The following is a 57,671-nucleotide window of genomic DNA, read 5'->3' as shown; positions in this document are numbered from 1 at the left end:
TCGCAAGACACTGGGCAAACGAGAACTACGTCCTAGCAAGAAGCATGGGAACATGCCGATGTAAATCCGGGAGAGCCAATAAACATGTTAAGCCTAGCCGCAATAAAGGCACTTCAGATTTACGGCCTTGCCATCGTTATCTCGATGTTGGTTGCCGTTCTTATCAAAGTGATGGTTGTCGCCACCAGCCGGGCCAAACCGGTTTCCAAGGTGGCTGCGGTCGCTCAGAAAACTGCTGCGCCAGTCACAGTGGGCATTCCCGCTGAAGTGGTCGCAGCGATTTCAGCGGCGATCTCCGTCATCACCGGACCACACCACATTCTGCACATTGGTGAAAGCAAGCGCAATTGGGCCAATGAAGGCCGCATTGCCCAGCATTCTCACCAGCCAAGACATTAATATACAAGGGTAATAATCATGCCAAGACAATTCAAAATCACCGTCAACAATGTCGAGTACGACGTTGCCGTTCTGGAACTCAATGCCGGCACTTCGCAATTGATGCCCAGTTACACTCCCACTGCGGGAGCATCGCAGGCCAGTTCCGCTCCTGCTGCTGTTCCCGCCGCAGCCTCGGCGGCACCCGCCAAGGCCGGATCAGGTGATCAGTGCGCCCAGATGGGCGGCGTTGTAGCTCACATCCACATCAAGATTGGGGATAGTGTCAATGAAGGCGACAAGATCATTGAACTGGAAGCCATGAAGATGAAGGTTCCAGTCATTGCCGATCGCTCGGGAAAAGTCACTCGCATTCTGGTAGCCATTGGCGATGGAGTGGAGAACGGACAACCTCTGGCAACCATTGCGTAACGAGGTTATTGCCAGCTATTTGGCAGCCCTCTCCGAATAAACAACAAAAACAGGCGGCTGACACCGCCTGTCATCGGATTAAAATCGCATGGAATCCATCAATTTTCTCGACCTCTTTCAGGGTATTGCGACCCTGGTGGCTTCCGAGCCAAAGATCATGATCGGCCGCATCTTTCTGATGTTACTTGGCTTTCTTCTGATTTATCTCGGTTCGAAAAACGTGCTCGAACCCTTGCTGATGATCCCGATGGGTCTTGGGATGTCGGCGATCAACGCCGGCGTCATGTTCCTTGAAGGGGGCAAGGTCGGCACGCTGTTTGTCGATCCGTTGATGTCCGACCCTACGGATCTGGTCAATATCATGCAGATCAACTGGCTGCAACCGATTTACACCCTGACCTTCAGCAACGGCCTGATCGCCTGTTTCGTTTTCATGGGTATCGGTGTACTACTTGACGTGGGCTACGTCATGGCCCGGCCGTTCCAAAGCATGATCATTGCCCTGTTTGCCGAATTGGGCACCATCGCCGTTTTTCCGATCGCCGTTAGCCTTGGCCTTACCGAGCAGGAAGCCGCTGCCGTTGCGACGATCGGCGGTGCTGACGGACCGATGGTGTTGTTCACCTCGCTTATTCTGGCCAAGCACCTGTTCGTACCCATCACGGTCGTCGGCTACCTCTATCTCGGCCTGACCTACGGTGGCTATCCCTACCTGATCAAGTGGCTGATTCCAGCAAAGCTTCAAGGAATCAATATGTCCAGTGATACCGGCCCCACCATCAGCAGATCACAGAAGCTCATTTTTGCCGTCGTCACCTGCACCCTGCTCTGCCTGCTGTTCCCGGTAGCCGCCCCCTTGTTCTTTTCGCTTTTTGTCGGTGTGGCGGTGCGCGAAAGTGGCCTGGAAAACTTCTCCGATCTACTCGGCGAGACTTTCCTCTATGGTGCAACTTTCTTCCTTGGCCTGACGCTGGGCGTCCTGTGCGAAGCTGGCACGCTGCTTGAGCCGACGGTGCTCAAGTTGTTGCTGCTCGGCATGCTGGCCCTGCTGATTTCAGCGCTGGGTGGCATTCTTGGCGGCTACGTCCTGTATTTCGCAACTGGTGGCAAGTTCAACCCGATGATCGGCATCGCCGGCGTCAGTTGTGTGCCTACAACAGCCAAGGTGGTTCAAAAGATAGCCTCCAGTGTTAACCCATCGGCAATCATCCTGCCGCAAGCCTTGGGTGCCAACATCAGCGGTGTCATTACGACAGCGATTATTTCCGGGATCTATGTTTCTATGTTGCGGTAGAAATAAGCCTCTTGCAGTGCAGGAGTAGCGGCTGCAGTGGATCGCAATTGGTAACGTTTTTACTGATCAGTGGCTAGGTGGGGTACCGTTGGCATTCCCACCGAAACCGTTCTGATTATTCATTTTTTTGGCTTGATTGTTTATTTTTCGAACGCGTCGGGATGTTTCATTTTATTTTGCCCAATGACATTGGTGCGGTGTCGCCATATAATCACGGTTGTAGTTCACATGCACAATCTGGATTGAGCTATATTCGTCAGGTTCCGATTCGTTTAGATGTTAAAAATTTAATAGTTGGAAGGGTATGCAGCCATGACCGTTTATCTTTATTTTTCCCTCATTCCCGAAGCGCTGATTGCCTCCAATCTTCCGCCGGAGAAGTTCGGGCAGTATTACTCGACAGGTAGCGGCTACAAGTCAAAGGGGCAGAGCCTGTTTTTCGAAGTCTCCCCGGACTTCCGTAACGATTATTTCGACATCAATACTGCCGTTGAGCGCTGCGTACCCTCTGCTGACGGGACACCCAAGCACTCTGTTTATATTTCCACCTATCGGGTACTGGAACATATCCCGGTCAGCGCTCTGGGCAAACTTTACCTGACCACCGCGTATGGCCACACTCTGGGGCTGGACCGTGGCGTGTTGTCCGCGGAAAGAGACTCGATCCTGCATCTTTATCAGGATCTTTCTCCAGTCAACAGTCTGGTTGTCAGCAATCTGGACCCGGTTACATTCTATGAGAGTGTCACCACCAACCCAACCAAGTTTGTCCGTTTCCCAGCACTCTGCTTTGTCGAGCTCGAACTCGAAGAATTAGCAACAGATCCGGAAAACGGCCAGGTCAATGATCTACCCTACTCATTCATGCATCACCTGCGTGAAGCCTTGATGGTTCTGAAACCAAGAACCGACGACAAGGCGAGTACCAAAGACAGCAAGATGGTGCATCGCGTGCATTCACTTGAATTCCCCTACCGCATGATCAAGAAGGGCTTCTACGTGGGCAATGGCGCAGATATAGCGTTTTATCCCATGTTTAGCCATCGCGAGCTACGGGAAAGTTACAATCAGTGGTGGCGTTCTGCCAACCTCTAAGCACCAGATGGTAATTCCCTTTCGATAACGGAACGCCGACCTTCGGGTCGGCGTTCTTACCTTGTACAACACCAATCTGACCAATGCGTAACGTAAGTGCAACATCCGCTCGGTAAACTATTTTCTTTGCGGTTTGGCGAGACTGTGCCGCTCGTTGCCCTGAGAGGCAGATGATGAAGTTACAGCCTTGCTCTAAGGCCTCGGCCGCAGCCAGCCTTGCAGATACGGGATATGCGTTAAAATCCACCCTTTCAAGCAGTTAGCATTCAAGAACAGCGCACCAAAAACAGCCGGATTCCACGGCCGATAACAAAAAGGAATTTCATGTCGCGCCATACCAAGATAGTTGCCACCCTCGGACCCGCTTCCCGCGACCCGCTCGTCCTCGAAACATTGATCCGTGCAGGCGTTAATGTCGTCCGGCTCAACTTCTCGCACGGCAGTAAAGAAGACCACATCGCCCTCGCCGCCAGCGTAAGGGAAATTGCGGCCAAGGTTGGTCGCCCGGTCGGCATTCTGGCTGACTTGCAGGGTCCGAAAATCCGCATAGGTAAATTCGAGGACGGCAAGATCGCCCTGGAAGCAGGGGACCATTTCATCCTTGATGCCAAATGCGAACTGGGCAATCAGGAACGTGTGGGCCTTGACTACAAGGATCTGCCCAACGACGTCAGTTCCGGAAATGTGCTGCTGCTTGACGACGGGCGAATCGTCCTTGATGTGGAGCGCGTCGCTGGCCACGAAATACACACTAGCGTACGTCACGGCGGTGAACTCTCGAACAACAAGGGCATCAACCGCCAGGGTGGCGGATTGTCAGCCCCGGCGCTGACCGCCAAGGACATGGATGACATCAAAACGGCAGCGCAGATCGGTGCCGATTTCCTCGCCGTCTCCTTCCCCAAGGGCGCGCCCGACATGTATATGGCACGTCAGTTGATGCTTGCCTGCGGTGGTCACGCCTTGACCATCGCCAAGATCGAACGAGTCGAGGCGGTTGCTGCGCTGGAAGAAATACTCGATGCTTCAGATGGTCTCATGGTGGCCCGCGGCGACCTTGCTGTTGAAGTTGGCGACGCTGCCGTTCCAGCCCTGCAGAAACGAATGATTCGAATGGCGCGTGCCAAGAACAAGTTGGCGATAACCGCCACGCAGATGATGGAGTCGATGATTCTATCCCCGACGCCGACCCGTGCCGAAGTCTCGGACGTCGCCAATGCCGTGCTCGACGGCACCGACGCGGTCATGCTTTCGGCTGAAACAGCAACGGGTAACTACCCGGTACAAACGGTCGAATCCATGGCGCGCATCTGCCTGGCAGCCGAAAAATCAATTCTGATAACGCTTGATCGCGACTTTCTTGATCGCACTTTTACGCGTATCGACCAGTCAATTGCCATGGCGGCAATATTCGCTGCCTATCACCTCAATGTCAAAGCTATCGCCGCACTAACGTCCTCCGGTTCGACGGCCCTGTGGATGAGTCGTCTGAACTGCGGAATTCCGATCTTCGCACTGACACAGGAACCCGCAACGCAATCGAAAATGACGCTGTATCGCGAGGTATTCCCGCTGCTCATGAAAGACATGCACGATGACCGCGACGTATTGCGCTATAACGCCGAACAACGGTTGATTGAGGCCGGAGTGGTTAAAAAGGGCGACCTGATCGTACTTTCCTATGGTGACAAGATGGGCCTTACCGGCGGAACAAATACGCTAACCATTGTTCGCGTCGGCGATCAAACACCCCCAGGTGCCTGACCTCGAGGGCTTGTCCAACTGTTGTCCATACCACGGCCGAGGCCGCGTTAAAATGTCTTGATATAGAACTGTTTCTAACTGCCTTCTGCGATCGACTACGAAGGTACTGTGAAGTTCGTCCTCGCCCGTTTTGCGTCATTCGGCGTGGACGGGCAAGCCAGCAAGATCAAAGCCATTCTCCATGCCAGGATGTTGAGCGTTACATAAACGGCGAACTTACCCAGACCGCCGACTGATCAAGCAACACTACCCAACAAATTACCCCGCGATATCCTGAGCCGGGGTGTCGCGGTTTCCATTTTTTCTGGAGCGGCCATGCACGCTAGATTCAACTTTACCGAAATTGAGGAGCATCCTCTACGTGATTATCTCAACAACGAGTTCCACGCTCGCACGCCAATCCCGTTAAGAAGCCCCGTCCTGGTAACCCATCTCGCATTTCAGCACGAGGGTTTGACTGCGCAGGAAGAACGCGAAAACGTATTGCGTCTCTGCCAGACCAGTGCCTGCAAGTTCATTGAAAACTCGACCACGCACATGATGTTCGATGCCGGCAATTTTCAAATGCGCTGGGAATTGCACACTGAATATTCGAGCTACACTTTCTTTCTCCCGCTGGTTGCCGGTGAGCCGATACACCCTGACACTACCGCGCTGGACTCGGTATTTCCCGATTGGCTGTCGGCCATTCCGGGCCGCCTGATCGTGGCTACGCATATCGAATTGCGCTCCACCGCTGACGTTTCGCCGGAATCGGTGCTGGCCGGCCTGTCGCCTACCTCCGGTCGGCAAATGGTCGTTTCGCGAATCGGCAACGGGGCGGCCTGGGTATTCACCGATTTCATGTTCGACAACGGATTCTCGCGCTTCCTTGTGCTCGACGACAGCCTGGCCGGCCGCCAGCCCGGGCGTGCGGTTCAGCGCCTGTTCGAGATCGAAACCTATCGCATGATGGCATTACTCGGTCTGCCGGTGGCCACCGAGGTCGGAAACTGGCTGAACGGCGCGGAAAGTCGGTTGGCCGAATTGATGGATCACATCGGCCAGGCCAATTCCCCGGAGGACGAACGTGCCGTACTCGCCGATCTTTCGAAGATGGCATCAGAAGTCGAGCATTCGGTGGCGCGCACCACCGTGCGCTTCGGTGCTTCCTTCGCTTTCAACAGTCTCGTCTGGCAACTTATCGACGAGTTGCGCGAGATTCGCGTTCCCGGCTACCAGACACTGCACGAATTCATGCAGCGCCGATTTCTGCCGGCGATGAACACCTGCGCCGCCATGGCCCGTCGACAGGACGACCTTTCCAGCCGGGTGGCGCGCAACAGCCAAGTGCTACGCACGCGAGTCGATATCGAACTCAAGCGGCAAAACCAGGAACTGCTGGCGCAAATGAACACCCGGGCAAAAGTCCAGTTGCGCCTGCAAGAAACGGTTGAAGGGCTGTCGATTGCCGCCATCACCTACTATGGCTCGCAGCTTGTTCAATACCTTGCCAAGGGTGGAAAATACCTCTTCCCGGCACTTTCACCGGAAGTTGCCACCGCCATATCGATTCCGTTTATCGCGGTCTTCGCCCTGTTCGGCATCAAGCGTATGCGCAAATCGCTGGCGCTTGAAGCGGAAGGAACCGAGTAAACTGCAATCGATCTGACACTAACGGGCATGGCTTTGTCAGGCACCCCAAATGATGAAAGCCCTGCCCGCTTCCCTCACCCCCGCCCCCTCTCCCCGAGGGCGAGGGGAGGTTCGAGAGTCGCTCGCGCGACTTTCACGCTAAACTTACCGCAAACCTCCTTTTCATTTTTTCCGGATCCAGAACCATGACTCAATCCCTGTTCGAATCGACCATCAAGAGCCTGCCACTTCTTGGCCGTGGCAAAGTGCGCGATATTTACGCCATTGACGCCGACAAGTTGCTGATCGTTACCAGCGACCGTCTCTCGGCCTTCGACGTAATTCTGCCTGACCCGATTCCCGGCAAGGGCAAAGTGCTGACGCAGATGGCCAGCTTCTGGTTCGACAAGCTTTCGCACATCCTGCCCAACCAGTTGACCGGCATCGACCCGGAAACCGTGGTCGCAGCGAATGAGCGTGATCAGGTGCGCGGCCGTGCGCTGGTCGTCAAACGGCTTCAACCCCTACCGATTGAAGCCGTGGTTCGTGGTTACCTCATAGGTTCAGGCTGGAAGGATTACCAGGACACCGGCGCCGTTTGTGGCATCAAGCTACCGGCCGGACTCAAGCTGGCCGCCAAGCTCCCGGAGCCCATCTTCACACCGGCCACCAAGGCAGAACAAGGCGATCACGACGAAAATATTTCCTTCGAGCAGGCGCAGACCAACTGCAGTGCGGTTCTCTCGAGCGTGCTCTACGGCACTGGCAAGAGCGGCTCCGCGATTGCCACTCAGACACGCGATGCCGCCATCGCGCTATACACTGCCGCTGCCGACTACGCGGCCACGCGCGGCATCATCATTGCCGATACCAAGTTCGAATTCGGCGTAGACGCCAGCGGGACGCTGCACCTGATCGACGAGGCGCTGACCCCGGACTCCTCTCGCTTCTGGCCGGCCGATGGTTACTGCGAAGGCAGCAACCCGCCCTCCTACGACAAGCAGTTCGTACGCGATCACCTGGAAACGCTGGACTGGAACAAGACGGCACCCGGCCCGACGCTGCCGGCCGACGTGATTGCCCGCACCCAGGCAAAGTATGTTGAAGCCTACGAACTTTTGACCGGATTGAAAGTCGTTTATTGACAAGCTTCGCACCTCCTCGAAGTCAAATGCCATTACCAGACAGCGCCGAAGAGGAAATATGAAAGACTCACCAATCCAGTTAGACCAGCAGGTGGCGGTACCCGAAGTACGCCGCATCGGGATGGACCGCCCCATGGTCTGGCTCCGCTCCGGCTGGCGAGACATGCGTGCCAACCCGATCGCCAGCGTGGCCTATGGCCTGCTGTTTGCCATCGCCGGCGACTTCATCCTGATCTTCGCCTGGCGCACTCCGTATCTCTTTACCGCCGCCGTTTCCGGCTTCTTCCTGATCGCCCCGTTGCTCGCCGGCGGGCTCTACGAGATCAGCCGGCGACAATCTGAAGGGCAGCACAGCACTTTCTTCGACTCACTGGCCTGCTGGGGCCGAAACGGCGAGTCGATGGCCATGTTCGGTCTGTTGATGGCGGTAGCCACGTTCATGTGGGAGCGTATTTCTTCGGTTTTTTTCGCGCTCATCATCCCGGATCTGGCACCCGATCTCTGGGCTTTCGTCCCCAATGTTCTGCTGAATCGCGAATATCGCGGCCTGGCCCTGACCTGGTTTTTTATCGGTGCCACTCTGGCTTTGCTCGTTTTTTCCGTCAGTGCAGTTTCGATTCCAATGCTGATAGATCGCCGCGTCACCGCCATCACCGCCATGATTACCAGCCTGCGTGCCGTGGCGCTGAATATCGTCCCCATGTTGCTGTGGGCCGCGCTGGTGGTGATGCTGACGCTGGCCGGCTTCGCCACGCTACTCTTCGGACTGATAGTCTTTATGCCGCTGCTTGGCCATGCCTCCTGGCATGCTTACCGCGACCTTGTAAAATAGTGACCATTGCACCATGTCACCATTCACTGATCGTGGGCGGCGGTAGCCGCCCACGGCTTTTTTGAACTGCAGAGACTCCATGAAGACCAACCCCCTCCTCGATTTTTCCGGCTTGCCCCGCTTCGATGCCATCACCCCGGCCGCTGTCCAGCCGGCGATAAGCGAACTCCTTGGCCAGTCGCGCGCCCTTGTCGAGCAACTTACCGCCGAATACGTTCCGGCCAGCTGGAACACCTTTGCCGCTCCGCTTGCCGACGGCATCGAGCAACTCGGGCGCGCCTGGGGCATCGTCGCTCATCTGCACTCGGTCAATGACACCCCCGAATGGCGCGACGCCTACAACGGCATGCTGCCTGAAATCTCAGGTTTCTTTGCCGAGATCGGCCAGAATCTGAAACTTTTCGCCAAATACAAGGCGATTCGTGAAAGTAAGGAATATGCGGATCTATCCACGGCTCAACGCAAGATAATCGACAACGAAATCCGTGATTTCCGCCTCTCCGGTGCCGAACTGCCGGAAGAAAAGAAGCCACGCTTCAAGGCCATTTCCGAAGAACTGGCCAGCCTCTCGGCGAAATTCTCGGAAAACCTGCTCGATGCGACTAATGCCTTTGCCGAAATTGTGACCGGCGAAGCCGAGTTGGCGGGCCTGCCAGAAGATGTCAAGCAATCCGCCCGCGAAGCCGCAGAAAAAGAAAGCCAGGCCGGATGGAAATTTACCCTGCACATGCCCTCCTACCTGCCTGTAATGCAGTACGCCGACAGCCGCCGCCTGCGCGCCGTGATGTATCGCGCCTATGCCACCCGTTCGTCCGAGTTCGGCCCGGCTGAACTCGACAATACGCCGCTCATCCGGCGCATTCTGGAACTGCGCCGCGAAGAAGCGCAATTACTCGGCTACAACAATTTTGCTGAAGTCTCGCTGGTTCCCAAGATGGCCGAATCGGTGCCTCAGGTGCTCTCTTTCCTGCGCGATCTGGCGGCCAAGGCCAAGCCTTTCGCCCAGAAGGACATCGCCGAACTGCGCGAATTCGCCCGACAGGAACTGGGGCTGGAAACGCTCGAACCGTGGGATATCGGCTACGCTTCCGAGAAACTGCTGCAGGCGCGATACGCCTTCTCCGAGCAGGAAGTTAAGCAATACTTTACCGAAGAAAAGGTACTGGCCGGCCTCTTTCATGTTGTCGAAACACTGTTCGGTGTTCGCCTGAAACCGGATACCGCCCCAGTGTGGCACGAGGACGTTCGCTTCTTTCGTATCGAAATTCGAGACGGTAACAATGCAGGCGAGCTCATCGGCCAGTTCTATCTCGACCTCTACGCGCGCGAAAGCAAACGTAGCGGTGCGTGGATGGACGACGCGATTAGCCGCCGCCGGGTGCTGAGCGGGGCAACGAGCGTCATCCAGAAGCCGGTCGCCTACCTCAACTGCAACTTCTCACGCCCGGTAGGTGAAAAGAACGGAATACTGCAGCCCGCCACCTTCACCCACGACGAGGTGACCACCCTCTTCCACGAAACCGGCCACGGCCTGCACCACCTGCTGACGCAGGTCGAGGAACTCGGCGTTTCCGGCATACGCGGCGTCGAGTGGGACGCCGTCGAACTGCCCTCGCAGTTCATGGAGAACTATTGCTGGGAATGGAGCGTGCTGCAGGAGATGACCGCACACGTCGACACCGGCGCGCCGCTGCCGCGCGCACTATTCGACAAGATGCTGGCGGCCAGGAACTTCCAGAGTGGTCTGCAGAATGTTCGCCAACTGGAATTCTCGCTATTCGACCTGCTTTTGCATTCCGACTTCGACCCGTCTGGCGAAAGCGCCGGCAAACCAGGCATGCTCGACCTGCTCGTCGAAGTCCGGCGCGAAGTGGCCGTCATCGTGCCGCCCGAATGGCATCGTTTCCCGAACAGTTTTGCGCACATCTTTGCCGGCGGCTATGGCGCCGGTTACTTCAGCTACAAATGGGCAGAGGTGCTTTCCGCAGACTGCTACGCCGCCTTCGAGGAAGCTGGCGATCCTTTCGATCCGGTAACCGGCAAGCGCTTCCTCGACGAGATCATCGCCGCCGGCGGTACCCGCCCCGCGCTCGACAACTTCCGCGCCTTCCGCGGCCGCGAGCCACAGGTCGATGCGCTGCTCCGTCACAGTGGTATGATTTCCAGTTGATTGCCTGAGGATAAAGTCATGCCCACCCTGCGTCTCGTACTTCTAAGCGCCGCTCTGCTGACGGCTTCAGTTGCCGGCGCACAAACCACCTATCGCTGGATCGACAAGGCGAGCGGGCAAACCGTCTATTCCGATCAGGCACCCCCGCCAGGGGCTAAACAAGTCGACAAGAAAACCGGCAGTGAAGATCGCGGCGAAGATCGTGCTGATGCGCAACAGCTGCCCTACGCCACGCGGCAAGCGGCCGAGAAGTTCCCGGTAACGCTCTATACGTCCGTTACGTGTGCCGATGAATGCAAAACGGCACGCGATCTACTCAACGGACGCGGCATCCCATTCTCCGAAAAAACACTCAAGACCCAGGAAGATATTGCCGAACTCACCAGGCAACTGGGAAGCGAAGCTGCCGTTCCAAGCCTCATTGTCGGCCGGCAGATATTCAAGGGGTTCGAGTCGGGCGCCTGGAGCAATCTGCTTGACCTCGCCGGCTATCCGAAATCCGCCCCCTATGGCGCCAAGCCATCAGGCGCCATTGCCAAATGAAGATTGCCGCGTGGAACGTAAACTCGCTCAAGGTCCGCCTGCCGCAACTGCTCGAATGGCTGGCCGCGCAACAACCTGACGTTGTTTGCCTGCAGGAAACCAAGCTTGAGGATCATAACTTCCCGCAGCATGAGATCGAAGCAGCCGGCTATCAGGTTGCCTTCTCCGGGCAAAAAACCTACAACGGCGTCGCCCTGCTGGCGCGTGACGCACCAACCGACGTGGTCTGCGGCAACCCGCATTTCCCCGATCCGCAAAAACGACTGCTCGCCGCGACGGTGAAAGGCATCCGTGTCGTTTGCGCCTATATTCCCAACGGGCAGGCGGTCGGCAGCGACAAATACGATTACAAGCTGGCCTGGCTGTCGGCGCTGGAAACCTGGATCAGCGAGCAATTGGCGGCTAACCCGCTGCTGGCGCTGGCCGGCGACTTCAACATTGCGCCGGACGACCGCGACGTTCACAACCCGGCGGCCTGGGCCGGCCAGATTCTCTGCTCGGAGCCGGAACGTAGCGCTTTCCAGCGCCTGCTGGCACTTGGCTTGAAAGACAGCTTCCGCCTTTTCGAGCAACCGGAAAAAAGCTTTTCGTGGTGGGATTACCGGATGCTAGGCTTCCAGAAGAATCAAGGGCTGCGCATCGACCACATCCTGCTCTCCGCTCCGCTGGCAGAGCGTTGCGGCGCGGCAGGAATTGACCGAGAAATGCGCAAGCGCGAGCGCCCTTCCGACCATGCGCCGGTCACGGCCACCCTTGCCGACTGATGGAAACCGACTCGGCAATTTCGCCAGACAAGCTGCTTGCGCTCTACCCCGCGCTTGGCTCGCTCAACCACGATCAAATCAGCGCGCTCTGCCAGCCTGAAGCCTCGCTCAATATCCCTGAAGGCACCGAGCTATTTACCGAACGCCAGGCTTGTCGCGGTTTACCCCTGCTGATTTCCGGCACCATCAAGGTGGTAAAAAATACGGCGTTCGGACGCGAAATGCTGCTCTACCGCGTCGAACCGGGCGGCTCCTGCGTCATTACCTCCAGTTGCCTGCTCGGCCACACGGCTTACACAGCGCGCGGTATTGCCGAGACCCCGTTGCGCATGCTCATCCTTCCGTCCGCACAATTTGAACAACTGATTGCCGGCAACGCACCCTTCCGTGACTTCGTCTTTCACCTGCTCGCCAACCGCATTGCCGAACTGATGCTACTCGTTGAAGAAGTCGCCTTCCACCGGCTCGACCAGCGGCTGGCCAAACTGCTGCTGAACAAGCCCGAGCCCATCCAGGCCACGCATCAGGCGTTGGCCGACGAACTGGGTAGCGTCAGGGAAATCGTCAGCCGCCTGCTCAAGGGCTTTGCGGCGCAAGGGCTGGTATCGCTGGGCCGCGAGCGGATAAGCCTGCTTGACCGCGAGGGGCTTAAACAACTGGCGGGCGTCGGCCATACCGTGTAACAAAGCACAGGAAGTCACACGAGTGCTTGTCTGCGAGTCAATGAATACGGTCGTCTTGAGGCCCTATGCCTTGAGCGTCAATGTCCACGCGGCTTTCAAGGCGTATAGCTTGCAGATCACCTATCGAAGGGCATTGCAGGGCGATAGCTTCGCCAACTCCTGGAACTCTGTCGCCAGTGATGCTCTGTGACCTGGGTTACATACAGTGCGCCAACAAGGACATAGACTGCCTCGGTCGTCCATAAACCTTGAGGAGAAACAGCATGAAAGCAAACGTTGGTGGTATCGATAAAATCCTGCGTATTGTCGTCGGCCTGGTGCTGATCGCTCTTGCCGCAACGGGCAATGTCGGCATGTGGGGCTATATCGGCGTCGTTCCGCTGCTGACCGGCCTGATCGGCTGGTGCCCGCTTTATCCGATTCTTGGCTTCAGCAGTTGCCCGATGAAGAAAAATAGCTGAGCGAACTCGCTCAGAAACCAAGAACGGCGTGCCAATGCGGCACGCCGTTTTTTTACGGGGAATTTTCCTTGGTCAATTCAGTGAGTTGGAGATGCGAATGTAGTCAGCCACCGACAACTCTTCGGCGCGCGCAGTCGGGGCGATCCCGAGTTGCTCGAAGCCGGTGTCAGCCAGAATTCCCTTGAGGTTATTGCGCAGCATCTTGCGCCGCTGAGCGAAGGCTGCAGACACCAGCGCCGCGAACTTTGCTTCGTCTTTCGCCGAAAGCTCCTCTGGCGGACGGGGAATCAAGCGCACCAGCGCAGAATCAACCTTCGGCGCCGGTTCGAAGGACTCCGGCGGCACATCGAGCAGCCAGTCCATTACAAAACGATACTGGAGCATCACCGACAGGCGGCCGAAATCTGAGGTGCCCGGCTTGGCGACCATGCGCTCGACGACCTCTTTCTGCAGCATGAAGTGCATGTCGATAACGTGATCGGCAAAGCCGGCCAGATGGAAAAGCAGCGGCGTCGAGATGTTGTAGGGCAGGTTGCCGACAACGTGCAGGCCCGGGGCTGAGTCCTGACATAGCGACCCGAAATCGAAAGACAGCGCATCGCCTTCATGGATGGTGAGTTTTTCCGGCGAATAACGCTTTTTCAGTCGGGCGATGATGTCACGATCAATCTCGACCACATGCAGATGATCCAGCCTTTGCAGCAGCGGGTCGGTCAGCGCACCCAGCCCTGGGCCGATTTCGACGACACAATCGTCGCGCTTGGGGGCAACGGCGTTGACGATATCGGCGATCACCTGCTGATCAATCAGGAAATTCTGCCCAAAGCGCTTACGTGCTATGTGTTTGCTCATCTAATCAGCGCCATGATTCAGTGAGAGCCTGTGAAAAAATCAAAAATCCACCGCAAAGGCGCAAAGGGGCAAAGAAAACGTGCCGCAAAGAAAATCCCGTGGGGCAGAGGAATCCATTGTTTGCAAAGGTTTTCTTTGCGAAACCTTTGCTCCTTTGCGCCTTTGCGGTGGGGGGCTAGGTATTTTTTCACAGCCTCTGACTTAATCCGGCTCTTTGCGCCATCTCGATGGCCTGCTCGACAGCGACGAAAAGACTGCCGGTATCGGCACTTCCTGTTCCTGCCAACTCCAGCGCCGTGCCGTGGTCGACCGAGGTGCGGATTATGGGCAAACCCAGGGTCACATTGATGCCGTTGCCAAAACTGGCGTACTTCAAGGTGGGCAGGCCCTGATCGTGATACATGGCCAGAACGCAATCGCCGTGGGACAGAATTCGCGGAGTGAACAAGGTATCGGCGGGCAGCGGGCCGATCAGGGTCATGCCTTCGGCACGCAAACGATTGAGGACCGGCGTGATGACCTCGATCTCTTCACGCCCGAGATAGCCACCCTCGCCGGCGTGCGGGTTGAGCCCGGTGACCAGGATGCGCGGCACGGCAATACCATATTTACGGCCCATATCGGCATGCAGGATACGCAGCGTCTGCTCAAGGGATTGCTGCGTCAGGGCCGATGAAACATCCTTCAAGGGCAAATGGGTCGTCGCCAGTGCGACGCGCAAACCACCACCGGCGAGCATCATCACCACGCGCGGCGTATCCGTTTTCTCGGCCAGATACTCGGTGTGCCCGGTAAAGGGTATGCCGGCATCGTTGATCACGCCCTTATGCACCGGCGCAGTCACCATGGCCGCGAACTCGCCGGACCGACAGCCGGCCAGCGCCCGATCGAGCAACTGAAGCACATAGGTTGAATTGGCCGGATCAAGTTGACCGGGGCGTGACGGCACAGACAAGGGCACGTGCAGAATATCGAGACAGCCCGGGGATGGCAGCAGATCGGGAGTCCACTCGCGCAACGCATGCAACTGGCACAAATCGCCGGACAAATTTATCGCTTGCGCCCGCTCGGCCATCAGCTGACGATCGGCAAGAATGACCAGACGTGCCGGGAGCGCTGCCGCCGTGCGTTCAATCAAGCGCAAACAGATTTCCGGGCCAATCCCGGCCGGCTCCCCAGAGGTGACGGCAATGACTGGCCAGTTTTGCATGGCTCAGCGCTCCTCGAGGCGAAGCTCGACGTAGGCGCGGTCTCGTGCCTGACGCAACCAGTCCTGATACGCCTCGTCCATCTTGCGCTCGCGCAGAACCTGCTTTGCCGCCGAACGCTGACGGTCGGCGGACACGTCCTGCACCCGGCGCTCAAGCACTTCGATCAGGTGAAAGCCGAACGGCGACTGAACCGGCTGGCTGACTTCGCCGGGTTTAAGCTGGTTCATCGCCCGCTCGAATTCCGGGACCGTATCGCCGGGATAAATCCAGCCGAGATCTCCGCCCTTCGACGCTGAACCATCTTGAGAAAATAGCTTGGCCAGTTCGGCAAAGCTGTTTCCGTTCTTGATTCGCTCATACAAACCGTTCAGTTTGTGCTTGGCATCGGACTCCGAAACCACCTCATTGACCTTGATCAGGATATGCCGCACATGCGTTTGTTGCACCGCCGGCGCAGCGGCACCGCCGCGCTTTGCCACCAGTTTGACAATATGAAAACCATTGGGGCTGCGCAGCATCGGCGCCACCTCACCGACATTGAGCTTGACCACGATTTCAGAAAAAATACCGGGTAAGCGAGTCAGCGGACGCATCCCGAGATTGCCGCCCTGCAAGCCATCCGGCGCATCGGAATAGGCCGCAGCCAACTGTGCAAAATCTTCGCCTTTTTTCAATCGTTCAAATACCTGATCGGCCTTGGCCTTGAGTTTCTGAATCTGTTCCGGGCTTGCTGACTCGGGCGCACGCAGCAGGATGTGCGCGATTTCGTACTCTTCAACGGCACCGCCCTTCGCAGAATCACCGCTCAGATAGTTGTCAATCTCGCCTTCGGAAATGGCAATCTTGTTTTCCACCTCACGCTCACGGACGCGCGAAATGGTCATCTCTTCACGAATCTCCTCGCGAAACTTGGCGAACGTAATGCCATCCTTTTGCAGCGCCTCGCGGAACTGGGCGAGCGACATCTTGTTCCCGGCGGCAATCCGCTGCAGCGCCTGCTCAAGCTGTATGTCATCAACACGCAGACCGGTCTCCTTGGCATGCTGCAGTTGAACCTTGTCCATCACCAGACGCTCGAGCATCTGTCGTTCAAGAACATCTCTTGGCGGCAAAGGAGTGCCCTGCTTTTGAAGCTGGCTGAGCGCCAGATCAAGGCGCATTCGCAGTTCGTTGAGCGTAATCACTTCGTCATTGACGACGGCAACAATGCGATCCGCAGGTATCGGCTCCCCGGCCTGACGGCGTGGAGATTGCGCCGAGGACACGCTAGCGAAACAGAAAAACAGAACCAATGTACGAAGCAATAGCGTCATGTGTAGCACCTTCTATTGACCAAAGGCAGGGTCGACTGCCGGCTGATTGATCAGGCTGTAACCCTGAACGTTCCGTTTGAGAAGATCGAGCGGACTGGAACCGATGCGCGAAAAATCACTCAGTTCGAGCTGGATGAAGAATCCTGACGAGGTCGTATTCTGGGTGAGTGCAATGCGCTGGACGACACCACGCACGACCCAGCAGCCGCCGTTGTACTCCAGACCGGCGATTGATTCGATCATGCTTCCGCCCTGGGTAGTGCTGGAAAGATTGGTGGCATCGTCCTTGAACGAGTAATTGATTCGTCCAACGGCATGCCAGCGCCCCGAAAGCGGCCACTGCCCGGACAAATCGATCTGGTCGATCGGGGCATTCGTACCCCCCCGGTTATAACGATACGCCGCGTTCAGCACCTTGCCGGGCTCGGGCAGATAATGCCCCCCGATCGAAAAACGTTGCGCCTGACGACCAGAAACGTTGTATTCCAGAGCCGTATCGGCGAACACCTTGGGCAATACCTGGCCGCTGAACGCTGCCAGAATATCTGACTTCTCCCATTGGCCGTTACCTGTAGTCGAGCTTGTCGGAGTAAGCGCCACCTTGTTCGGCGTGAAATAGAAGCGCTGGCCGAACATCGCCCGCATGATCTCGTTGCCGGTAGAGGGTTCGATCAGTCGGGAAGTCGCCGCTGCCGTCAGTTGATTGGCGTTGTTGATGCGGTCCCAGCCGGAGAACTGGTTCTCGGAGAATATCTGCGCGAAGTTGAAATCGGCCAGCCCGGTATCCATGACCGGGATCTGGTCCTGATTCTTGTACGGGACATTCAGGTAATAGAGGCGTGGCTCCAGCGTCTGCGTGTAATCCCGCCCGAACCAGTTGCTTGGCCGCTCGAAGGTCATCCCCGAATCGACACTGAAAATCGGCAGCGTACTGCTGATCGAATCTGGCGTTCCCGCAGCCTGACCTGAAAGTGCATAGTTGCGGATATTCACCCCAATTTTCGGCGTCACATACCAGCCGGGTGTGACGTAAGGCAGCGCGACCGACGGATAGAGCACGGTACGTTGCACGCTGTCACCGGCAAGAGTGGCTCCATTGTATGTTTGCGCTGGCCTCGTGAAATTGGTGTACTGCCCCATGAAACTGCTATCGGTCAGGTAAAGGTCAGGTTTGCGGGCCATGACCGTAATCTGCGGCAGCATTCTGTAGGGATCCCGGTTCGGATTTGCCGGATCGGGCTGCAAGGTCTGATACGACTGAAAATTGGCCGTCGCCGTCCACCAACCGCCGCCCCCGTAGCTCAGCATGCCCTGTTGCAGGAGATTGACCTGCGAGGTTTGGGCAATGAGGTTCGAAAGATCGATGAAGTAGTTGCCGTCCGATACCTTGTTGTAGTTGATTGAACCGGCAAAACCGTTGGCCAGCGGCTGCGTGTGCAGGAAGGACAACGCGTAGCGGCTGTCGCCGTTGCGCAACCGGTCGTCCGGCAACACCTCGACGCGCGCCTGGCTTTGAACGAGGCCGCCGTAGGCGCTATTGAGATAGCGGAACTCGTTATTCAACTGAACGCCGCGCTTGCCCAGCACGCGCGGCGTAATCGTCGCATCCATGTTCGGCGCGATATTCCAGTAGTACGGCAGGCCAAGATCGATACCGTTGACACTGGTTGTACCAAAGCTCGGTGCCAGGAAGCCTGATTTGCGTTCGTTGTTGAGCGAGAACGACAGCCACGGCGAGTAGAGAATCGGGACGTCGAGGAAATAGATCCTGCCGTTATCACCTTCACCCACTTCGCGGTCGTAGTCAAGCTTGAGTGTGCTCGCCTTGACATACCAGTCGTCATTGCCTGGCGCGCAGGTGGTGTAGGTTCCGTTGGTCATCCGATACTGATTCTCGCCCTCGAAATCGATCCGGTCCGCCTCGCCGCGCCCTTCCGTCATCGTATTGGTGGGCATCTTGGTCGGATCGTCAAAGCTGGTCTGGCCCGGCTTGATGTTAAGCATTCGTGGCGCCGCAAAACCGGAGGTCAGCCACGAATCGCCGCCATGCTGCGCCGCAAGACTCGCCGCATAGGCCTTGTCTTCGGCCGCCTTGCTCCCGGGCTGCGGCTGCCGTTTGAGGGTGTACGATGGCTGCTCGAAATAACCGACCTGATCTTCCATTTTCAGGCGCATCTTCGGTCCGGTGATCAGATCCTCTTCCTGCTGAAGGCGCACATTGCCCTCGGCCTCGACCTCATCGTCGATCGGCCAGTAGGTCAGGCGATCCGCATTGAGCACGGTGCCGATCTTGCGCAACTCGGCCTCCTCCTCGGCGATGAACTCCCGGTCAACAGTCCCAGCCATGCGCAGCGAACTAAGGAACACCGGTCGCGGCACGGCGCTGTCTTTCGGTGGTGGCACCATGGTTTTTGCGGCGCGCAACGCGAGGGACGGCGAAACATCGGGAACTTCATCTTCGTCGCGCCAACCGGTGGCCGCAACGCGCGGGGGCACGGTTTCCGCTGACGAGGCCAGGCGGGATGATGGTCCCTCCTCAAGGACCGGTCCATAGGGCACTTTCTGCTGCGCAAGCGGTGTGGCCCTGCCAAATGAACTGTTGGCCATCTCGACGGGGTCCGCCTGAACCGGGCGTGCCGGCGTGCCGATCGCTTCTCCCTTCTTGCCCAACTCCCACTTGGCCCAGATAAAGAGGACGTTGCCGGCATCCTGGCCACCGGGGGGAATGTAAGTTCCTTCCAGGCTGAAGTTCTTGTAAGCCACAGAGACCAGCGGCACAACGATTGGAAAGGGTACATAGCTGAAGATGTCCTCGCGCGACATCAAGCCGGCAAGATAGCCCAAGCCCAGGCGAACGTCTTCGGCCGGACGCCAGATGGCTTTCCAGCCGTAACCTGCGGTATAAGAAGGCTTGAAATGCGAATCCTGGAAAGCCATCGCATAAACGCCCTCCCAGTTACCCTTCTCGTTATACAAGCCACGGCCGATACCGAATCCGAGCGGCTGTTCCTGATAGGTGGCGATTTGTTCTGCGGAATACGTGCTGCGAGAATGGTAGGTTTCCAGCGGCAGATAAAATTCGAGTGCGCCATTGTTGAACGCATTGGCCACCGGATCCCAGATGCGCTGGTACCAGGTTCTGTCGGTGCCTGCCGATCTTGTGGAGGCGGCAGGTGCAGTCCCGCTTGAAGTTCGCACCGACGGCGCCGTGGCAACCGGCGCCGGACCACCGACCCTTGGCATTAACGAAGGTTGAGAAGATGCTGCCGTCGCAGCAGCGGGGGCCGGCCCGAGCAATGCCGGATCAACGTGCAAGGGCGCCAACGGGGAAGCTGTCGGACGCGGTGATGGCACCATCGAGGCAGACTGAGCCTGCTGTTGGACGACCGGCCTTGTTACCGGCGTGGGCGTGGGCGCGGCCATTGCCGGTGTGGGTGGCTGCGCGACAGGTTCCGGTTGTTTCTCTGGTTGCAACTCGGGGGCAGCAGGCGCAGCCTGACGTTCCTCCTCATCACGCGGGTTGCGCGCCGGTACCGCCACCACGGGCGATACGGCTTCTGCCGGTGCAGGAGCGCGCGAAGGTTTGGCCACGACGGGAGCCGCTGGCGGCGCAACAGTACGCTCCGGAAGCTCCGGTGCAGGGGCCTTGCTGGCCTTGGCCGGCTTGACCGTCTCCGGCTCGGCTTCGACCGACCGTGCTTCAACGACGGGCGCCTCGATCGGCTTGACCTCGACACGCGGCTTTTCGGCAGGAGTAGTGGCAGGAGTAGTGGCAGGAACAGGCGCGTGTGTTGGCGCTTCGCCCGGCTTTATCGGCGGCAGGCCAAGCAACGCGGGATCAATGCGCAGCACCGGAGGAGCCTGCGCCAGCGCCTCGGGAGCATAAGCGCTGACCAGAGCGCTCGCAAAACCGTAATAGCAGAGCAGCGCGAGTGGTTTGCGCCGGGAAGGAAAATTCATCCGAAAATATCAGTAATAAAGGCAGCGAACTCGAGTGATTTCCGACGACACAGCGGCCAGCGGGGCGAGTGGTAAAATCGTCGCATTTTAGCACCTTAGCTCAAGGAGAAGCGGCATGCCGCGAACTGTACTGCTGCGCGATTGGCTTATTTGTTTATTCTCGCGCCAATACCCCGATCACGAATTCTTGCTCGAACCGGCATCGGCCGATGCCAGTTTCCGGCGTTATTTCCGTGTCGGTTTGCCCGACGGCAGCACGCGCATCGTCATGGATGCACCGCCGGAGCTTGAGGATTGTCGCCCTTTTCTGAAAGTTGCCGCGCTCTTTCGCGACGCCGGAGTGCATGTTCCCGAGGTTTATGCTGAAGATCTGGCACAGGGGTTTCTGCTTCTTTCCGACCTCGGCAACACGACCTATCTGAGCGCCCTGAACGAAACCAGCGCCGCCAGGCTTTACCGCGACGCCAACGCCGCGCTCGTTGACATCCAGCGCGCCAGCCGGCCCGGCGTTCTGCCCGTGTATGATCGCGCCCTGCTCAGTCGGGAGCTCGATCTCTTTCCCGACTGGTATGTCGCCCGCCACCTCGGTATCACCCTTGATGAAACGCAGCAGGCCACGTTGCGCTCGGTTTTTGACAAAATCCTCGCCAACAATCTCGCCCAGCCGCAGGTTTTCGTTCACCGCGACTACCACTCGCGCAACCTGATGGTTTGCGGCGAAGGGGTTTCCATCGGGGTTTCCACCGGGGTTTCCACAAATCCCGGCATCATCGACTTTCAGGACGCGGTATATGGCCCGATCACCTACGATCTCGCCTCGCTCTACCGCGACGCCTATATTCACTGGGAAGAGGATCAGGAACTCGACTTCGTCATCCGCTACTGGGAAATGGCGCGCAAGGCCGGACTGCCGGTGCATGCCGACTTCCACGATTTTTACCGCGATTACGAATGGATGGGCGCCCAGCGCCAGCTCAAGGTACTCGGCATCTTTGCCCGACTCTGCCACCGCGACGGCAAGGACGGCTACCTGAAAGACATGCCGCGCGTGATGGCCTACCTGCGCCAGACCTGCGAGCGTTACCTCGAACTGCGGCCTTTGGCGCGCCTGCTCGACCAGATCGAAAACCGGCAGGTCGATGTCGGCTATACCTTCTAACGGGCATGGCTTTGAATGGTGCCCCAAATTATGAAAGTCATGCCCGTTTCCCTCACCCCCGACCCCTCTCCCAGAGGGCGAGGGGAGGTTCGAGAGTCGCTCACGCGACTACCACGCTAATGAAGGCTTTCATTCTGGCCGCCGGTCGTGGCGAACGCATGCGTCCGCTCACCGACACTACGCCAAAGCCGTTGCTGCTCGCCGGTGGCAAGCCACTCATCGTCTGGCATCTGGAACGGCTGGCGGCCACTGGCTTCCGCGAAGTCGTCATCAACCATGCCCACCTCGGCGAGCAGATCGAAGCCGCGCTCGGCGATGGCAGCCGCTTTGGCCTGAACATCTGCTACTCCCCGGAACCACCCGGCGCGCTGGAAACCGCTGGCGGCATTGCCAAGGCACTCCCCCTGCTCGGTAGCGAGCCGTTTCTCGTGGTCAACGGCGATGTCTGGTGCGACTGGGATTTCAAGCGCGCCCACGCCCTCGCCGGAATTCACGCCCATCTTGTTTTCGTTGACAACCCGCCACAGCATGCGGGTGGTGATTTCTGCCTTGACGGGGAAACCGTCAAGTACGCCAGCACGGGCATCGGGCCAACGCTGACCTACGCCGGTACCGGCGTTTTCTCCCCGGATTTTTTCGCCAGCGTTGCTGTCGGCAGCGTCATGAAAATGCGTCCTCTGCTCGACGCCGGAATTGCCCGTGGCATCGTCACCGGGGAACGTCACAGCGGTCGCTGGGTCGACGTAGGTACGCCTGAACGGCTTACCGAACTCGACCAGGAACTGAACGCTTGAAAATATCGGAAACACCCACCGCAGAGACACAGCGGCGCAGAGAAACGCAGAGAATGCGATTTGTTTTTAAAGGTTTTCTCTGCGAAACCTCTGTGGCTCAGCGCCTCTGCGGTAGGTGTTCAGCCATTTCACGACCTCTAAGGCAACACGCATGAAGCACGAACCTTACTCATCGCGCCGTAGCACGTTGTTCAAGCAGATTGGCGACGGCGTGGCCGTCATCCCGACGGCTCCTGAACGCGTGCGTAATCGTGATTCGCACCACCCTTACCGTTTCGACAGCTATTTCTGGTATCTCACAGGATTCCCGGAACCCGAGGCCGTTGTCGTTTTAGTCGGCGGCAATACGCCGCGCTCGATACTGTTTTGCCGCGAAAAGAACGAGGAGCGTGAAGTCTGGGACGGCTTTCGCTACGGACAGGAAGCCGCGCGCGACGCCTTCGGCTTTGACGAAACTTATGCTTTCTCTGAATTCGAGCAAAAGCTCCCCGAATTGATTGCCAATCGCCAGACGCTCTGGCACGCGCTCGGCCACGATGCCGCATGGGATACGAAAATCGTCGCTGCGTTGAATTCAGTGCGTGCGCAATCCCGTGCCGGACAGCGCGCGCCCGGAGAAATGCGCGACCTGCGCGAACCGATCGACCGCATGCGACTGATCAAGGACGCGCATGAAACCGGCATCATGCGCCATGCTGCCGCAATCGCCTCGGCCGGGCACGCACGCGCCATGCGCGCCTGTCGCCCCGGCATGGCCGAGTACGAACTCGAGGCCGAGCTCGGCTACGAATTCCGCAAACGCGGTGCCGACGGCCACGCCTATTCGCCGATCGTCGCCGGCGGCCACAACGCCTGCGTCCTGCACTACATCGAGAACGACAAGCTGCTGGCCGAACACGCGCTGGTTCTCATCGACGCCGGCTGCGAGGTACAAGGCTACGCTTCCGACATCACCCGTACCTTTCCGGTCTGCGGCCGCTTCAGCGGCGCGGCGCGCGACGCTTATGAAATCGTTCTCGCCGCACAGAGCGCGGCGATTGCCGCCATCCAGCCTGGCGCTCCCTTCATCGCCTACCACGACGCCGCGCTGCGCGTGCTGGTACAAGGCATGGTCGACCTCTGCCTGCTTGCAGGCAGCATTGACGGCATCATCGAAAGCGAAACCTACAAACCCTTCTATATGCACCGCACCGGTCACTGGCTCGGCCTCGATGTGCACGATGCCGGCGAATACAAATCCGGAGAGGACTGGGTCACATTATCCCCCGGCATGGCACTGACCGTCGAACCCGGCCTTTACATCCGGCCCGGCGCCAAGGTGCCCGAACACCTGCACGGCATCGGCATCCGCATCGAGGACGATGTATTCGTCAGCGCAACCGGTTGCGAGGTTTACACCAGCGCGCCGAAGACGATTGCCGAAATTGAAGAAGTCATGCGCCGTGACTGAGACCATCACCCCTCACTCCACCCTTGGCACCGACGTGCTCATCATCGGTGCCGGCCCGGTCGGCATGACGCTGGCACTGGCGCTGGCCGACAGCCCCCTGCAGGTACTGCTTATCGACAGTCGCCCGCGCGGTGCCTGGGCCGACGACCCGCGCGCACTGGCACTTTCGCACGGCAGCCGGCAACTGCTCGAACGCCTGAAAGCCTGGAATGTATCCGCCGGCACAGCCATCCGCCAAATCCACGTTTCCCAGCGTGGCGGTTTCGGACGCACGGAAATTAACGCCGATGACTACGGCACCCCGGCACTCGGCTACGTCATGCGCTACCGCGATCTCGCTGCCGCCCTCGCCGCCCGCATCAAAGCAGAGCAACTGATCGACCAATGCAGCGTCGAAAGAATAGAAATCGGCATCGAAACCGGCATCGAAAATGCCACCTTGCACGTGACTCAGCAAGGCGTAGAACGGCGCATCACGGCAAAGCTCATCGTGCATGCCGAAGGCACGCCAAACAGCGATCCCGGGATCACGGTGAAGGATTACGGCCAGCACGCCATCGTCGCCGAAGTACGGCCGGCCTCCGGCCACAACAACCGTGCCTGGGAACGTTTCACCCCCGACGGGCCACTGGCGCTGCTGCCGCTCGGCCAGGATTATTCGGTGGTGTTCACTGTGCCGGCCGAGAAGGCCACACAACTGCTCGACCTTGACGATGCTGATTTTCTCGCCGCTTTGGCTAGCCAGTTTGGCCGTCGTCTCGAATTCGTTGCCAGCGGCCCGCGCACCAGTTTCCCGCTCGCCCTGCGTGTTCGTCGGCAGATCACCGCGCCACGGCAAGTGTGGATCGGCAACTGCGCACAAACCCTGCACCCGGTCTCCGGCCAGGGCTTCAACCTCGGCCTGCGCGACGCCTAGGAACTTGCCGAAACCCTGCTCGCAAGGACAAACACTAGCGACGCCGGCCACCCTGCTCCGCTCGCCGACTACGCACGCCGCCGAAAGCTGGATCGCACCGGCAGCATGGTCTTCACCGACGGCATCGTCCGCCTTTTTTCCAACGATCTGCCCCCACTGCGCATGGCACGCGGCCTCGGCCTGCTGGCGCTCGACCTCTGTCCGCCACTGCGCCACTTCGTCGCCAAACGCATGATCTGGGGCGCTCGTGCCTAGCCTTGAGGCCAGGTACGAGATTTAGCATACACCTGCAGACCGCATGTACAGGCGATCTACAAGGCACATGCTTGAAGAATGGCGTATTCATTAGCTCTACAGATTATTGCGGTGCAGAACGCCAATTGGAGCGCCCTGCAGAGGAGGTCATGCTTATCCACGTTGGGCATCGGCTAAATTGATATGGTTATCCAGCATTGTCCAGCATTTCATTTTTTGTACAGACTCGGCTAGACTTTGCCCTTTTTCCAGCCTTCAACCCACGACCAGACCATGCCACGAGCAGCCAAAAAAACCCAGTTGATCGAATTCAAGGGAACCACGCTCCCTGTTGTTGCCGTCACCCTGCGCTCATTGCAACCCGAGCAGCTAGCCGAAACGGCCAATGCCTTGTTCGGCAATGACGCCTTTTTCGATGGCGACGCCGCGCTGCTCGAACTGGGCCAGCTCGACGATGCCACACACGCCGACTGGGCCGCCGTGCGCGCCATTCTCGACACCCACGGCCTGCATGTAATCGGCGTGCGCGGCGGCAGCGATGAACTGCGCGAAAGCGCAGCGGCGGCCGGTTTGCCGAGCTTCGCCGCCATCGAACGCACCGCACGGGCGGCCGTAGAAACCACTGCACCGACCCCGCCAGCGCCAGCCGAACCAGAACCAGTGGAAGCTCCAGCCCCGGTCGCCCAGGCACCGCTACAGGCTGCTCCGTCCGTCACCAACCCGACGCTGGTCATCGACCGCCCTTTGCGCTCGGGGCAGCAGATTTATGCCCGTGGCGGCGATCTGGTGATGCTGGCCGCCGTCAATGCCGGCGCCGAAGTCATCGCCGATGGCAGCATCCACATCTACGCTCCCTTGCGTGGCCGCGCCCTGGCCGGTGCCAGCGGCGCCACCGGGGCGCGCATTTTTACCACGCGTTTCGAAGCGGAGCTGGTTTCGATTGCCGGCGTCTACCGGACTTTCGAGGCTGGCGTCCCCGATCAGTTGGCCGGCCAACCGGTGCAGGTGCAGCTTTCCGAAGCGCCCGGCGAAAGCAGCAGCCTGCTTTCCATCGAGGCGCTGAGAACAAATTGAACACTCTGCTTGCTGCGACGCAGCAAGAAATCCCATCAACAGGTAAAATCCACTTTTTATTGACGGAGAACTATCCGTGACTCGTATCGTCGTCGTAACGTCCGGCAAGGGTGGTGTGGGCAAAACCACTACCAGCGCCAGTTTTTCTTCCGGCCTCGCCCTGCGCGGCTTCAAGACCGCCGTCATCGACTTTGACGTCGGCCTGCGCAACCTCGACCTGATCATGGGTTGCGAACGCCGTGTCGTCTATGACCTGGTCAACGTCCTCAACGGCGAGGCGACGCTCACCCAGGCGCTGATCAAGGACAAGCATTGCAGCAACGACAACCTCTTCGTGTTGCCGGCCTCGCAAACGCGCGACAAGGATGCGCTGACCGAAGACGGCGTCGAGAAAGTGCTCAAGGAACTCGAGCACATGGGCTTCGACTACGTCGTCTGCGATTCGCCGGCCGGCATCGAGCGCGGCGCGGTGATGGCGCTGACCTTTGCCGACGAGGCGATCGTCGTGACCAATCCGGAAGTCTCTTCGGTACGCGACTCCGACCGCATCCTCGGCATCATCCAGGCCAAATCGCGCCGCGCCATCGCCGGCGGCGAGCCGGTCAAGGAGCACCTGCTGATCACCCGTTATTCGCCAAAGCGCGTCGAAGACGGCGAGATGCTGTCCTACAAGGACGTACAGGAAATCCTGCGCGTTCCGATTATCGGCGTCATCCCCGAGTCCGAGATCGTGTTGCAGTCGTCCAACCAGGGATCGCCAGCCATCCACCTGACCGGCACCGATGTCGCCGATGCCTATATGGACGTGGTTGACCGCTTCCTTGGCCAAGCCATTCCACTGCGCTTCGTCGATTACGAAAAGCCAAACATCTTCAAGCGACTGTTCGGAGGGAAATAAGGATGTCCCTGTTCTCTCTCATTTTCGGCAACAAACCGAAAACCGCCACCATCGCCAAGGAACGCCTGCAACTGATCATTGCGCACGAGCGCAATGGCCTGTCCAGCAAGCCCGACTTCCTGCCGGCGCTGCAAAAGGAACTGATCGCCGTCATTTCAAAGTACGTCGCGGTCAATCCGGACGACATCAAGGTGTCGCTGGAGAAACAAGGCAACTTCGAAGTGCTGGAAGTGAATATCGTGCTGCCGGAGCCCGCCAGCACGCGCTAATCGCAATGTTCCGGGAATAACGCGGCGAAGAATCACAAGGACTTCACCGCAGAGACGCAAAGACGCAGAGGTAACGCAGAGAAAACCTTACCCTACAAGGGGTTTTCTCTGCGTTACCTCTGCGTTTTCTCTGTGCCTCTGTGCCTCTGCGGTGAAGTTTCAAGTTTCATCTCATTGCCCATACCAAGTCAGAAATTGACTATTTCTTAGGCAGCAATAAGGGTAGAATTCCCTCCTTCCCTTGCAACATCTGCACGCCAACATCATGAATTTCGTCGGTTTCACGCTCAGAAACAATCTCTTTGTCGCGCCAATGGCTGGCGTGACCGACCGTCCTTTCCGTCAGCTTTGCAAGAAAATGGGCGCCGGCTTGGCCGTATCCGAGATGGTGACGTCGAATTCGCTGCTCTACGGCAGCGCCAAAACGCAACGCCGCGCCAACCACGATGGCGAAGTGGCGCCGATCTCGGTTCAGATTGCCGGCTCGATACCGGCGATGATGGCCGAAGCGGCACGTCACAACGTCGATCGCGGCGCACAGATCATCGACATCAACATGGGTTGCCCGGCCAAGAAAATCTGCAATGTAATGGCCGGCTCCGCGCTGCTCAGGGACGAACCACTGGTCGGCCGGATTCTCGAAGCGGTGGTCAATGCCGTGCCGCAGACACCGGTGACGCTGAAGATTCGCACCGGCTGGGACAAGACCAGCCGCAACGCGCTCGCCATCCTGAAGATTGCCGAACAGTCCGGCATCCGCGCCCTGGCCATGCACGGACGCACGCGCGCCTGTGGCTACTCCGGCGAGGCCGAATACGAAACGATCAAGTCGGTGAAGGCCGAGGCGCACATTCCGATCATTGCCAACGGCGACATCAACTCCCCGGAAAAGGCAAGATTCGTGCTGCAGGAAACCGGCGCCGATGCGCTGATGATCGGCCGTGCCGCGCAGGGCCGTCCCTGGCTTTTCCGCGAAATCGAACACTTCCTGAACACCGGTACGCATCTGATGCCACCTCGCGTCAGCGAAATCCACGAAGTCCTGCTCGCCCATCTTGACGATCTCTATGGCTTTTACGGCATCGATACCGGCGTGCGCGTCGCGCGCAAACACATTTCCTGGTACACCAGGGGGCTGGCCGGTTCGGCCGCCTTCCGCCACCGGATGAACCAGTTGCCGGACATCGGGCAACAAGGACAGTCAGTCAATGATTTCTTCTTCGCACTCGCCGAAGACAACGAACATCTGAACTACATCCAGACTGAAAACGATAAAAACAGTGAGGGACTCGCCGCATGAACCAGAATAACGATATTTCGGCCTGCATCCACGGCGCGCTGGAAACCTACTTCAGGGATCTGGATGGCGAAACGCCGGTACCGATCTACGACATGGTGCTGAGAAGCGTCGAGCGCCCGATGTTTGAAGCCATTATCAAACGCACTGGCGGCAACCAGACAATGGCCGCCGCCATGCTTGGCATCAACCGCAACACGCTGCGCAAGAAACTCGTCGACTACAAGTTGCTCTGAACAATTTTATCTTTATGAAAAGCCCATCATGAAAATCCGCCAAGCACTGATCAGCCTTTCCGACAAACGCGGCGCACTCGAATTCGCCCAGGGACTGGCCGCCCAGGGGGTCAAGCTGTTGTCCACCGGCGGCACCGCCAAAATGCTGCGCGACGCCGGCCTGGCCGTTACCGAAATCGGTGATTACACCGGTTTTCCGGAAATGCTCGACGGCCGGGTCAAGACGCTGCATCCAAAAGTGCATGGCGGCATTCTTGCCCGCCGCGACCTGCCCGAGCATCTGGCGACCATCGAACAGCACGACATCCCGACCATCGACCTGGTTTGCGTGAATCTTTACCCCTTCCGCGAAACCATCGCCAAGCCCGACGTCACGCTTGAAGAAGCCATCGAAAACATCGATATCGGCGGCCCGGCCATGGTCCGTTCGGCGGCCAAGAACTACACCGGCGTCGCCATCGTTACCGACCCGGAAGACTACGCCGGCTTGCTTGCCGAAATGCAGGCCAACGATGGCGCGCTGACCCTGGCCACGCGTTTCGGCCTGGCCAAGAAGGCCTTCACCCATACCGCCCGTTATGACGCGGCGATAGCCAACTGGCTGACCGCGCTCGAACCTTCCGACAAGCCGCAACTGCAGTTGTCAATATTCCCGGCCAAACTGCAACTCGCTTTCGACTGTGTCGAAACGCTGCGCTATGGCGAGAACCCGCACCAGCAAGCGGCTTTCTACCGCGACCCGACGCCGACACCAGGCTCTATCGCCGCCTACAAGCAACTGCAAGGCAAGGAACTCTCGTACAACAACATCGCTGACGCCGATGCTGCCTGGGAATGCGTCAAGACCTTCAAGGCCCCGTGCTGCGTCATCATCAAGCACGCCAACCCCTGTGGCGTGGCGATCGACATCAATCTGTTGTCGGCTTATGAAAAAGCCTTCAAGACGGATTCGACTTCGGCCTTCGGCGGCATCATCGCCTTCAACGGCACTGTCGATACCGACATCGTCGCCGCCATGAACGAGCGCAAGCACTTCGTCGAAGTGTTGATCGCCCCGGCTTACACGCCGGCCGCGAAAGAAATGCTGGCCACCAAACAGAATCTGCGCGTCCTCGAACTCCCCATTTCCAATGTCTACAACGCCTTCGAAATCAAGCGCGTCGGCGGTGGCCTGCTGGTGCAGACGCCGGACCAGTTCAACGTGCAGGCTTCCGACCTCAAGGTGGTGACCACCGTAGCACCGACTGCCGCGCAGATTGATGACCTGCTCTTTTCGTATCGCGTGGCCAAGTTCGTCAAGTCCAACGCCATCGTCTTCTGCGGCGGCGGCATGACACTTGGCGTCGGCGCCGGCCAGATGAGCCGTGTCGATTCAACGCGTATCGCCGCCATGAAGGCATTGAACGCCGGCCTGTCGCTGGCTGGCTCCTGCGTCGCCTCGGACGCTTTCTTCCCCTTCCGCGACGGACTGGATGTTATCGCCGAAGCCGGCGCCAAGGCCGTCATTCAGCCCGGCGGTTCGATGCGTGACGAAGAAGTCATCGCGGCGGCCAACGAACACGGAATAGCGATGGTGTTCACCGGCGCGCGTCATTTCAGGCATTGAACCCTTAAGACGGCAAGGAGTCAGGAGTGAAGAGCGAGGAGTAAAATCATCCCGCTACGCTTCATTCTCTTCACTCTTTACTCCCAACTCCTCACTATCAACTGACACTATGAAACTTCTCGTTATTGGCTCCGGTGGACGCGAGCATGCGCTGGCTTGGCACATGGCCAAATCATCCGACCTGCAGAAAATCTACGTAGCACCTGGCAACGCCGGCACGGCGCGTGAAACCGAAGTGGAAAACATCGGCCTCACCGACCCCGAGGCACTGGCCGATTTCGCCGAAAAGAATGGCATTCACCTGACCGTCGTTGGCCCGGAAGCACCGCTCGCGGCGGGCGTAGTGAACCTCTTTCGCGCACGCGGCCTGAAGATTTTCGGCCCGACCAGGGAAGCGGCACAACTCGAAAGCTCGAAGGATTTTGCCAAGCGCTTCATGGTCCGGCACAACATCCCGACGGCTGCCTTCGCGACATTCTCCGACTGCGCTGCCGCCCATGCCTACGTCAACAAGCAGGGCGCGCCTATCGTCATCAAGGCCGATGGACTGGCTGCCGGCAAGGGCGTTGTCGTCGCCATGACGCTTGCAGAAGCGCACAGTGCCATCGACGACATGCTTTCCGGCAACAAGGCCGGCGCGCGCGTCGTCATCGAAGAGTTTCTGGAGGGCGAGGAAGCCAGTTTCATCGTCATGGTCGATGGCAAGAACGTATTACCGCTGGCCTCCAGCCAGGATCACAAACGCATCGGCGACGGCGATACGGGCCCCAACACCGGTGGCATGGGCGCCTATTCGCCCGCCCCGGTGGTCACCCCGGCGATCCACGCCAAGGTGATGCGCGAAATCATCCAGCCAACCGTGCGCGGCATGATGGCCGACGGCATACCCTATACCGGCTTTCTTTATGCCGGGCTGATGATCGGCAAGGATGGCTCGGTCAAGACGGTCGAATTCAATTGCCGCATGGGCGACCCGGAAACCCAGCCGATCATGATGCGCCTCAAGTCCAATCTGGTCACGCTGTTTGAACATGCGGTCGCCGGCAAGCTCGACCAGATCGATGCCGAATGGGATCGCCGGGTGGCCATGGGCGTCGTACTGGCCGCTGCCAACTATCCTGATTCGCCGCGCAAGGGTGATGTTATCAGCGGCTTGCCTGAAGAAAGCGAAGACGTGCATGTATTCCATGCCGGAACGGAGGAAAAAGACGGAAAGATTGTCACCTCGGGCGGCCGCGTACTTTGCGTCACCGCGCTGGGCGACAACGTCAAGCTGGCACAGAAGCGCGCTTACGACACACTCGTCGGCATTCACTTTGACGGCATGCAGTACCGTCGCGACATCGGACATCGCGCAATTTCGCGATGATCGATCCCGGCGCGCTCAAGACTTATTTCACCGGCCTGCAGTCACGCATCGTAGCTGCTGCACAAGCACTGGAAGGTGAAAATGGCGGACGTTTCCAGGCTGACCCCTGGCAGAAGGAAGCCGGCCAGCCACTCGGCGGCCATGGGCTAACCTGCATCATCGAGGGTGGCCGAGTGTTCGAACGCGGCGGCGTGGCTTTCTCGCACGTGAATGGACCGGCACTGCCGGCTTCAGCCACCGCCAAACGCCCCGAGTTAGCCGGCCGCGCCTTCGAGGCGATGGGCGTTTCGCTGGTTCTGCATCCGGAAAATCCCTACTGCCCGACAGCACACATGAACGTACGCGCCCTGGTCGCCAGCAAACCCGGCGAAGAGCCGGTCGGCTGGTTTGGCGGCGGCATGGACCTGACACCCTATTACCCTTTCGAAGAAGATATTCGCCACTTTCATTCGGCTTGCAAGCAGGCTCTGGCGCCTTTCGGCGAAGATGTTCATGCCCGCTACAAGAAATGGTGCGACGAGTATTTTTTCCTCAAGCACCGCAATGAACCGCGCGGTGTCGGCGGCGTCTTTTTCGATGATCTCAACGAGGGCAGCGAGGGCTGGAAAGATCCCTTCGATCGCTGTTTCGCGCTAACGCGCGCGGTCGGCGACGCCTTTATAGCCGCTTATCTGCCGATCATTGAAAAGCGCCAGAACACGCCTTACGGTGAACGCGAGCGCGATTTTCAGGCCTACCGGCGCGGACGCTACGTCGAATTCAATCTGGTGTGGGATCGCGGCACCCTGTTCGGCCTGCAATCGGGCGGACGCACCGAATCGATCCTGATGTCGCTGCCGCCGGTCGTCAAATGGCGTTACGACTGGAAACCCGAACCGGGAACCCCGGAAGCGCAGCTCTACGAAATGCTGCCCCCCCGGGACTGGGTATAAACGCTTAAACCAAAAAAACTCAGTTGGAACCTCTTCAAGCACAGAGACGCAGAGGGCACAGAGAAAAAACTTGCCGCTCCCCCAAGGGTGAGTCGTCTCGGTTCGACATAACCGGCCGTAGCGGCCCCAAAAAATCATCGAGTGTGAACGGCAGTTATCTGATCCGATACCGGCCGTTCGGCCCTGTAGTTACTCCGCCCACTTTTCGGCCAATGCTGACGGTGGTGTTAGCCCAGTTAAATGGCGGGTATCGCGTAAGTTGCCATCATTGATGCGGTATTCAGCCTGCACGGTCGCTTTCGTCAGCGGCGAAGGATGGCACTTCCCTTGGCGATCATTTGCCGGTGCCAGCTTTGTCGATTCTGTTCGGCAGAAAGCTAACCTATTAGCAAGTCAGCGCACCACCGTCAGTTGTGTTCTCCAACTCTGTGGAGCCAAGCTGGTCAGCCGGCAACTTAATCCTGCAACACCTGATGGCATACCCCTTCAACGCAAGTAGTTCATCCAGCCTCTCGGAAAATTCAGCACTTGCGCTGCTAGGAACGTAGATAGCTTCCAGCAACTCGGGCAAGGGAGCCTTCAGAAGGAAGCCATACTCATCCACATACTTGAAGATATCTTCGCAAGCCACGCCGTCGTTATGGTAGTACTGGTCTAGATTTTCCTTGCCATGCACTTCAATATGCCTGGCCGGCCAGTTGAGTTCAGGGAGGATTCGATTGTTGAAGTAAATTAAATGGCCAACATTGATTGATACTCGCAATTCGCGCTCTGGCTCAAATTTGTTCCGTTTGGTATAGACAGCATCCCGCTGCACCTGCTTGTCTTGGACATATTCGATGGGTCTGGACCGACATCCGACCGGCAACACCTTGTCTAGAAAGGCGCCTAGCTTCAAATAATTGACGGTGAGCAGCACGCAGTCTGGACTGTTGGTGAATTTGCCGTAGTGCTCCCACATATACAGGGACATTTGCTCATGCCAGTACCAACTTTGGATAAACAGGCTTTGCTTTTCCCTATACATCGCATCACAGGATAGCTCTCTTGCTTCTCCTGGCGTAATCCTGCTTCCAGTTGAGAACTTGCTGATCAATGCGTCAAAAATCTGCTGCTCCGTCTGACCGTAGAATCCACGGTCACCTTCCGTTGGATCCTCTGGGTAGCCATCAATTCTCCTGAAGTAAAAGCCTTCGTCGTTAATGACCTGTAACGCCCGCTCACCTGGCATGTAGCGCTGTAAAATCTGACGCGAAAACATATATATTCGCTCCCAGTTATAAGGGCTTCAATCGATAAATAAGCACCGCATATTGGCAAGTTGAACTTCATGAGCCAGAACTAATCTTTCAGGATCAAATAACGAACCCTGGAAATGGGGTCTCCTGCCACGGCTGCACCGCTTGAGCCCAAGCGCTTCGCTTGGTCGACGAGCCAATCGGGACAGAAATACTTCTTATTGGGCGCGAGTATTTTGGTAGCCTCCGGTGCCCCCACGGAAAGGAAGTCGAACAACGCGAACCCGCCTGGCGTAAGCGCCTTGACGGTCTGCGCGATGAGCAGGCACGCCAATTCGTTACCGTAGTGGGAAAGGAGTATCCCCCTGGAAAGCACTGCGGCGTGCCTCATCCCACTCCAAGTCCCCTCGAAAACATCGTCCAATCGCCACTCCACGTTCCGAATATTCTTCGAACCAGCGACATTTAGCATCTCGCGGCTTATGTCGATTCCGATGGCGCTTTCGAAATGCTTGGAAAATCCAGCAAGTACGCTCCCGGTTCCGCAACCCAGATCGACGAGGCTACCCGCCGAGCACAATTCCTGCCGATCCTGCACCAAGCGCCGTCCCAATTCGACGAAACGTCCGTAAGCGTCACCGTCATTAAGATGACAGGACTCGTTTTCCAATCCGGAGTCCCATTGAGCGGCCTTACAGTCCCAGCGCCGGGCAATAGCGTCAATGTCGCGTGAGGCATACAGGCCGGGATCGCTCTCGGGAATGCCGTAGACATTTTCAGAAAGAGACATGTTCGGCGAATCCCCCCTGAAGCCCGTCGTACGTGGTGCGTAGTTCTGCTATCCCCGGATAGTCCCGCCAATGCCAACGCTTCGGATATCCGAGTTGCCTGGTGATTTCCCGGCGAATGAATTGGGACGGGAAGTCCTCTGAGAAATGGACTGTGCGCGTGCCGTCTCCATGCTGTACGAATATGTAATCATCGTCATTGTCACGTAGCGAGGCGAGCTCGCCGAGCGAACCGATTTCATGACCAGGAAATTGACCAAGGAGTGGCATTAAATTCACAACCGCCGGGAAAATGTTCAGATGCGCGTGATCCACGCAACATGTAGATTTACCCCGTCCGCGTCCAGGCCCATGTTCGAAAAAAACTGGATTCGCGCCATACGCGCCACGGAGTGTCGTCGTCACTTCCGACATCAGATCTTCCAATTCTGAAACCTGGCCAGCTTCAAGATGCGCCATGCTTTTCACGTGCTTACGGGTAAGAAGCAACAACCCGCCTTCCATGAACTGGCCCAACGGCGGCAAGAGCACAAACGATGTGCTCATGTGAACTACCCTGTCCCTCGGCCATCCCCCCGACAGTTGCTCAAAAACCGAGCCTGGGTCGCCAGAGAGTTCCACACAAAACACGCACGAACCCGAGGTCGGCCCCCGCGTGTAGCAAAATGGATCGCCGTCGGCCGGGTAGGCCCATCCCTTCTCGCACAAAAGGTGCCAATCGCGCTCCAGCGCCTGCCAAGCCCTCAATCGATGAAGTGACTTGGCAAACGGCCCTTTAACTGTTGGTTGGAACCACTCATGTAGCGGCCCCGGACCTTCGCCGCGAACTTCGCTTGGGACGAGACTGCCCTGAACGCTCCCCATCCAGTGAAAACATTCGACGCCGTCTGAACATGCCAGATTCGCGACGAGACGCCCGGATGGGGTTTGATTATTCAGGAGCCTGACCAACCCATCGATTCCAAGCGATCTGATTACCGACTTCGTATAGGCTCCGGGGAATCCGGGGTAAGCATCAAGTAGGAGCCCTGCATCGTCCACGATGCAGGGGCGACCGAGGGATCGGGCTGCAGCGCGTGCCTTCTCCTTGATGATTTCGACCCAGTCGTCGGATTGAATTTCGTAACAGGATTGGGGTGACGTGACCAATTCAACGCCAAGCCTCTCCAAGATCGGGTGAAAAAGCGCGTACTTCGCGAGATTGGAGGTTACGAGGGGAATGTTTTTTCGCATCATGAAATCAACCTACCGACGTATTCGACGACTTCAGCAGACGACAGGTTGTCGGTATTCACGATTTCGACCTGGAATTGCGGCAACCCGACCTCGGCGACGGCCTCCCGCAACCAATGGTAGAAGGCAGATTCCTGTTCCCAATAGTCATGATTTTGGGTTAGCTCGTCGAATACGCGCTCGGATGCTTCCTTTTCCGAGACTCGTCGCCGCAACGTTTCTGGCGATGCCGTCAAAACAATGGTTTTGTTCGGCACACAAACGTGGCCACCCATCAATTCGAGCATCGGCATTAATTTAGCCAAACGCTTCGGATCGTGGCCCACATGTACCGCAAGGGTCGACCAAAGACTACGATCCAGGCAAATTTTGGGTGGCGAAACTTGCTGTTGAATAAATTGCGCCAGCTCGCGCTTGAGTTCCATGGAGCCCGAAAAGAAGTAAAAGGCGGACGCCATCCAGTCCGCGTCTCGGATCATCCGCATTTTCATTTGCGGTTCCATCCAAGCGGCCGGCACACCCCGGCGAATCGTCCAGTCGGGGTGCGTTGCCCGGAGACGCTCGATGAGTGTCGTCTTCCCCACTCCATTGCCCCCTTCGATGGCAATTAGCGGCGACGAGCCTCCCGGTAATAAATTCCGTGGTTCGCGTAGGAACAAGCCAATAGGCAGGCGAATCCGGGAGGCAGCCTTCAAACATCGGGTCGCGAGCTCTATGCTCTCGATCGGATGGTCGCTAAAGACGGTCTCTTTGCCGAGCATTATCCCCGATGCGCCTTGCCACGCTGCGGCGGCAAGGTCGGTCAACTCGCAACGCTGCGGTACGCCGCTTGAGGCGAAGTTTTCCAGGAATTGGGTAGCCACGATGACGGGCTTCCCTTTCGCTTTGGCAATTTCGACAAGCCTCTCTTGGATTTGCGGCATATTTTCCGGCTCGACCACCAAGCCGAGATCGCCGCGGGCGACCATGATGCCATCCGAAGCCTGGACGATCCCCTCGCTGTTGAGGATGATTTCCCTTGTTTCCAGCTTGGCCATGAATCGAACCGAATTCGGCAAAAAGTCCCGCAGGGCCGTTACTGCCGAGTTAAATTGCCCGACCGACGTCACCATGGAAAGCGCTATCCAGTCCGGGACGAGGCCAGCGGCATCCGCTTTGCGCAACAGATCGACATCGGCTGATTCAAACAAGGAGAAATCGACACTGCTATCAGGAAAGACGACCGAATTACTGGTTTGCAACCGACCGCTTCCACGCTCAACGACGGTACGCATGAGTCCGGAGCCAAAATCCAGGACCCGCAGGACAATCCGGCCGTCAAGCGCCAAGACCCGATGACCGGGCGTGACAGTCCCTCGGAGTTTGTCCAGCCCCGGAATTCCGACATGATCGCCGGAGCACTTTCCGTCGGAGTCGGAAAATGAAAGTTCGACCCCAGGCGCAACCTCCCGCGGGGAGATACAGCCCAGTCTCAAGCGCTCCGATGGAAGATCGAAGAGGATTTTCGCGTCGGCCCCCTTGCTTTCAGCCACCTCCCGAACGAGCAGGGCATGCGCAACATGGTCCCGGTTGCGGTAGCCCGTCGGGAATCGGAACCATCCCGCCCCGGCATCAATCGCCGAGGCAATGCCTTCCACCGTCTCCAGCGTGGGCCCGATGGTGACCATTACATCTACGGAACCTAATTCATAATATTTCATGGTCAACCCTTGATTACGACTTGTTTCTGAATACGTTCATTGACTTTTGGTGTAACGGGGAGGAGAAGACGAACTCGTCCTCCGGCGTTGCAATGTCGCTGCTCACATAGCCCTCACGTTCCAAGGCGGTTGCCGTTTCCTCGAGCAGCGCGATCATTTCCGACGGCGACATATATTCGAACGAAATGTTGTCGCCTATGCCGCCATAGCAAAAGCTCTCGAAATCCTTCGGGTCTTTTATCCGGATACCGAAATCCTGTGGGCGGGAATAGTATGCAGTTCCTGGAAATGGGATCAGCTGATGGATTGATATCTCATGGGGACGCATGCGTAGCATGAGATCGATGGATTTCCGCTGCTCCGCCAGGGAACCGGGAAGGCCGTAAATCCATCCGGTTTTGACCCGGATACCGGCATTGGAAGCGGATTGGACCCCGGAAAGCATCTTTTCGACTGTCGTTCGTTTGCTAGCCCGAGTCAAAATCTCGTCGGAGCCGCTCTCTATCCCGAAATAAACACGGCGGCAATTAGCCGACGCCATCGCCTCGGCCACGGACGAATCCATCGAGTCTGCTCTCAACTGGCCGATCCACGATGCGCTGAGGCCAGTCGCGGCATATTCCTCACAGAAAGTCACGATGCTTTTCTTCTTCAGGAAGAAAATGTCGTCAGCGAAAAAAATCTCCTTGGCACCGAAATCCCTCTCCAGAAGTGCCATTTCCCGGATAACCCTCTCGTGCCCTGAAACGGCGACGCCCTTCACAAGTACGGTACCCGTATAGTTGCAGCAAAAGGTACAGTTGTAGGGGCAGCCTCGCGAGGCGACCATCGAATGATGGCTGTATAGCTCGAGCCGATACAGGTTGCGATCGATAATTGGCAACTCGTCGATACTCAAAGGACGCGGATCTTTGGGGTTCATGCGAACCGAACCGTTTTCCTCGAACGCCACCCCTTGAATGTCTCCAAGCGGACGTCCAGCGCCCAGCGCCTCCAACAATCGGTATACGGTGTATTCGCCCTCGCCGAGCACCGCAACGTCCGCCCCGTCCGACAATACATCGTTGGGGAACAGATTTACGTGGATGCCACCGGCAATAACGACCGACTCGGGATGACGACGCTTCATTTCCGCAATTTGAAGGCGCGCCACCGGATAATTCGGCGTGATGATGGAAAATCCGACCACATCCGGCTCAAATGAGGAGACCCGCTCCCACAGCAGACTCTCGTCCCCTCCCTCGGCGTTTTGATCAAAAACCGCCACCTCGTAACCGCGTTCTTGCAGTATCGTACCGATAAATCCAACGCCGAGCGGATATTCCTTATACATTTGCTTGGGATTCAGCGAGCGTGGCACTACAAATAGAATTTTTCTTATTGTCATTTTCGTGCCGGATTGAGTATGGATTCGACTCGCTCAAAATCTTTCCGATAGATATGGGCGGAGCTTATGGTGCCGGTTATTGTTCCGATCCTGATGCCGAGCGCCTTGGCAACCATCGCGCCGAAGTCGTGGACGCAGATTGCGTCCGCGCAGAACTTTAGGTAGACATCCTGTCCTCGCGCGAAATAACTCAGATCCAAGCGTCCATGGCGGATGAGGAAATGTATCGCGTTGACGCACGGAACCTTCTTCCCCGTCGGGTCAACGAATACCAGTAGTGCCCGCTTAGTCGACGGCTGTTCCTTCAACAGATCTATCACGTCAGTGAGATCATCTTTGCCGAAGGGCCCCCGCCAGCAGGTTCTGTAGCTATGCCCAAAACGGTTTGGTTCGGACGTGAAAAAAACTTTGCGCATTTCGGACAAGGTTTCATTGAGACCGTACTCCGCCAGTTCTGTAATGTCCGAAGGCCCGACCGTGAAATCCATAGTCACCGTCCTGGCCTCCCTGATCTCCTGATCGGAGTCATCGCCGTGCTCAATAACAAGCTGGAGTAGATTTTTCCAAGTTTCACCTAGTCGTTTGGCTAATTGGTGAGTTGTAATCAACTTATTTTTCCTTAATCATGATGTTTAGCAGGAATCCTGCTAAGTCGGACGCCGTGCCGGAAACTTCCATCGGTTCGCCTGTTAGCGGCCGCGTCAGCGCATTAGCCGCACGCTCCACAGCGGCGATTTGGGTAAGCCCAGATGCTATCCACCGCTCAGCCTCGGCCAGGGCTTGTGCAATTAGGCTTCTGGATCCGGACACTAGGGGCGCATCGGTTCCAAAAAAAATCCGTACCCGTTGAGGTACCGTAGGAGTGGGGTTGAAGAGTGCTGATCTCGTGAGAGGGCACATGACCACCCCCGCACCGCTATCCTCAATCAGACCGAAATCATTCGAGTTCAACGTATTCGCGTGCACCAATAGCGTACGTGAATCCAATAGGGACTCCATGGCCAGCCATTCGACGATTGATCGTCCCAAACGAGATTTCCCGATTCTGGAACGTGCCTCGGATTCGCCTGCATGGAGGGTAATCAGCCCTCCCGGCATCGACTTGAGGAAAGCTCGAGCGGCATCGGCCGCTTCGGGGCCGATCTCTCGCTCGTCGGGAAGAATCATCACCGCCGGAGTTGGCCGGATATCTGCTCTCCAGGAATTCCAAAGCACAGTGACTTTTGATCGCACCCCGAACATTCCGTAGACGTATTCGACATCTGCGCTTGCGTGCTTGCCACTAAAGTCGAGCACCGTCCCTACGCCCTCATTGCACGAATACTCAATCCATGGCCGAAGGGCGTCGCGAAGCTCGTCACCAAAGAGCCACTTGGTCCGACGTTCATGGGCGAGGAACCGGGGATCATCTGACCATTGCTCGACAGGCACACCAGCAAGACTCCAGTCCGAGGAAAGGTCGTAAAGCCCGTGGCGATGAGCATCCACGAGCTTGCCATGCCACAGGCGGTTAAGGCTGCAATTATGCATTTGGTGTCAGATCCGACTTTTCACATTCAGACGAACGGCAAATCCGTACAACTCCGACCGCGATGGCAAATGGGATGCGAGGGGCAAACGGCTGATATCGCACATCGTCCGTGATGGCTGCCTAGTTATGTATGGAGGTTGTCTTACAATATTTCTTGGCTACTCAGTTGGCCACGATGTTTCATCCACTTTCCGTAAGCAGCCAGGGTGACCACAGAGAGAGCGCCTGCAACAAACGTAATAGCGTAACTTGCCAGCGTTTCGAGGGGAGATTGGTTGTACATACAAATAGCTCCTAAATGGGATCGTAAATGTTCTAGTCGTGATGCATCCTATCGTCACGATTCTCTATCACTCAGTTTCAGCCTGCACATTTGCTCAATGCGGAAAACTCTACCGCTTCGGCAAAACGTCAACAGAACTTTGCGGTTTAGTCCTTAAACCACTTGTACAACGCGTATGCTCCTCCAGCCACTGCGAGGGGGGCTGCGCATGTTATGGCTAAGCCTGTTGCCATGCCGCCACCGACGACTCCCCCAATTGCTGCGAGCCCAGATGTTATGCCTGCTGCCGACAATCCACCAACGGCTCCCGCAGCAGAAACAGTTGCTACCGAACCTGCTATACCTGCACCGGCACCTACACCTGCCGCAATTTTTTCATCAGTTTCGATATTGTCACTTGTGAGTGCGGCTGCTAATGCGCCGCCAGCAAGAACTGGCGCTGCTGCAACCCCAATTCCTGCAGCCATGCCGCCGCCGACAAGGCTTCCAAGTGCAGCTAAGCCAGAAGTCATACCTGCGGCTGACAGTCCTTCAACTGCTCCCAACGTCGAGACAGCCGCTAATGAACCTGCTGTTCCTGCAGCACCACCACCAGCGGTACTTGCTGCCACCTTCAAACTTTCATCGCTCATTTTGATCCCCAGATGGTTTCCCCCTAGATAAGTCCGGAAGCGGCTGGAGGTAATAACCGCTACCGTTTGAATTCACCGGCGCTGCGCGGCGTTATCGCGCAACGTCCGGCAGAATTATGGATTGTGCATCACGGGAGGACTGCTATTCGTAGACGATGAAGACGATGAACCTATCATTAAGAGCGTCGACTAGGGACATGCTCTCGACTACAAAAGTTACTGGAATGACATAGCCCTTAGTTTTCAAGAACTCTCCAACCTTCCTTGGGATTGGTGCGCCAGAACTTCCATCGTGACCAGCTCCATCGACATTTACTGCGAAGAGCTGTTTCCCTTGCCCATCGAGTCGCGCAAAGACGTGCGCGTGATCTCGCGTCTTTGTGTTTGTGTTGCCGTTATCGAATCGTACGGACATTTGAGTCTTGGGAACTCTGTGATAGTCCGCGCTTTCGGAAACGTATTCGAGGCCAAGCAAAGAGAGCTTTTCGGAGCGGCTATTGGCCTCTGTGGTCTTCAAAATCGTTCTAGGCTTAATCTCACTGAGTTTCATGTTTCCTCGCGTGTTTGAAAGAGTACGGTGATGGTGCTCAACGTGCCATAGACATCTGTAGCAACTGTTGGGGGCATTCTGCTGTGTGCCACCACCGTTTCTAGAGAGATGATGCAAAACAAACGCATGTATCGTGCCATGTTTGTGATGCGCCAACTATCCAATTGATCTTAAAGGAATGTAACAATATTTCGCGAGGGTATTATCCAATTTTAACACAAGGCTTTTCCTGATAAACTAAGGAAATTCCTTTTTTTCTTGGTGCCCCAATGGACTTCCTGCTTGATGAAAAGAACCGGAAATTACTAGAACTGCGGATCGACGAAGCAGCCACAGGTAATCCAGAATCCTGGCAGACCGGCACGTCGTTACCTGGCGCTCCGGATGACTTGCTGACCTTTCTTGGCAGGCCACGTTCGCAACCCATTCGGGTCTTCGTGCAGGATAGGGTGCTGTGCGACGCCACGCGCAAAAAGTCCAGCAAAGAGCTGGTCGAGGAATATAGGGCGTACCGAATGGCGCTCTTCACACCGACGCTGAGCCGCATTACCCCGTTGGGTAACCAAGAGCGTTCCTACAAACCGATGGACGAACCCAATTCCTTCAGCATCGTTGCCTACGGCGTAACGCCTGTTGAATCCGTTTGGATGTATCCCCCTTTGGACGAGCTAAACCGGGAATCACCAAATGGATGGAGGGTCAGCAGCCTAGAGATTGATGCCGCACGGCGCTTGGATTGCTGGTACTACCAAGACCACTTCCGAAAACTTCGATGTGACCGCAAACATTGGGGGACACCCACTTTTGACGATCTATTCGTTGTCGCCGTCGAGCGGGCACAAAGGACCCCACTTCTTGAGCGCCCGAATAAAGGGGCTTTGAGATGGCTATCATCGGCGCAGATCAACGAGCGCCTGCATGCGATCTCGCATTCGCGGATTCGCGGTGCCTGGGGGCAAGTAAGTCGGGATGTTCCCCTTAAACCAGGCGATTTTCTGGTTTCGATGCTCGGCTTTACCGAGGTGAAACTGGCACGGTACAACGGCCCACCGAACGACGCGACGAGGTCTATATACCTACTTCGTTTTTCCCAGAAACGTGATCGATCGAAGCGCGACTCAGCAGCCGTTTGGTTTGCCCTTACTTGTGTTGACTTTATAGATCAGTTGAGGATGGAGTTAAGCGATCGAGTAATGAAGCCACTCACTGAGCATTTTCTGCTGGGAGACATTCGCTTACCCCCGCTCCCCGGCGGAGTTACTGCCGGAATGGCCTTCATGCTTGACGCGATGACTCGCCTGGCGCTGAGCGGGGAGGACAAGGGCGAAGTGGACGCGAATCTCCAAAAGGTCGAAGAGGCTCTAATGGCTGACGATGTGACGTGGCCGGGAAAATGGTCATGCCTCAGGCGCATCGAGAGATATCGAAAATCCAGTGCCAAGCCCGGAAACGTCGTCGTACTAAGCAATGATCGGACAATCGGACGAGAATGCGTATCCGCTTTGAGAAAAGAAAATGTTCGGGTTGCGGATCCACGTCCGTTCTCAATATCCGGTAACGGACTTGAGGCAGGGGTAGCCAAGGAGCTCACGATGGCTCCCGCCGTTATTTCGATTACTGCGGCGGTTACGCCCCTGCAGTTCGCCTCAGAGCAACTTGGGGCTGCGCATGCTCTAGACATAGTTGGCGAATCACATGTTTTCGCCCTTTATGCCGAAAAGGGCAAAGCACGAGACTTTCCAGCACGGCAATTTCTTGATCACCTTTTCAGCGAGACGGAGTGGGAGCCGGAAAGCGTCGACTTGACCAATGAAACGATGATTCCCCTAGTCCAGCATGTTCGGTCGTTGTTGGAGAACCAGGCGGTCATTACTTGCGACGAGGTAATTGACCGTCTTGCGCAATTGGACTCCCCCTCAGAGCCATTTGTACGCTTTTGGCCCATCGCCGCAAGAACAAGTATTCTAGACCGGGTTCGACCGGATCTAATAAAGCTCTCTGGTCGCCTGAAAACCTCCGGTGTAACGAAAGGAGCTACCGCGGCGAACGTCATTTCGGAAAGGAAAAGCAGACGGCTCCATACCTTTGGCAAATTCGTAACCTATGACGAGGCGCTTTCGAAAAGAGTTGGGGAACTCGAGTCCGTTTACCGCAAGGCTTTGGAGTTGACTCGGAACGGATCGTACCGCGTAATCGCCCTACTCATTGAGGGGGAAACGGGATCCGGCAAAGATGAATTGATCGAGTATTTGGATACCCGGCATGCCCAATCGTCCTTTGTTCGCTTTGGCGTAACGGCAGATACCCGATTCATCCTTTCGCAACTTTTCGGACATGCTAAGGGCTCGTTCACCGGAGCAGATAACCGGCGTGATGGAATTTTCGGCATCGCGAAGAAGATGCATCGCCCAGTTTTCCTCAACGAGATCAACTCTTATCCTCTGGAGGTGCAGTTTCGACTTCTAACCGTCATTGAACACGGCGAATTCTCCCCTTTGGGGAATGAGGAACAAGAAACATTGGAGTACGCAGGCGTAGTTCTCGCAGCCAGCAACAAACCCGTATCGGATTTGGTTGCTGACGGTTCCTTCAGGCTCGACCTTCAAATGCGACTGGGGAGTCCCATTTTGATTTCCCCTCTCCGAGAGCGCCCCCATGACATCGAGTGCATTTTCGATCGGATAAACAGGGATCTGGCGAAGAATGAGCGAACCATGCAAATTGGTCTTGAATCCTCTGCCCGGCAGCGCCTATTGAGATATTCTTGGCCGGGAAACGCGAGAGAGCTTCAAAGCCTAATTTTAAGGGCATGCCTCTTGGGGCAATCTGTTATCGACAATAGTTTTCTTGAGGAGAACTTCCCAAAAATCTACTTTGGCGACATCCGAGATGACAAAGAGACCAAGAGTGACCAAGAGACTCTCGTACCACAAGAGCTCAATTGCTTAGAAGAAATCTGTGGAATTCAAGGGATAACCCGGCAACAACAATATGCGATGCTTATGGAACGTTTAAAAGATAAGAAGGCTAAGACGAACGAGTTGCCAGATTGGGTGAGAAGTCGTCGGCATAAGATAGAACAGTTCAAAGCCGAACTTCCTCGCGTGAATTTGTACTTAGAACAACTTACTGCCAGACGATCTCGTTCTTAGTTGTTGTAGAGGACGAACCAAATTTTAATGTTAAGATTTATTGCTGAGCGAATCTCACAGGCAACTATTCGGCGTATTGCTGACCGATCTCGCTAGCCAGCTGAATTTCCGTTCAAGGCCGAGGTGCCGCCATTGTGAAGACTCTAGCGAACGGCGGGCTTATGGATCAGAAAGCTGACATAGCCCTTCCCAACGTTATCAGGTCACTGGGGTCGATAGCTGCCGTTCGGCTTCTTTTTGCAACATACCAGCCGACTATAAACGTGCCGTACTGCACAACACCATGCGCAAATAAATCACGGAATCCGTATTACCGTTCAAAGCACGTAGCGCGACAAGTCTTCGTTCTTGGCCAGTTCATCGAGCCGCCCATCGACATATTCGGCATCGATGCGGATCGACTGTTCCCCGGCCTCGCTCCCGGCTGTGAAAGAAACCTCTTCAAGCAGACGCTCCATGACCGTATAAAGGCGTCGCGCACCGATGTTCTCGGTGCGTTCGTTGACCGACCAGGCGACCTCGGCCAGGCGCTGGATACCATCCGGCAGGAACTCCAGAGTCACCCCCTCGGTAGCCAGCAGGGCTTGATACTGCATGGTCAGGCAGGCATCGGTCTGGGTCAGAATCTGCTCGAAATCAGCAACCGACAGCGAGTCCAGTTCAACGCGAATCGGAAAACGTCCCTGCAACTCGGGAATCAGATCCGAGGGTTTGGCGAGATGGAAAGCGCCGCTGGCGATGAACAGCACATGATCGGTACGGATCATGCCGTACTTGGTCGAGACCGTGGTGCCCTCGACCAGTGGCAGCAGGTCGCGTTGCACCCCCTGGCGTGAAACATCGGCGCCGTGCGAGTCGCCGCGCGAAGTGATCTTGTCGATCTCGTCGAGGAACACGATGCCGTTCTGCTCGACGTTGCGCACCGCCTCATGCTTCACTTCTTCGTCGTTGACCAGTTTGCCCGCTTCTTCTTCGATCAGCAGCTTGCGCGCCTCACTGATCGTCAACTTTCTCGGCTTCTTACGCGCACCGCCCATGTTCTGGAACATGCCCTGGATCTGCGAAGTCAGTTCTTCCATTCCGGGAGGGGCAAATATCTCGGCCTGCATCGACGGCCCGGCGACCTCGATTTCAATCTCCTTGCCATCCAGCAAGCCTTCACGCAACTTCTTGCGAAACTTCTGCCGTGTTGCATTCTCATCCGCCGTTTGCGATTCGTTGAAGAAATTGCCCCGCGCCGGAGGCAGCAAGGCATCGAGAATGCGCTCCTCAGCCGCATCGTCGGCACGCACACGGACGGCCTTCATGGCTTTGTCCCGGCCATTCTTGATGGCAATCTCGGCCAGATCGCGGATGATCGTTTCCACATCGCGCCCGACATAGCCGACCTCGGTGAATTTGGTGGCCTCGATCTTGATGAAGGGCGCATTGGCCAGCCGGGCCAGACGGCGCGCAATTTCTGTTTTGCCAACACCGGTCGGCCCGATCATCAGAATGTTCTTCGGCGTAATTTCCTGGCGCAACGGCTCCTCCACCTGAGCTCGCCGCCAGCGGTTGCGCAGCGCAATGGCGACGGCCTTCTTGGCCTTACCCTGACCGACAATGTGCTTATCGAGTTCGTGAACAATTTCCTGCGGCGTCATTTGCGTCATGGCAATCCTGAGGTGTAAAACATGGTTACGAAAGCATTATGTTCTCATCGACCATGCGCTGTGGCAAACTTGTGTGCAATGGCATACCGTCAAACGGCTTCTGGAGGCTCTCCGTGAAATCTCGCACCATGTACTTTGCCCCTGGGGGTGTATCACCTGGCATGACACTCGCCAAGGCCGTCACTGACCGGGAGGGCCATACCCTGCTGGTCGCCGGAACGCAAGTCGATTCTGAAATTCTTGAACGGCTGATCCGGCGCGGTGTCGAAGTCGTTGGCGTACTCGTAGCCGATTCGCGCGACGAACAAACCATTGCCGATGAACTGGTGGCAGCCAGAACCCGGGTGGAAACCATCTTTCGCGGCGATGGCAGTCCGGCCAAAAAAGGGCTGCACGACGCCATTCTCAACTTCCGGCTGGAGAGCACGAAATGACCCCACCCAGCCTTGACGAACTCCCTTCCCATGCCAAGGCACTCCCCTCGATGCCAGAGGTGGTGAACTACCTGATCCGTTCGCTTGGCGATGAAAGCGCCGACGTTGATACGATCGCTCATCATATCAACTCTGAACCTGTCATCGTCGCCCGCCTGCTCGCCGCCGCCAACTCGGCGGCCTCCGGACTATCAACGCACATCTTTTCGGCCAAGCAGGCCTTCCTGGTTCTCGGCGCTGACCGGGTGATCAGCATCATCCTGGCCTCGGCATTAAGCTATCGTTACGATACCCGCAGTGCGGGATTCGATGCCCGGCTACTGTGGCGCCACTCGCTTGGGGTTGCCGCCTGTGCGCGTGTGCTCGCAGAACATACGGGCGTCAATCGGGATTTGGCGTTTACGGGCGGCCTGCTACACGACATCGGGCAACTGCTGATGTATACCGCCAGCCCGGTCAGCTACATTCAGGCGCTTGAGCTGCACCACAAGGACGACATCCCGATCATCGCGGCCGAACGTACAGTGTTCGGCTATGACCACGCTGAAGCCGGCCGTGCTCTGGCAATCACCTGGAAACTGCCCAACAATATCGCCGACGCCATTGCCGCCCACCATGAGCCCGACGAGCTGGGCAGCGAAATCGGCAATCTGATTCATGTCAGCGAGGTTCTGAGCCACGCCCTCGACCTCGGAGAACAGCCCAACAACCGGGTTCCCGACCTGTCTGATCTGGCCTGCGCGAACCTCGGCCTCTCCTGGCCAAAACTAGCCGGGCATTTCCCTGAAATCGAAGCGCGCTACGACGGTATCCGTATCGCGCTGGGAATCTGATTCTCCCAAGCTCTCAGAGTCTGTGAAAATATCAAAAATCCACCGCAGAGACGCAGAGACACAGAGAAAACGCGGAGAAAGCGATTTGTTTTTAAAGGTTTTCTCTGCGAAACCTCTGCGCCTTTGCGGCTCTGCGGTGGGTGTTCAGGCATTTATTCAAAAGCCCTCAGTCAAGCGTTTCGATGGTGAAGTTGTGGTTGGTGTAGATGCACAGATCGCCAGCAATCTCGAGTGATTTACGGATAATCTCGGCCGGATCAAGCTCGGTATTCTCAATCAGCGCACGTGCTGCCGACTGCGCAAAAGCACCGCCCGAACCAATGGCGACAATGCCGAACTCTGGTTCCAGCACATCGCCGTTGCCGGTAATCACCAGCGAATTCTCCTGATCAGCCACCGCCAGCATCGCCTCCAGTCGGCGCAGAGCACGGTCGCTGCGCCAGTCCTTGGCCAGCTCAACCGCTGAACGCAACAGATTGCCCTGATGCTTGTCCAGCTTGGCTTCAAAGCGCTCAAAGAGCGTGAAAGCATCTGCCGTCCCGCCGGCAAAGCCGGCCAGAATCTTCCCCTGATGAATGCGCCGGACCTTGCGCGCGCTGGCCTTGATGACGATGTTGCCAAGCGTGACCTGCCCGTCTCCGCCCATGGCCACCCGGTTGCCTCGTCGTACCGACAGGATCGTCGTACCGTGGTATTGCTCCATGAATAAGCCCTAATGTTTTGCAAAAACGATGGTCGCTACAGCTTTCAGACCAATGATGCCGAACAACTCGGCAACGAGATGATTCGGGTGGTGAAAGACAATCTGCTTGCCGGTTCGCCGGATAATGGTCAACGAATTGAGCAGCGCACCGGCACTGATGAAATCCATCCGCGTCAGCGCACCGCAATCGATGAGTACCGAATCATGCACATCGGCATACGCCGGCAGGTCAGCGAAACGTGAGGATTTGACATCTCCCCGCAGCACATAGGCGTCAGCAGCCACATCGTCGCCACCCTCGCCGTTCGCTGTCAGAAGCACCGGTTCGGGAGCGGCTACCCGATTGGCCTCCCAGGAGGGCGGCGAGACCTCGAAAGTAACGGCATAGTTTATTGCCACGTCCTCGAAACCCTCATATTGCCCCTGCAACTGGCACAGTTCGAGAAGCAGAAGCCAGCACTCACTGTCTTCTGCTCGCCCGGACTCGACGCGCTCTTCAACCAGCGCACCAAGGGTATCGCGACCCAGCAATTCTATCTCGCGCCTGGCTTTTCTTGCCTGCTGCAACAAGGCCAGCAAACGACCACAACCACCGGCATCAAGACGAGTAACTTTCGACAGATCAAGACGCAGCTTGGGGTTCTTTTCGAGTGACTGTCGAATGGCGTCGAACGCTGCGTCGTTATCTCCGGTCAGATCGCCCTTGAACAACAGGCTGCCGGCCAGCACCTCCTTGGCCTTTGGTTCACCTTTCGATTTGTCGCGCCAACCGGGCGGCGATTTTTCAAACGATCGGGCGTAGTCAATCTCCAGCACTTCGAAAGAAGCCTTTTGCCCGGTTAATCCGTAGAGATCGAAAAGCATCATCCACAAACGCTCGCCCGGACCAAAGTGATGAATGCGAACAGCATTCTCAAGCACTGAGCGAACTACTTCATCCTGCCCATTGGCAAAAAGAATCGCAACTTCCTCGGCTTCGGCATCGACAGGGTCGATGTCTGCTTCGATTTGAAAGTCGGGAGAACTCTCGCTAAATGCGAACTCACTGAAATCCAGTGAAGAAGACTCAGCGGTGGCAACCTTCGACAGAGGCGGAGAAGCGGGCTGAGCCGAGGCGCCGGGATAGTCGATCTTGTCATCGCGGAGCGACGGAACACCCTCAACCACCGCTTTTGCACGTGGGATGGCAGCCGGCTTTGACACCATCTTTTCCGGCGGTTTTTTGAAGAAAGAGAAAACCATGGGCGACGAGGTTAAACTGAATCAGTCAGGACAGTTGCTTCTTTTAACACATCGCTCCGGGCACTGCAATTTCAAGCCGGATTTTTTCCTTATCTTCCGTCCAACCGAGGCATTCAGGTTAAATAGCCGCGCCCTCAATACAGCACATCAGCAGAAGAAGTACGAGCAATATGACTGACGTTGAATCAGTCCTCCAGGGCGCGTACTTTCACCGTTTTGCCCTTCACCTTGCCTGCCGACAGCTTGCGGACGGCTTCGCGAGCGCTGCTGCGTTCGACGGCAACATAGGTGGATTGGTCAGTCACCGTGATCTTGCCGACTTGCTCGCGGGTGAATTTCCGTTCGCCTCCGGCGTCGCCGGTGAGTGCGCCCAGCACGTCGCCGGAGCGGATCTTTTCCTTGCGCCCACCGAGAATCTGCAGCGTCACCATCGGCGGCACCAGCGGTGAGTCATTGCCGCTTTGCAACGAGCCCAGCCCATGCCACTCCGGTTCGCTGCCCATCATCTGTGCGATGGCGCCAACGCGCCGCTTGTCGGCCGGGCTGCACAGGCTCAGCGCCCAGCCGTCTTCGTCGGCGCGGCCGGTGCGGCCAATGCGATGGATGTGGATTTCCGGGTCGGGGGTGACATCGACATTGATCACCGCTTCGAGTCGGGCGATATCCAGGCCACGCGCCGCCACATCGGTGGCCACCAGCACCGAGCAACTGCGATTGGCGAACTGAATCAGCACCTGATCGCGTTCGCGCTGTTCCAGATCGCCATTCAAAGTGAGCGCATGGAAGCCCTGTGCATGCAGCACGTCCAGCAGGTCGCGGCATTGCTGCTTGGTGTTACAGAAGGCCAGCGTGCTGACTGGGCGGTAGTGCTTGAGCAGGATGGCGACGGCCGGCAAGCGCCCCTCGTGCTTCACCTCGTAGAAGCGCTGGCGTATCTTGCTGCCATCATGTTGTTCCAGCAGTTTTACTTCCTGCGGATTGCGCAAGAACTGGCGCGCCAGTCGTTCAATACCCTCCGGATAGGTCGCCGAGAACAGCAGTGTCTGGCGCCCTGCCGGGCATTGCCTGGCGACAAATGCGATGTCGTCGTAAAAGCCCATGTCCAGCATGCGATCGGCCTCGTCGAGCACCAGGGTATTGAGCGCCTCCAGATTCAGGCTGCCACGTTCCAGGTGATCCATGATGCGGCCCGGCGTACCGACGACGATGTGCGCCCCATGTTCCAGGCTGGCCCGCTGCGGACGCAGGGTGGTGCCGCCACAAAGGGTCATTATCTTGATGTTGTCTTCACCGCGCGCCAGCCGACGAATCTCCTGCGTCACCTGATCCGCCAACTCCCGCGTCGGGCACAGGACCATGGCTTGCACCGCAAAGCGGCGCGGATTCAGATTGGTGAGTACGGCCAGCGCGAACGCCGCCGTCTTGCCGCTGCCGGTCTTGGCTTGCGCGATGAGGTCGTGCCCGGCCAGCGCAATCGGCAGACTGGCGGCCTGGATCGAGGTCATCGTCAGGTAGTCGAGCTGCTGCAGTGTGGCCAGCAGGCGTGGCGACAGCGGCATTTCGTTGAAAGAGCGCCCGGCGACGCTTGCTGCGGACAAGGGAGGCGCTAATGGAACTTCAATATCTGTCATGCGCACGCTCAATCCTTGCGCCGGCGTGCCGGCAACGGTTTGCGCTGGCGCTGCCCGGGGCGCTGGATATCGCCATCCACTTTGACTTTGGGCACCAGCAGGTTTTTACCCGGTGCCTTTTCAGCTTTGCGGTGCGCCAGAATGGCGGTGCAGAGTTGTTTTGCCGTGAGCAGGACGGGAGCGTGCTCGCCCTTGGGGTCGTACGCGGCGAGCTTTTCCTTGACACTCATGATACGTTCCAGGGCATCGGCTTTTCTGGGCTGACCGGTCATGATTTTCTGCGCCTCCGGGCTCAGCGTGAAGCCGCCCTCCTCCTCGCAGATCAGACCATGCATGGACAAGCGATGAAAGGCCTCGACCAGTTTCAATTCGGAAGGAACAGTGCCCTGGATCAGATCAGCCGCAGCGATGATCTCGACAATTACAGCGGGCCGCCGCTTCGAAGAAAGTGTCACGGCCAACAACAGAAGTGCATCAACATCGTGTACCGGGTGCATCGAATACCCTTTGAAAAGCTATGAAAAATGAATCAACAGACCAAGAGCATCAGACGCGCCTTGGTACGAGTGCGGAAAATGCCCGCCAGACGCCATTCGGTACCTCGCGAGGATGGGAGTGTAATGGTTTGCGGCGCCAGGACACCAGTACCATTGTTTTTCAGGAAAGAAAGCCGGCCTGAACCTGCCGTTTTAAAGCCGTTGCCCGCGATTTTCTGCGCCAGCAGGCGGGTTTTTGTAACGCTGAAATATTCAGATGCGGCGTTTTGAAAACCTCTTGGGCAAGTGCCCAGCGATGGCGCTCTTCTTGAGAAACGCCTGCAATTTGCTCAAACCATTTCTGGATTAGATTCATGGAAAATGCCTCCCCACTTGGGATTTGTTGAAGTATTGCGACCGGTGAAAGACCAAACAACAACTGTATAAATAATCAGTATATAAGTTTTCAGGTGCCAAGAGTAGCCTTCTTGCCTTCTGTAACAAGCGAATAGCAAACGTCTCACCAATTCCCGAAGTTTTGACGATGCCAGAAAGGAGGCGCACCTAGCGTGCTCGACATGCCAATCCCCGCTACTGGCGCTCTCGCGCCGCTTCTGACACCACACGGCCATCTTCGCCTGGTGCCGGATTCCGATACGCCGCCGCTGCCGGCGGGCTTGCATGACCGTCTTGCCACGGCCTTCGCGCTCGATGCCGGGCATGGCCTTCTGCATCTGGGGGCGTCTGAAGTCGGCAGTGTGCTGCCGCCGGCCTTGGCTTGGTGGCGCGATTTTGCGGGGCGTTATGTGACAGCCCTGTGCGCCACGCCTGAAGGCGCTGAAATTGCCGTTACCCCCCTCGATGAACCTGCACTCGAAGCCCTGATTGCCGACCTGCCGCCGATGACCGGCGCGGAATATCTGACGCCGGATGTGCTCACCAGCCTCTGGGCAGAACTCGATGCCGCCCTGCGCCACGAGCTGAAAGCAACGATGCTTCCGCTGCAGACGTTTCTCAAAACCTGTAATCCGGCCTGGAATCTGGTCGGGCGGGTGTATTTCAATCTGGCCGAGAATCGCAAGGACACGGAAGCGCCCTTCGCCTTCCTGGCCACCTACACCTCGCGCCTGTCGGCGCATGGCAAGGCGCAGCATTTGCCGCTGTCGCAGGCGCTGGCCGAATTCTCGGATGGCAAAAAGAAGGCGCAACTGCTCTCTCTCCTGTTGCCGGTGCAGCGTGCCGCGGAACAGTGCGCATGGCTGCGCGAAATGGTCGAGGAAGGTGACATCTATCACCCGCTGCGCTGGATGCCGGCGGATGCCTGGCACTTTCTCAGCGATGTGCCCAAGCTCGAAGCGGCCGGTATCGTCGTGCGTGCACCGGGCAACTGGCAGGGAGGGCGGCCTGCGCGGCCGTTGATCAAGGCCAGCGTCGGCAGCGGGCCACCGTCGCTGCTGGGAATGAATGCGCTCCTTGATTTCAGCATGGAAGTGACGCTCGGTGGCGAGCATCTCAGCGCGACCGAGATCAAGGCCATGATGCAGAGCGTGGACGGTCTGCAACTGATCAGAGGCTACTGGGTCGAGGTGGATCGCAAGAAACTTGGCCGCCTGCTGGAACGTTTCCAGGCTATTGAGCAGGCCGCGTCCGACAACGGCTTGCACTTTGCCGAAGCCATGCGCCTGATGGCCGGCGCGTCGCTTGACGACGATTTTTCAGAGGAGGATGCCGACTGGTCGCAACTCATCGCCGGCCCTTGGCTGTCCGAGACCTTGCACGGCTTGCGCCAGCCGGAGGGATTGGCGCAAGTCGATCCCTGCCCGGAGCTCAAGGCCACCCTGCGTCCGTATCAGCAGGCTGGTGTGCGCTGGCTTTACCTGCTCACCCGGCTTGGCCTGGGCGCCTGCCTGGCCGACGACATGGGGCTGGGCAAGACGATCCAAGTGCTGTCATTACTGCTCGTGCTCAAGCGGGAAAATCAAGGGAATTCGCGCCCCAGCCTGCTGGTGGCGCCGGCCTCGCTGCTGGCCAACTGGGCGGCGGAGGCCGAACGCTTCGCGCCCAGTTTGCGTTTCCTGATTGCCCATCCTTCGGCCATGCCGGCCAGCGACTTGCGCGCGCTCGATGCGCAGCGTTTAAGCCACGTCGATCTGGTCATCACCAGCTACGGCACGCTGTTGCGCCTGCCCGCGCTGACTGAGCAGAACTGGCGTATTGCGGTGGCCGACGAAGCGCAGGCGATCAAGAATCCTGGCGCCAAGCAGACGCGCCAGGTGAAAAAGATCAAGGCCGACGCGCGCATCGCGCTGACCGGCACCCCGGTCGAAAACCGGCTTTCCGACCTGTGGTCGATCTTCGACTTTACCCACCCCGGCCTGCTCGGCTCGGACAAGGTCTTTGCCAAATTCACCAAGCGCCTGGCCCAGAATGAACACTTCGGCCCCTTGCGGACGCTGGTTCGCCCCTACATATTGCGTCGGCTGAAATCCGACAAGCGGGTCATCTCCGACCTGCCGGACAAGACCGAGCTCAAGGCCTGGTGCCATCTGAGTCCGAAGCAGGCCGCGCTGTATCAGCGGGCAGTGAAGGAGCTGGCCATCGTTCTCGAAAATGCGGAAGGGATCAATCGCAAAGGCGCCGTACTCTCCTTCCTGATGCGCTTCAAGCAGATCTGCAACCACCCGTCGCAATGGCTTGGCGACGGGGCGTGGGCGGCGGACGACAGCGGCAAGTTCGCGCGCCTGCGCGAGTTGGCCGAGGTGATTGCCGCCAAGCAGGAAAAGGTGCTGGTGTTCACCCAGTTTCGTGAAACCACCGAACCCCTGGCGGCCTTTCTGGGCTCGATTTTCGGTCGCGAAGGCCTGGTGCTGCATGGTGGCACGCCGGTTGCCAAGCGTCGCGAGTTGGTCAAGCGCTTCCAGGAGGACGAGTTGACACCATTCTTCGTCCTCTCGCTGAAAGCCGGCGGGGCCGGGCTGAACCTGACCGCCGCGTCGCATGTAATCCACTTCGATCGCTGGTGGAATCCCGCCGTGGAGAACCAGGCCACCGACCGCGCTTTCCGCATCGGCCAGCAGAAAAATGTTCTGGTGCATAAATTCGTTTGTCGTGGCACCATTGAGGATCGCATCGACCAGCTGATCGAATCGAAACAGCAGTTGGTGAAGGATGTTCTGGAAGGCGGAGCCGAACTCCTGCTCACCGAGATGAGCGATAAGGAACTGCTCGATCTGGTCAAGCTCGACATCAATGCGGCACAGGAAAACTGACTTTCAGGGGAAATGCATGGGCTATGGAGGAGGTTGGGCACCGTATGTCTCGGTCGCCGAGCGCCGGAAAAAGGCTGAAAAGATCGCCGCCAAGGCGAAGAAAGCCGGAGCGGAATTCTCGCCCATCGCGCCGTATGGCGGCGCCATGGCCAAGACCTTCTGGGGCAAGGCCTGGGGGGATAATCTGGAGCGCTACAGCGACTATGCCAACCGGCTTCCGCGCGGACGCACTTATGTGCGCAATGGCTCGGTGATCGACCTCAGGATCAGTGCCGGCGAAGTGCGCGCACAGGTGATGGGATCGAGCTTGTACAAGGTCGACGTGTCGGTGGCGGCGGTTCCCGAAAAACAGTGGCAGGCCATCGGCGCCGATTGCGCGGGGTCGATCGACTCACTCGTCGAACTCCTGCAAGGCAAGCTTTCCAAGGCGGTGATGGAGCGCATCTGCAAACCGGGAAGCGGCCTGTTCCCGGCGCCCAATGAAATCAAGTTCAGCTGCAGTTGCCCGGACTGGGCCTCGATGTGCAAACACGTCGCTGCCGTGCTCTATGGCGTAGGTGCCCGCCTCGATCATCAGCCCGAGTTGCTGTTCACGTTGCGCCGGGTCGATGCCAAGGATCTGGTCACGCAGGCCGGGGCCGGTCTGCCGAAAACGACGAAAGGTCCGAAGGCCAGAAAAGTGCTCGACGATTCCGCCCTGGGCGATGTATTTGGCATCGAGATGGCGGAGATTGCTTTGCCGGTGAAGCCGGCTGCGCGGCCAGGCAAGGCGACGACTGCCAAGACTGCGGCAAGCAAAGTGAAGCCGGCGGCAAAGACAGCAACAACCAAGCCTGTTGCCACCAAGACAATGGTTCCGAAAGTGAAACCACCCGTTAAGGCCGCTACGGGCGCTCCAGAATCAACGGGGAAAAGTGCAGCCAAGGACAAGGCCGTGCATTCAACAACAGCGTCAAAGCCCAAGGCGGCAGTTAAGCGTGCCAAATAACAGGACGTAAAAACCTGTTGAAACGCCGCACGCTGAGTTGCAGCCTCAGCGGCTGTGAAAAAACCTGAACACCCACCGCAGAGGCGCAGAGTCGCAAAGGTTTCGCAGAGAAAACCTTTAAACCTAGAAAAAGCAGTTCGTCCACGAAAAACACAAAAAGCACGAAAAGAATCAAGGAGATAATAAGCATAAGATGGCCACCCAAAAGGTGAATAAAGAAAAAATCAAGCTCTTGATTTTGTTCGTGTCTTTCGTGATTTTCGTGGATAGACTGAGGTTTTAAGGTTAAAAGCAATGGAGTTCCTCTGCGTTTTCTCTGCGACTCTGCGCCTCTGCGGTAGTTTTTTGGTTTTTTCACAAGCCCTCAGTCGGCTTAGTCCCCCTCGGTATTGCCGTTGACCCAGCGCAACGAGTCCATCAGGCAGGTGTTGAGCGTGCCGCGATCAAGGTCGACATTGTGCAATTGACCGAGCAGAACGTCACAGCCCTGGCCATCGTCAGCATCGAAACATTCGAGCAGCGCCAAAGTTTTCCCCAGCATTCCGGCATGCGATGAAAGCGCCTCCATTACCTCGGGTTCAAGCGTGATTTGCTCGAATATCTCGTTCATCGGCAGGCCAAGCGCTGCCGGCATCATCGACATGATTCCGGTAATGAAGGCCTGATCGGCCAATTTTCCGTCGCGCGGGTGGCTTTGCCCGATCAGCATTTCCATCATCCGTCCGCGCAGTGCGGCGACCTGTAACAGTGGGGAACGGCTGGCGTCGGGTGTTTTCCCTGCTGGGGTCATGAGCAGCAATTGCAGCCAGCCTTGCAGTTGGCGCCTGCCGAGCAGGGTGATGGCGTGACGCAGGGAAGTGGTGCGCCGGGACAGTCCATGACCCACCGAGTTGACGATGCGCAGCAGGTTGATCGCCAGAGCCGGCTCGTGTTTGATTCCCTCTTCGATCCTGACCGTTTCGGAATCGCCGCTGGCGAGGTTGATCAGTTGAATCAGGCCGGCCTGTGACGCTGAGAGACGGCGTCCGCTGACGATTTCAGGGTGCGCGAAAAAGTGCCCCTGAAAAAGCCGGAAGCCGATCTTTTTACAGCGCTCCATCGCTTCTCGTGTCGCCACGCCTTGGGCTAAGGAACGCCTACGAAATAACTTCCCCTTTTCCAACATTCGAATTGGCATGTCTGG

General features: G+C 57.4%; 55 protein-coding genes (1 of these 55 running past the window's edge). 34 read left to right on the top strand and 21 right to left on the bottom strand.

The window, feature by feature from the left end:
• From ACOYNV_RS00275 to ACOYNV_RS00205, 15 genes are all read left to right on the top strand, one after another.
• A protein-coding gene (locus ACOYNV_RS00275) for an acyl-CoA carboxylase subunit beta (RefSeq protein WP_422897723.1) crosses the window boundary here: on the top strand, positions 1-64 show its 3' end. It extends 1,490 nt beyond the left edge of the window; 64 of the gene's 1,554 nt are visible here — the last part of the coding sequence; the start codon falls outside the window, past its left edge; the stop codon is at positions 62-64.
• A gap of 20 nt (positions 65-84) precedes the next feature.
• Positions 85-399, top strand: coding sequence for an OadG family protein (locus ACOYNV_RS00270; RefSeq protein WP_422897722.1), 315 nt, complete (start codon positions 85-87; stop codon positions 397-399).
• Between the two features lie 18 nt (positions 400-417).
• Positions 418-810, top strand: coding sequence for a biotin/lipoyl-containing protein (locus ACOYNV_RS00265; RefSeq protein WP_422897721.1), 393 nt, complete (start codon positions 418-420; stop codon positions 808-810).
• Positions 811-898: 88 nt separating this feature from the next.
• Entirely contained in the window at positions 899-2,104 is a 1,206-nt protein-coding gene (locus ACOYNV_RS00260) for a sodium ion-translocating decarboxylase subunit beta (protein ID WP_422897720.1), read from the top strand.
• 312 nt (positions 2,105-2,416) lie between these two features.
• Positions 2,417-3,199, top strand: a complete 783-nt coding sequence (locus tag ACOYNV_RS00255; protein ID WP_422897719.1) for a hypothetical protein — start codon at positions 2,417-2,419, stop codon at positions 3,197-3,199.
• A gap of 324 nt (positions 3,200-3,523) precedes the next feature.
• A complete protein-coding gene (gene pyk / locus ACOYNV_RS00250; protein WP_422897718.1) occupies positions 3,524-4,963 on the top strand; it encodes a pyruvate kinase in 1,440 nt (479 codons plus the stop codon).
• A 315-nt stretch (positions 4,964-5,278) separates the two neighbouring features.
• Positions 5,279-6,598, top strand: coding sequence for a DUF3422 family protein (locus ACOYNV_RS00245; protein ID WP_422897717.1), 1,320 nt, complete (start codon positions 5,279-5,281; stop codon positions 6,596-6,598).
• A 185-nt stretch (positions 6,599-6,783) separates the two neighbouring features.
• Complete coding sequence (locus tag ACOYNV_RS00240; protein ID WP_422897716.1) at positions 6,784-7,722, top strand: phosphoribosylaminoimidazolesuccinocarboxamide synthase; 939 nt, start codon at positions 6,784-6,786, stop codon at positions 7,720-7,722.
• Between the two features lie 58 nt (positions 7,723-7,780).
• Complete coding sequence (locus ACOYNV_RS00235) at positions 7,781-8,554, top strand: DUF2189 domain-containing protein (protein ID WP_422897715.1); 774 nt, start codon at positions 7,781-7,783, stop codon at positions 8,552-8,554.
• 79 nt (positions 8,555-8,633) lie between these two features.
• The gene (locus ACOYNV_RS00230; protein WP_422897714.1) at positions 8,634-10,724 is read left to right on the top strand and encodes a M3 family metallopeptidase; all 2,091 of its coding nucleotides are present in this window, start codon (positions 8,634-8,636) and stop codon (positions 10,722-10,724) included.
• 18 nt (positions 10,725-10,742) lie between these two features.
• Positions 10,743-11,267, top strand: coding sequence for a glutaredoxin family protein (locus ACOYNV_RS00225; protein ID WP_422897713.1), 525 nt, complete (start codon positions 10,743-10,745; stop codon positions 11,265-11,267).
• Positions 11,264-12,031, top strand: a complete 768-nt coding sequence (xth, locus tag ACOYNV_RS00220; protein ID WP_422897712.1) for an exodeoxyribonuclease III — start codon at positions 11,264-11,266, stop codon at positions 12,029-12,031. The genes ACOYNV_RS00225 and xth overlap by 4 nt, the downstream gene beginning before the upstream one ends.
• The gene (locus tag ACOYNV_RS00215) at positions 12,031-12,714 is read left to right on the top strand and encodes a Crp/Fnr family transcriptional regulator (protein WP_422897711.1); all 684 of its coding nucleotides are present in this window, start codon (positions 12,031-12,033) and stop codon (positions 12,712-12,714) included. Before xth ends, ACOYNV_RS00215 begins: the two co-directional genes overlap by 1 nt.
• A gap of 40 nt (positions 12,715-12,754) precedes the next feature.
• Positions 12,755-12,904, top strand: coding sequence for a hypothetical protein (locus tag ACOYNV_RS00210; protein WP_422897710.1), 150 nt, complete (start codon positions 12,755-12,757; stop codon positions 12,902-12,904).
• Between the two features lie 73 nt (positions 12,905-12,977).
• A complete protein-coding gene (locus ACOYNV_RS00205; protein WP_422897709.1) occupies positions 12,978-13,175 on the top strand; it encodes a YgaP family membrane protein in 198 nt (65 codons plus the stop codon).
• 72 nt (positions 13,176-13,247) lie between these two features.
• Here the strand turns inward: ACOYNV_RS00205 and rsmA are convergent, their stop codons facing one another.
• The 4 genes from rsmA to pagP all read right to left on the bottom strand — a co-directional run bounded on the left by rsmA (position 13,248) and on the right by pagP (position 20,511).
• On the bottom strand, positions 13,248-14,027 hold the full coding sequence (rsmA, locus tag ACOYNV_RS00200; RefSeq protein ID WP_422897708.1) for a 16S rRNA (adenine(1518)-N(6)/adenine(1519)-N(6))-dimethyltransferase RsmA: 780 nt from the start codon (positions 14,025-14,027) through the stop codon (positions 13,248-13,250).
• Between the two features lie 187 nt (positions 14,028-14,214).
• Complete coding sequence (pdxA, locus tag ACOYNV_RS00195; RefSeq protein ID WP_422897707.1) at positions 14,215-15,237, bottom strand: 4-hydroxythreonine-4-phosphate dehydrogenase PdxA; 1,023 nt, start codon at positions 15,235-15,237, stop codon at positions 14,215-14,217.
• Between the two features lie 3 nt (positions 15,238-15,240).
• Positions 15,241-16,551, bottom strand: coding sequence for a peptidylprolyl isomerase (locus tag ACOYNV_RS00190; RefSeq protein WP_422897706.1), 1,311 nt, complete (start codon positions 16,549-16,551; stop codon positions 15,241-15,243).
• A gap of 12 nt (positions 16,552-16,563) precedes the next feature.
• Complete coding sequence (gene pagP / locus ACOYNV_RS00185; RefSeq protein WP_422897705.1) at positions 16,564-20,511, bottom strand: lipid IV(A) palmitoyltransferase PagP; 3,948 nt, start codon at positions 20,509-20,511, stop codon at positions 16,564-16,566.
• A 115-nt stretch (positions 20,512-20,626) separates the two neighbouring features.
• On the opposite strand from pagP, the gene ACOYNV_RS00180 reads away from it, so the two are divergent.
• From ACOYNV_RS00180 to hemF, 13 genes are all read left to right on the top strand, one after another.
• Complete coding sequence (locus ACOYNV_RS00180; RefSeq protein WP_422897704.1) at positions 20,627-21,670, top strand: aminoglycoside phosphotransferase family protein; 1,044 nt, start codon at positions 20,627-20,629, stop codon at positions 21,668-21,670.
• A gap of 119 nt (positions 21,671-21,789) precedes the next feature.
• Positions 21,790-22,464, top strand: coding sequence for an N-acetylmuramate alpha-1-phosphate uridylyltransferase MurU (murU, locus tag ACOYNV_RS00175; RefSeq protein WP_422897703.1), 675 nt, complete (start codon positions 21,790-21,792; stop codon positions 22,462-22,464).
• 151 nt (positions 22,465-22,615) lie between these two features.
• Positions 22,616-23,914 carry an aminopeptidase P N-terminal domain-containing protein gene (locus ACOYNV_RS00170; RefSeq protein WP_422897702.1) on the top strand — a complete coding sequence of 433 codons (1,299 nt, stop codon included), beginning with the start codon at positions 22,616-22,618 and terminating at the stop codon, positions 23,912-23,914.
• Positions 23,907-24,830, top strand: a complete 924-nt coding sequence (locus tag ACOYNV_RS00165) for an FAD-dependent oxidoreductase (RefSeq protein ID WP_422897701.1) — start codon at positions 23,907-23,909, stop codon at positions 24,828-24,830. Before ACOYNV_RS00170 ends, ACOYNV_RS00165 begins: the two co-directional genes overlap by 8 nt.
• Before the next feature lie 105 nt (positions 24,831-24,935).
• On the top strand, positions 24,936-25,085 hold the full coding sequence (locus tag ACOYNV_RS00160; RefSeq protein ID WP_422897700.1) for a hypothetical protein: 150 nt from the start codon (positions 24,936-24,938) through the stop codon (positions 25,083-25,085).
• Positions 25,086-25,358: 273 nt separating this feature from the next.
• A complete protein-coding gene (gene minC / locus ACOYNV_RS00155; RefSeq protein ID WP_422897699.1) occupies positions 25,359-26,159 on the top strand; it encodes a septum site-determining protein MinC in 801 nt (266 codons plus the stop codon).
• 76 nt (positions 26,160-26,235) lie between these two features.
• A complete protein-coding gene (gene minD, locus ACOYNV_RS00150; protein ID WP_422897698.1) occupies positions 26,236-27,057 on the top strand; it encodes a septum site-determining protein MinD in 822 nt (273 codons plus the stop codon).
• 2 nt (positions 27,058-27,059) lie between these two features.
• A complete protein-coding gene (gene minE, locus ACOYNV_RS00145; protein ID WP_422897697.1) occupies positions 27,060-27,326 on the top strand; it encodes a cell division topological specificity factor MinE in 267 nt (88 codons plus the stop codon).
• Between the two features lie 265 nt (positions 27,327-27,591).
• Positions 27,592-28,626, top strand: coding sequence for a tRNA dihydrouridine synthase DusB (gene dusB / locus ACOYNV_RS00140; protein WP_422897795.1), 1,035 nt, complete (start codon positions 27,592-27,594; stop codon positions 28,624-28,626).
• Positions 28,623-28,859 carry a helix-turn-helix domain-containing protein gene (locus ACOYNV_RS00135; protein ID WP_422897696.1) on the top strand — a complete coding sequence of 79 codons (237 nt, stop codon included), beginning with the start codon at positions 28,623-28,625 and terminating at the stop codon, positions 28,857-28,859. Before dusB ends, ACOYNV_RS00135 begins: the two co-directional genes overlap by 4 nt.
• Before the next feature lie 28 nt (positions 28,860-28,887).
• Positions 28,888-30,465: a bifunctional phosphoribosylaminoimidazolecarboxamide formyltransferase/IMP cyclohydrolase gene (gene purH / locus ACOYNV_RS00130; RefSeq protein ID WP_422897695.1), complete on the top strand. Its 1,578-nt coding sequence runs from the start codon at positions 28,888-28,890 to the stop codon at positions 30,463-30,465.
• Between the two features lie 109 nt (positions 30,466-30,574).
• On the top strand, positions 30,575-31,834 hold the full coding sequence (purD, locus tag ACOYNV_RS00125) for a phosphoribosylamine--glycine ligase (RefSeq protein WP_422897694.1): 1,260 nt from the start codon (positions 30,575-30,577) through the stop codon (positions 31,832-31,834).
• Entirely contained in the window at positions 31,834-32,766 is a 933-nt protein-coding gene (hemF, locus tag ACOYNV_RS00120; RefSeq protein WP_422897794.1) for an oxygen-dependent coproporphyrinogen oxidase, read from the top strand. The genes purD and hemF overlap by 1 nt, the downstream gene beginning before the upstream one ends.
• Positions 32,767-33,151: 385 nt before the next feature.
• On the opposite strand, the gene ACOYNV_RS00115 is transcribed toward hemF, so the two are convergent.
• From ACOYNV_RS00115 to ACOYNV_RS00075, 9 genes are all read right to left on the bottom strand, one after another.
• Positions 33,152-34,027 carry a hypothetical protein gene (locus ACOYNV_RS00115; protein WP_422897693.1) on the bottom strand — a complete coding sequence of 292 codons (876 nt, stop codon included), beginning with the start codon at positions 34,025-34,027 and terminating at the stop codon, positions 33,152-33,154.
• A gap of 80 nt (positions 34,028-34,107) precedes the next feature.
• Positions 34,108-34,794: a class I SAM-dependent DNA methyltransferase gene (locus tag ACOYNV_RS00110; RefSeq protein WP_422897692.1), complete on the bottom strand. Its 687-nt coding sequence runs from the start codon at positions 34,792-34,794 to the stop codon at positions 34,108-34,110.
• Positions 34,781-36,028: a non-canonical purine NTP pyrophosphatase gene (locus ACOYNV_RS00105; protein WP_422897691.1), complete on the bottom strand. Its 1,248-nt coding sequence runs from the start codon at positions 36,026-36,028 to the stop codon at positions 34,781-34,783. Before ACOYNV_RS00105 ends, ACOYNV_RS00110 begins: the two co-directional genes overlap by 14 nt.
• Positions 36,025-37,725 carry a pyruvate kinase gene (locus ACOYNV_RS00100; RefSeq protein WP_422897690.1) on the bottom strand — a complete coding sequence of 567 codons (1,701 nt, stop codon included), beginning with the start codon at positions 37,723-37,725 and terminating at the stop codon, positions 36,025-36,027. Before ACOYNV_RS00100 ends, ACOYNV_RS00105 begins: the two co-directional genes overlap by 4 nt.
• Before the next feature lie 13 nt (positions 37,726-37,738).
• Complete coding sequence (locus tag ACOYNV_RS00095; RefSeq protein WP_422897689.1) at positions 37,739-39,058, bottom strand: B12-binding domain-containing radical SAM protein; 1,320 nt, start codon at positions 39,056-39,058, stop codon at positions 37,739-37,741.
• Between the two features lie 50 nt (positions 39,059-39,108).
• Complete coding sequence (locus ACOYNV_RS00090) at positions 39,109-39,720, bottom strand: thymidylate synthase (protein ID WP_422897688.1); 612 nt, start codon at positions 39,718-39,720, stop codon at positions 39,109-39,111.
• Between the two features lies 1 nt (position 39,721).
• Positions 39,722-40,642 (bottom strand): hypothetical protein, encoded by a 921-nt coding sequence (locus ACOYNV_RS00085; protein WP_422897687.1) that lies wholly within the window; start codon positions 40,640-40,642, stop codon positions 39,722-39,724.
• 430 nt (positions 40,643-41,072) lie between these two features.
• Entirely contained in the window at positions 41,073-41,558 is a 486-nt protein-coding gene (locus ACOYNV_RS00080; protein WP_422897686.1) for a hypothetical protein, read from the bottom strand.
• Positions 41,559-41,700: 142 nt separating this feature from the next.
• Entirely contained in the window at positions 41,701-42,108 is a 408-nt protein-coding gene (locus tag ACOYNV_RS00075) for a hypothetical protein (RefSeq protein ID WP_422897685.1), read from the bottom strand.
• Positions 42,109-42,377: 269 nt separating this feature from the next.
• Between ACOYNV_RS00075 and ACOYNV_RS00070 the strand changes: the two genes are divergently transcribed.
• A complete protein-coding gene (locus tag ACOYNV_RS00070; RefSeq protein ID WP_422897684.1) occupies positions 42,378-45,260 on the top strand; it encodes a sigma-54-dependent transcriptional regulator in 2,883 nt (960 codons plus the stop codon).
• Positions 45,261-45,577: 317 nt separating this feature from the next.
• Here ACOYNV_RS00070 and hslU read toward each other — a convergent pair whose 3' ends face one another.
• Positions 45,578-46,912: an ATP-dependent protease ATPase subunit HslU gene (hslU, locus tag ACOYNV_RS00065; protein WP_422897683.1), complete on the bottom strand. Its 1,335-nt coding sequence runs from the start codon at positions 46,910-46,912 to the stop codon at positions 45,578-45,580.
• A 113-nt stretch (positions 46,913-47,025) separates the two neighbouring features.
• Here hslU and ACOYNV_RS00060 point away from each other — a divergent pair, with 113 nt between their 5' ends.
• The gene (locus tag ACOYNV_RS00060) at positions 47,026-47,346 is read left to right on the top strand and encodes a hypothetical protein (protein WP_422897682.1); all 321 of its coding nucleotides are present in this window, start codon (positions 47,026-47,028) and stop codon (positions 47,344-47,346) included.
• On the top strand, positions 47,343-48,179 hold the full coding sequence (locus ACOYNV_RS00055; protein WP_422897681.1) for an HDOD domain-containing protein: 837 nt from the start codon (positions 47,343-47,345) through the stop codon (positions 48,177-48,179). The genes ACOYNV_RS00060 and ACOYNV_RS00055 overlap by 4 nt, the downstream gene beginning before the upstream one ends.
• 166 nt (positions 48,180-48,345) lie before the next feature.
• On the opposite strand, the gene hslV is transcribed toward ACOYNV_RS00055, so the two are convergent.
• Positions 48,346-48,882 (bottom strand): ATP-dependent protease subunit HslV, encoded by a 537-nt coding sequence (gene hslV / locus ACOYNV_RS00050; protein WP_422897680.1) that lies wholly within the window; start codon positions 48,880-48,882, stop codon positions 48,346-48,348.
• Between the two features lie 9 nt (positions 48,883-48,891).
• On the bottom strand, positions 48,892-50,088 hold the full coding sequence (locus tag ACOYNV_RS00045; RefSeq protein ID WP_422897679.1) for an STAS domain-containing protein: 1,197 nt from the start codon (positions 50,086-50,088) through the stop codon (positions 48,892-48,894).
• Between ACOYNV_RS00045 and ACOYNV_RS00040 the strand changes: the two genes are divergently transcribed.
• On the top strand, positions 50,066-50,302 hold the full coding sequence (locus tag ACOYNV_RS00040) for a hypothetical protein (RefSeq protein ID WP_422897678.1): 237 nt from the start codon (positions 50,066-50,068) through the stop codon (positions 50,300-50,302). The genes ACOYNV_RS00045 and ACOYNV_RS00040 overlap by 23 nt on opposite strands.
• A 7-nt stretch (positions 50,303-50,309) precedes the next feature.
• Here ACOYNV_RS00040 and dbpA read toward each other — a convergent pair whose 3' ends face one another.
• From dbpA to ACOYNV_RS00025, 3 genes are all read right to left on the bottom strand, one after another.
• Positions 50,310-51,755, bottom strand: a complete 1,446-nt coding sequence (dbpA, locus tag ACOYNV_RS00035; RefSeq protein ID WP_422897677.1) for an ATP-dependent RNA helicase DbpA — start codon at positions 51,753-51,755, stop codon at positions 50,310-50,312.
• An 8-nt stretch (positions 51,756-51,763) separates the two neighbouring features.
• Positions 51,764-52,252 (bottom strand): hypothetical protein, encoded by a 489-nt coding sequence (locus ACOYNV_RS00030; protein ID WP_422897676.1) that lies wholly within the window; start codon positions 52,250-52,252, stop codon positions 51,764-51,766.
• A 160-nt stretch (positions 52,253-52,412) separates the two neighbouring features.
• The gene (locus ACOYNV_RS00025; protein ID WP_422897675.1) at positions 52,413-52,607 is read right to left on the bottom strand and encodes a hypothetical protein; all 195 of its coding nucleotides are present in this window, start codon (positions 52,605-52,607) and stop codon (positions 52,413-52,415) included.
• A gap of 202 nt (positions 52,608-52,809) precedes the next feature.
• On the opposite strand from ACOYNV_RS00025, the gene ACOYNV_RS00020 reads away from it, so the two are divergent.
• Together ACOYNV_RS00020 and ACOYNV_RS00015 are read left to right on the top strand one after the other, a co-directional pair.
• Entirely contained in the window at positions 52,810-55,500 is a 2,691-nt protein-coding gene (locus ACOYNV_RS00020) for a DEAD/DEAH box helicase (RefSeq protein WP_422897793.1), read from the top strand.
• 16 nt (positions 55,501-55,516) lie between these two features.
• The gene (locus ACOYNV_RS00015) at positions 55,517-56,488 is read left to right on the top strand and encodes an SWIM zinc finger family protein (RefSeq protein ID WP_422897674.1); all 972 of its coding nucleotides are present in this window, start codon (positions 55,517-55,519) and stop codon (positions 56,486-56,488) included.
• On the opposite strand, the gene ACOYNV_RS00010 is transcribed toward ACOYNV_RS00015, so the two are convergent.
• On the bottom strand, positions 56,472-56,846 hold the full coding sequence (locus tag ACOYNV_RS00010) for a hypothetical protein (protein WP_422897673.1): 375 nt from the start codon (positions 56,844-56,846) through the stop codon (positions 56,472-56,474). The two genes, ACOYNV_RS00015 and ACOYNV_RS00010, sit on opposite strands and share 17 nt — an antisense overlap.
• 15 nt (positions 56,847-56,861) lie before the next feature.
• Entirely contained in the window at positions 56,862-57,587 is a 726-nt protein-coding gene (locus ACOYNV_RS00005) for an EAL and HDOD domain-containing protein (protein ID WP_422897672.1), read from the bottom strand.
• Positions 57,588-57,671: the final 84 nt, after the last annotated feature.

It is taken from the genome of Propionivibrio sp. (assembly GCF_049316945.1).
GTDB lineage: Bacteria > Pseudomonadota > Gammaproteobacteria > Burkholderiales > Rhodocyclaceae > Propionivibrio.
This window is presented reverse-complemented; position numbering and strand designations above follow the sequence as displayed.

Excerpts from the sequence above, each read along its gene's own strand:
- ACOYNV_RS00030 (WP_422897676.1), bottom strand. The coding sequence starts at position 52,252 with ATGCACCCGGTACACGATGTTGATGCACTTCTGTTGTTGGCCGTGACA.
- ACOYNV_RS00070 (WP_422897684.1), top strand. The coding sequence starts at position 42,378 with ATGGACTTCCTGCTTGATGAAAAGAACCGGAAATTACTAGAACTGCGG.
- ACOYNV_RS00225 (WP_422897713.1), top strand. The coding sequence starts at position 10,743 with ATGCCCACCCTGCGTCTCGTACTTCTAAGCGCCGCTCTGCTGACGGCT.
- ACOYNV_RS00115 (WP_422897693.1), bottom strand. The coding sequence starts at position 34,027 with ATGTTTTCGCGTCAGATTTTACAGCGCTACATGCCAGGTGAGCGGGCG.
- ACOYNV_RS00245 (WP_422897717.1), top strand. The coding sequence starts at position 5,279 with ATGCACGCTAGATTCAACTTTACCGAAATTGAGGAGCATCCTCTACGT.
- ACOYNV_RS00025 (WP_422897675.1), bottom strand. The coding sequence starts at position 52,607 with ATGAATCTAATCCAGAAATGGTTTGAGCAAATTGCAGGCGTTTCTCAA.
- hslV (WP_422897680.1), bottom strand. The coding sequence starts at position 48,882 with ATGGAGCAATACCACGGTACGACGATCCTGTCGGTACGACGAGGCAAC.
- pagP (WP_422897705.1), bottom strand. The coding sequence starts at position 20,511 with ATGAATTTTCCTTCCCGGCGCAAACCACTCGCGCTGCTCTGCTATTAC.
- ACOYNV_RS00020 (WP_422897793.1), top strand. The coding sequence starts at position 52,810 with ATGCCAATCCCCGCTACTGGCGCTCTCGCGCCGCTTCTGACACCACAC.
- ACOYNV_RS00235 (WP_422897715.1), top strand. The coding sequence starts at position 7,781 with ATGAAAGACTCACCAATCCAGTTAGACCAGCAGGTGGCGGTACCCGAA.
- ACOYNV_RS00080 (WP_422897686.1), bottom strand. The coding sequence starts at position 41,558 with ATGAGCGATGAAAGTTTGAAGGTGGCAGCAAGTACCGCTGGTGGTGGT.
- ACOYNV_RS00045 (WP_422897679.1), bottom strand. The coding sequence starts at position 50,088 with ATGGTGTCAAAGCCGGCTGCCATCCCACGTGCAAAAGCGGTGGTTGAG.
- ACOYNV_RS00135 (WP_422897696.1), top strand. The coding sequence starts at position 28,623 with ATGAACCAGAATAACGATATTTCGGCCTGCATCCACGGCGCGCTGGAA.
- minC (WP_422897699.1), top strand. The coding sequence starts at position 25,359 with ATGCCACGAGCAGCCAAAAAAACCCAGTTGATCGAATTCAAGGGAACC.
- hslU (WP_422897683.1), bottom strand. The coding sequence starts at position 46,912 with ATGACGCAAATGACGCCGCAGGAAATTGTTCACGAACTCGATAAGCAC.
- ACOYNV_RS00240 (WP_422897716.1), top strand. The coding sequence starts at position 6,784 with ATGACTCAATCCCTGTTCGAATCGACCATCAAGAGCCTGCCACTTCTT.
- minE (WP_422897697.1), top strand. The coding sequence starts at position 27,060 with ATGTCCCTGTTCTCTCTCATTTTCGGCAACAAACCGAAAACCGCCACC.
- ACOYNV_RS00270 (WP_422897722.1), top strand. The coding sequence starts at position 85 with ATGTTAAGCCTAGCCGCAATAAAGGCACTTCAGATTTACGGCCTTGCC.
- ACOYNV_RS00005 (WP_422897672.1), bottom strand. The coding sequence starts at position 57,587 with ATGGAGCGCTGTAAAAAGATCGGCTTCCGGCTTTTTCAGGGGCACTTT.
- ACOYNV_RS00190 (WP_422897706.1), bottom strand. The coding sequence starts at position 16,551 with ATGACGCTATTGCTTCGTACATTGGTTCTGTTTTTCTGTTTCGCTAGC.
- ACOYNV_RS00110 (WP_422897692.1), bottom strand. The coding sequence starts at position 34,794 with ATGTCTCTTTCTGAAAATGTCTACGGCATTCCCGAGAGCGATCCCGGC.
- purH (WP_422897695.1), top strand. The coding sequence starts at position 28,888 with ATGAAAATCCGCCAAGCACTGATCAGCCTTTCCGACAAACGCGGCGCA.
- ACOYNV_RS00265 (WP_422897721.1), top strand. The coding sequence starts at position 418 with ATGCCAAGACAATTCAAAATCACCGTCAACAATGTCGAGTACGACGTT.
- ACOYNV_RS00075 (WP_422897685.1), bottom strand. The coding sequence starts at position 42,108 with ATGAAACTCAGTGAGATTAAGCCTAGAACGATTTTGAAGACCACAGAG.
- dusB (WP_422897795.1), top strand. The coding sequence starts at position 27,592 with ATGAATTTCGTCGGTTTCACGCTCAGAAACAATCTCTTTGTCGCGCCA.
- ACOYNV_RS00055 (WP_422897681.1), top strand. The coding sequence starts at position 47,343 with ATGACCCCACCCAGCCTTGACGAACTCCCTTCCCATGCCAAGGCACTC.
- ACOYNV_RS00210 (WP_422897710.1), top strand. The coding sequence starts at position 12,755 with ATGAATACGGTCGTCTTGAGGCCCTATGCCTTGAGCGTCAATGTCCAC.
- ACOYNV_RS00170 (WP_422897702.1), top strand. The coding sequence starts at position 22,616 with ATGAAGCACGAACCTTACTCATCGCGCCGTAGCACGTTGTTCAAGCAG.
- ACOYNV_RS00260 (WP_422897720.1), top strand. The coding sequence starts at position 899 with ATGGAATCCATCAATTTTCTCGACCTCTTTCAGGGTATTGCGACCCTG.
- ACOYNV_RS00095 (WP_422897689.1), bottom strand. The coding sequence starts at position 39,058 with ATGTATAAGGAATATCCGCTCGGCGTTGGATTTATCGGTACGATACTG.
- ACOYNV_RS00180 (WP_422897704.1), top strand. The coding sequence starts at position 20,627 with ATGCCGCGAACTGTACTGCTGCGCGATTGGCTTATTTGTTTATTCTCG.
- xth (WP_422897712.1), top strand. The coding sequence starts at position 11,264 with ATGAAGATTGCCGCGTGGAACGTAAACTCGCTCAAGGTCCGCCTGCCG.
- ACOYNV_RS00040 (WP_422897678.1), top strand. The coding sequence starts at position 50,066 with ATGGCAGCCGGCTTTGACACCATCTTTTCCGGCGGTTTTTTGAAGAAA.
- rsmA (WP_422897708.1), bottom strand. The coding sequence starts at position 14,027 with ATGAGCAAACACATAGCACGTAAGCGCTTTGGGCAGAATTTCCTGATT.
- ACOYNV_RS00100 (WP_422897690.1), bottom strand. The coding sequence starts at position 37,725 with ATGAAATATTATGAATTAGGTTCCGTAGATGTAATGGTCACCATCGGG.
- ACOYNV_RS00085 (WP_422897687.1), bottom strand. The coding sequence starts at position 40,642 with ATGCATAATTGCAGCCTTAACCGCCTGTGGCATGGCAAGCTCGTGGAT.
- pyk (WP_422897718.1), top strand. The coding sequence starts at position 3,524 with ATGTCGCGCCATACCAAGATAGTTGCCACCCTCGGACCCGCTTCCCGC.
- dbpA (WP_422897677.1), bottom strand. The coding sequence starts at position 51,755 with ATGACAGATATTGAAGTTCCATTAGCGCCTCCCTTGTCCGCAGCAAGC.
- pdxA (WP_422897707.1), bottom strand. The coding sequence starts at position 15,237 with ATGCAAAACTGGCCAGTCATTGCCGTCACCTCTGGGGAGCCGGCCGGG.
- ACOYNV_RS00160 (WP_422897700.1), top strand. The coding sequence starts at position 24,936 with ATGGTCTTCACCGACGGCATCGTCCGCCTTTTTTCCAACGATCTGCCC.
- ACOYNV_RS00205 (WP_422897709.1), top strand. The coding sequence starts at position 12,978 with ATGAAAGCAAACGTTGGTGGTATCGATAAAATCCTGCGTATTGTCGTC.
- ACOYNV_RS00015 (WP_422897674.1), top strand. The coding sequence starts at position 55,517 with ATGGGCTATGGAGGAGGTTGGGCACCGTATGTCTCGGTCGCCGAGCGC.
- ACOYNV_RS00215 (WP_422897711.1), top strand. The coding sequence starts at position 12,031 with ATGGAAACCGACTCGGCAATTTCGCCAGACAAGCTGCTTGCGCTCTAC.
- ACOYNV_RS00105 (WP_422897691.1), bottom strand. The coding sequence starts at position 36,028 with ATGATGCGAAAAAACATTCCCCTCGTAACCTCCAATCTCGCGAAGTAC.
- murU (WP_422897703.1), top strand. The coding sequence starts at position 21,790 with ATGAAGGCTTTCATTCTGGCCGCCGGTCGTGGCGAACGCATGCGTCCG.
- ACOYNV_RS00230 (WP_422897714.1), top strand. The coding sequence starts at position 8,634 with ATGAAGACCAACCCCCTCCTCGATTTTTCCGGCTTGCCCCGCTTCGAT.
- ACOYNV_RS00255 (WP_422897719.1), top strand. The coding sequence starts at position 2,417 with ATGACCGTTTATCTTTATTTTTCCCTCATTCCCGAAGCGCTGATTGCC.
- purD (WP_422897694.1), top strand. The coding sequence starts at position 30,575 with ATGAAACTTCTCGTTATTGGCTCCGGTGGACGCGAGCATGCGCTGGCT.